The organism is Methylobacterium sp. 285MFTsu5.1 (assembly GCF_000383455.1).
GTDB lineage: Bacteria > Pseudomonadota > Alphaproteobacteria > Rhizobiales > Beijerinckiaceae > Methylobacterium.
Genome location: NZ_KB911281.1, coordinates 56684 through 114354, shown reverse-complemented (window position 1 = coordinate 114354; position 57671 = coordinate 56684). Strand labels below are relative to the sequence as shown.

Here is a 57671-nt window from a genome sequence, read left to right as displayed (position 1 = left end):
TGCTGATCGGCGCCGAGAGCCTCGACCGGCTGCTGCACCCGGTGGCGATCGGCTTCGGTCAGGCGATCCCGATCGCCGTGCTGGGGCTCGCCGTGAACCTCGCGAGCGTCTGGCTGCTGCACGACGACCACGACGACCACGGCCACGACGACCACGCTCACCATCACGGAGGCCACGCGCACGGAGGTCACGCGCACGGAGGTCACGCGCACGCGGGCCACGCGCATGGCGGCCACGGCGGCCACGACACGAACTTCCGGGCCGCCTACGTCCACGTCCTGGCCGACACGCTGACGTCGGTCCTGGCCATCGTGGCGCTGCTCGGCGGGCGCTATCTCGGCCTCGCCTGGCTCGACCCGGCCATGGGCCTCGTCGGCACCGCCGTGATCCTGGCGTGGTCGTGGAGCCTGCTGCGGACGGCCGCCCTCGTGCTCCTCGACGCACGGTCCTCGCCGGCGGCCACCCGGGAGATCCGGGAGCGCCTGGAGATCGGCGGCGACCGGGTCAGCGACCTGCATCTCTGGCAGATCGGGCCGGGCCACCGGGCCGCCGTGATCGCCCTCGTCAGCGACGATCCGCAACCGCCCGCCCACTACAAGGCGCGCCTCGCCGGGGTGAAGGGCCTGAGCCACGTCACCGTCGAGGTCCAGCTCTGCGGGGGGCACGCGGCGGCGGCCTGACGGTCCCGCGCGGGCGCTCGGCCCGGCGGCCGCTACTCGTCGGGGCGGACCGCCTGGCCGCCCCGGTCGATCGGCAGGCTCGGGCCCTTCAGCTCGGAATCGCTCGGCAGGGCGCGCACGTCCCAGCCGCCGCCGAGCGCCCGGATCAGCGTGACCGCCGCAGTGAAGCGGTTCAGTCGCACCTGAAGGGCGTTGACCTCGTTGTTCACGAGCAGGTTCTGCGCGGTCACCACCGTGGTGAAGTTCTGGGTGCCGGCCCGGTACTCGTTGAGGGTGATCTCCACGGCCCTGCGCGACAGGTCCACGGCGGTGTCCTGCGCCCCCTGCTGCTGGCCGAGGATGCGCAAAGCCGCCATCTGGTTCTCGACCTCCGCGAAGGCGGCCAGCACCACCTGCCGGTAATTGGCCACCGCCGCGTCGTAGCCGGCCTCGGCCGAGCGCAGCGCCGCGGTGCGGGCGCCGCCGTCGAACAGCACCTCGCTGCCGGAGGCCGCCACCGACCAGACCTGGTTGGCCGCTGAGAGCAGGCCGTTGCGGGTCGCCCCCGAGATGCCGCCCTGGGCCGAGATCGTCACGGTCGGGAAGAAGGCCGCCACCGCCACGCCGATGCGCTCGCTCTGCGATTGGACGAGGCGCTCGGCCTGGGCCACGTCGGGCCGCCGCTCCAGCAGGTCGCCGGGGATGCCCACCGGCACGCCCGGCGGGCTGCGCCCGATGCCGGATACCGGGATCGACACCTCGGAGGGCGGCCGCCCGATCAGGGTGGCGATGGCGTTGACGAACTGCACCCGGGTCAGGCGCACCGCGATGGCCTGGGCCTGGATGGTCTGGACCTGGGTCTGCGCGGTGATCACGTCGGAGCGCGCCGCGACCCCGGCGGCGTACTGGTTCTCGGTGATCGCCAGGGTCCTCTTGAAGTTCTCGACGTTCTCGTCGAGCACCTTCTGGAGGGAATCGGCGTAGCGCACCGTCAGGTAGTCGGCCGCGATCTCCGCCTGGATGCTCAGGCGGGTCAGCGCGATCGTGGCGGCGTCGGACTGCGCCAGGGCCGCCTCGCTCTCGATGGTGCGGCGCGTGCCGCCGAACAGGTCGAGCTCCCAGCTCGCCTGGCCCAGCAGCGCCACGTTGGTTCGCGTGGCTGTGCCGCTGCCGGTCCGGGTGATGCTCGGCGCGCCGATCACCGTCGGGTACAGGGCCGCCTGCGCGGAGGCGACGAGCGCCCGCGCCTGCCGGTAATTCGCCACCGCCTGCCGGAGGGACTGGTTGTCGACGTCGACGAGGCGGATCAGCCGGTCGAGGGTCGGGTCCTTGAACACCCGCCACCAGTCGCCGCGCTCGACCGCGTCGCTCGGCCGGGCCTCGCGCCAGCCCTTCTTCCGCGCCGCGACGTAGGCCGGGCTGTCCTCCCGGACACCGCCCTGCTTGTAGGCCAGCGGCGTCTCCACGGAGGGTCGGGTGTAGTCCGGGCCGACCACGCAGCCGGCGAGGAGCGGGGCGGCGAGGAGCAGGGATGCGAGGGTGCGGAGCCGTTGATGGGTAAAAAGCGCACCTCCCACCCTGAACCTCATCCTGAGGTGCCGGAGCGTAGCGGAGGCCTCGAAGGAGCCCTCCAGGAATCGCGCGCCTGGCTGGAGCCCTCCTTCGAGGCTGCTGCGCAGCACCTCAGGATGAGGAGGTGGGTTGGAGGAACCCCCGCGCGCGATCGCGGCCGCCGCTGTTTCACGTGAAACCTTAACCATCACTCTCCGGCCGGCAGCGCCGCTTCTCCGCTCCGCCCGCCGCGCCTGCGCCGGTTGAGCACCCTGTGCCGGAGGCGATCGAGGGTGAGGTAGACGACAGGGGTGGTGTAGAGGGTCAGGATCTGGCTCACAATCAGCCCGCCGACGATGGCGATGCCCAGCGGGCGGCGCAGCTCCGCGCCCTCGCCGTTGGCCAGGATCAGCGGCACGGCGCCGAGCATGGCGGCCAGCGTCGTCATCATGATCGGCCGGAAGCGCAGGAGACAGGCCTCGCGGATCGCGTCCACGGGATTCGCGGCCCGGGTCCGCTCCGCGTCGATCGCCACGTCGATCATCATGATCGCGTTCTTCTTCACGATGCCGATGAGCAGGAACACCGCGATCAGCGCGATGATGGTGAAGTCGGTGCCCGTCACCAGCAGGGCCAGCACCGCGCCGACGCCGGCCGAGGGCAGGGTCGAGAGGATCGTCAGCGGGTGCACGAAGCTCTCGTAGAGGATCCCCAGCACCGCGTAGACCGCCAGGATCGCCGCCAGGATCAGCAGCGGCTGGCGCGACGCGGAGGCGACGTAGTTCTTGGCCGCGCCGGCATACTCGCCGTGGATCGTGGCGGGCAGCTGCAGGGAGGCCATGGCCCGGTCGATGGCGTCGGTGGCGTCCGACAGGCTCTTGCCCGGGGCGAGGTTGAACGAGATCGTGGTCGCCACGAACAGGCCCTGGTGGCTCACCTGCACGGGGGCGCTGCCGGGCTCGATCCGCGCGAAGGCCGAGAGCGGCACCATCGTCTCCTTGGCGGCCGAGACCGGCGCGCTCGACGAGGCGCCGCCCTTGCTCGCCGCGATGGCGTTGGCGGAGGCGTTGCGGGCCGAGTCGGACGCGATGGCGGCGGCGTTCGAGGCGGTGTCGGCCGTGCTGGCGGAGGCGGCGGCGGCCGCCGCCGCGACGGCGCCCGCGGTGCCCGAGCCGCCGACGGCGCCGGAGCCCGTGGCGACGCCGGTCGCGGCGCTCGCCGACGACCCGCTGCCCGGGCTGCTGGTGCCGGTCGCCGCGTTGGTGTTGACGGTCCCGCCCGCCGCCACCGTGCCGGCGACCGCGTTGGTGGTGGCCGAGCCCGGCGCGTTGCCGCCCGAGGTCGAGACGTAGATCTGCTTGAGCGTCTCCGGCGTTTCCAGGTAGCGCGGCGCGATCTCCATCACGACGTGGTACTGGTTCAGCGGGTTGTAGATCGTCGAGACCTGGCGCTGGCCGAAGGCGTCGTAGAGGGTGTTGTCGATCTTGTTCGGCGTGATGCCGTAGCGGAACGCGGTCGCCCGGTCGATCACGACCCGGCTCTCCAACCCGCCCTCCTGCTGGTCCGAGGTCACGTCCGCGAAGGTCGGGTCCTTCTGCAGGGCCGCCACCAGCTTCGGGGCGGCGGCGAACAGCTCCTCGGCCGTGTCGCCCTGGAGGGTGTACTGGTACTGGGCGAAGCTCTGGCGGCCGCCCATCTGCAGGTCCTGGCGGGGGAAGACGTAGAGGCGCGCGCCCGCGACCTGCGCGAGCTTCGGCCGCAGCCGCGCCATCACGGCCGAGATCGGCGCCCGCTCGTTGAGCGGCTTCAGGCCGACGAAGACGTTGGCCGAGTTGGTGCCGCGGCCGCCCGTGAAGCCGACGACGCTCTCGACCGCCGGATCCGCCCCGACGATCGCGGTCGCCTGCGTGAGCTTCTTCTCCATCGACTGGAACGAGATGCGCTGGTCGGCCTGGATGCCGCCCATCATCTGCCCGGTATCCTGCTCGGGGAAGAAGCCCTTCGGGACGATGATGTAGAGGTAGACGTTGAGCCCGACCGTGGCGAGCAGGCTCAACAGGACGAGGCGCGGATGGGCGAGCGCCACCTCCAGCGTCCGCGCGTAGGCCCCGAGCAGCCGGGCGAAGCCGCCCTCCAAAATCCGGATCAGCAGGTTCGGCCGGCGGCCGGCCGGCGGTTCGCCATTGGGGCCATGCCCCTCGGCCCGGAGCAGCCGGGCACACATCATCGGCGTGGTCGTGAGCGAGAGCACCAAGGAAATCAGGATCGACAGCGACAGGGTGACGGAGAATTCCTGGAAGATGCGGCCGACGAGGCCGCCCATCAGCAGGATCGGCAGGAACACCGCGATGAGTGACAGGCTCATCGAGATCACCGTGAACCCGACCTCCCGCGCGCCGATCAGCGCCGCCTGGAGCCGGGGCTTGCCCTCCTCGATGTGCCGCTGGACGTTCTCCAGCACCACGATGGCGTCGTCGACCACGAAGCCGGTGCCGATGATCAGCGCGGTCAGCGACAGGATGTTGAGCGAGTAGCCGAGCAGATACATCGCCGAGAAGGTGCCGACGATCGAGATCGGCACGGCGACCGCCGGGATCAGCGTGGCCCGCCAGGAGCGCAGGAAGCCGTACACCACCAGGATGACGAGGCCGACCGCCACCAGCAGCGTCTCCTCGGTGGCCGCGAGGGAGGCGCGGATCGTGGCGCTGCGATCGCCGGTGAGCTTGATGTCGATGCCGCCGGGCAGGGAGGCGGTGATCTGCGGCAGCGCCTCCTTCACGGCGTTGATGGTCTCGACCACGTTGGCGCCGGGCTGCTTGTAGACGAACAGCAGCACGCCCGGCTTGCCGTTGACGATGCCGAGGTTGCGCTTGTCCTCGACCCCGTCGAGCACCTGCCCGACATCGGTGAGCTTCACCGCGGCGCCGTTGCGGTAGGCCACGATGATGTCGCGGTAATCGGCGGCCTTGCGGCCCTGATCGTTGGCGTAGAGCTGGTAGCGGCGGTCGCCCGCGTCGATCTCGCCCTTGGGCGAGTTCGCGTTCGCGGAGGCGAGCGCGGCCCGGATGCCCTCGAGGCCGATGCCGTAGTTGAACAGGGCCGTGGGATCGAGCTCGACCCGCACGGCCGGCAGGGACGAGCCGCCGATATCGACGTTGCCGACGCCCGGCAGCTGCGACAGCTTCTGCTGCACCACGGTGGCGGCGGAATCGTAGACCTGGCCGCGGGTCAGCGTCTCCGAGGTCATGCCGAGGATGATGATCGGCGTGTCGGCGGGGTTGAACTTCCGGTAGGTCGGGTTCTGCCGGAGCGACGCGGGCAGGTCGGCGCGCGCCGCGTTGATGGCGGCCTGGACGTCGCGGGCCGCGCCGTCGATGTCGCGGTTGAGGCCGAACAGCAGCACGATCCGGGTCGAGCCGAGGGAGTTCGTGGACGTCATCTCGTTGACGTCCGCGATGGCGCCGAGCCGCCGCTCCAGGGGCGCCGCCACGGTGGTGGCCATGGTGTCGGGCGAGGCGCCGGCCATCTGGGCCTGGACGAGGATCACCGGGAAGTCGATCTGCGGCAGCGGCGCCACCGGCAGCTTCAGGAAGGCGAACAGCCCGGCGAGCAGCACGCCGATCGTGAGCAGCGTGGTCGCCACCGGCCGCCGGATGAACGGCTCGGAGATGTTCACGGCAGCGCCTCGCCGGGCGCGAGATCCGGCCCCCGCCGCCCCGAGATCCGCCGCTCCAGCCGGTCGAAGGCCAGGTAGATCACCGGCGTGGTGAACAGCGTCAGCACCTGGCTGACGATCAGGCCGCCCGCGATGCAGATGCCGAGCGGCTGGCGCAGCTCGGAGCCGACGCCGGTGCCGAGGATCAGCGGCACCGCCGCGAAGAGCGCCGCCAGCGTCGTCATCAGGATCGGCCGGAAGCGCAGCAGGCAGGCCTGGAAGATCGCCTCGCGGGGCTCGAGCCCGTCCTCGCGCTCCGCCTGGAGCGCGAAGTCGATCATCATGATGGCGTTCTTCTTCACGATGCCGATCAGCAGCACGATGCCGATCACCGCGATGATGTCGAGCGACAGGCCGAACAGCATCAGGCCGAGCAGCGCCCCGATCCCCGCCGACGGCAGGGTCGAGAGGATCGTGATCGGGTGGATGAAGCTCTCGTAGAGCACGCCCAGCACGATGTAGACGGTCACGATCGCCGCCAGGACCAGGAACAGCTCGTTGCCGAGCGCCGACTGGAAGGCGAAGACCGAGCCCTGCGGCACCACCCGGAACGAGGGCGGCAGGCCGATCTCGGCCTTGACCTTGTCGATCGCCTCGACCGCCTGCCCCAGCGCCGCGCCGGGGGCGAGGTTGAACGACACGGTGGTGGCCGGGAACTGGCCGAGATGGGAGATCAGCAGCGGCGCCCGCCGCTCGCTGATCCGCGCGACCGCCGAGAGCGGCACCTGCCCGTTGGTCGCCGTGGAGGAGGGCAGGTAGATCGCGTCGAGGCTGCGGAGCGTCGTGTGCAGCTTCGGGTCGGCCTCCAGGATCACCCGGTACTGGTTGGACTGGGTGAAGATCGTCGAGATGATCCGCTGGCCGAAGGCGTCGTAGAGGGCGTTGTCGATCGTCGCCGGGGTGATGCCGTAGCGGCCGGCGGTCGGCCGGTCGATGGTCACGTAGGCGGCGAGCCCCTGGCCCTGGTGGTCGCTCGCCACGTCGGTGACCACGGGCGACTTCGCCAGCGCCTCGGTGAAGCGCGGCACCCAGGTCTCGAAATCGTCGATGTTCGGGCTCTCCAGGATCACCTGGTACTGGGTCGCCGAGACCGCGGTGTCGATCGTCAGGTCCTGGACCGGCTGCATGTAGAGCCGCATGCCGGGCTGGTTGGCCGCCGCCGCCGAGATCCGCCGGATGATCGCGCTGGCCGTCGCGGTGCGCGCGTCCCGGGGCTTCAGGTTGATCAGCATCCGGCCGGAATTGAGCGTGACGTTCTGGCCGTCGACCCCGATGAACGACGACAGGCTGGCCACGTCCGGGTCCTTGAGGACGATCTCGGCCATCCGCTGCTGGCGCTCGGCCATGGCGGCGTAGGAGACCGACTGGTCGGCCTGGGTGATGCCCTGGATCACGCCCGTGTCCTGCACGGGGAAGAAGCCCTTCGGGATCACCGCGAACAGGTAGATCGTGAGCCCGAGCGTGCCGAGCGCCACCAGCAGGGTCAGGCCCTGGTGGTTGAGGACGACCCGCAGGGAGCGGCCGTAGGACTCGATCGTGCCGTCGATGGCGCGCCGGCCCAGGCGGGAGAGGACGCCCTCCCGGCGGCGGTGGCCGGCTTCCGGGACGTGCTTCAGGAGCCGCGCGCACAGCATCGGCACCAGCGTCAGCGAGACCACCGCCGAGATGATGATCGTGGCCGCCAGCGTGATGGCGAATTCGTGGAACAGCCGCCCGACCACGTCGCCCATGAACAGGAGCGGGATCAGCACGGCGATCAGCGAGACGGTCAGCGAGATGATGGTGAATCCGATCTCGCGGGAGCCCTTGAGCGCCGCCTCCAGGGGCGAGTCCCGGGCCTCCACGTGCCGGGCGATGTTCTCGATCACCACGATGGCGTCGTCGACCACGAAGCCGGTGGCGATGGTGAGCGCCATCAGCGACAGGTTGTCGAGGGAGAAGCCGTACAGGTCCATGACCGACAGGGCGCCGACCAGCGACAGCGGCACCGACAGGCTCGGGATCAGGGTCGCCGACAGGCTGCGCAGGAACAGGAAGATCACCAGCACCACGAGCGCGATGGCGAGGCCGAGCTCGAACTGCACGTCCTCCACGGAGGCGCGGATCGTGGTGGTCCGGTCGGTGAGCGGCGCCACCACGACGGCGGCCGGCAGGCTCGCCTGGAGCTGCGGCAGCAGCGACTTGATCTTGTCGACGGTCGCGATGACGTTGGCGCCGGGCTGGCGCTGGATGTTCAGGATCACCGCCGGCGTCGCGTCCGCCCAGGCGCCGAGCTTGGTGTTCTCCGGCCCCTCGACCACGTCGGCCACCTCCGAGAGCATCACCGGGGCGCCGTTGCGGTAGGCGATGATCGCCGCGTCGTAGGCCTTCGGGTCGCGGATCTGGTCGTTGGCGTTGATCGCGTAGGACTGCTTCGGCCCGTCGATCGTGCCCTTCGGCGTGTTGACGTTGAGGTTGGTGATGGTGGTGCGCAGGTCGTCGATGTTGAGCCCGTAGGCGGCGAGCGCCCGCGCGTTGAACCGGACCCGCACGGCCGGGCGCTGGCCGCCCGAGATGCTCACGAGGCCGACGCCCGCCACCTGGCTGATCTTCTGCGCGAGGCGCGACTCGGCGAGGTCGCGCACCTGGGTGAGCGGCAGGGTCTTGGAGGTGAGCGCCAGCGTCAGGACCGGCGCGTCGGCCGGGTTGACCTTCGCGTAGATCGGCGGCGCCGGCAGGTCGGAGGGCAGGAGGTTGCCGGCGGCGTTGATCGCCGCCTGGACCTGCTGCTCGGCGATGTCCAGCGGCAGGTCCAGGCTGAACTGCAGGGTGATGACCGAGGCGCCCGCGGAGGATTGCGAGGTCATCTGGTTGAGGTTGGCGAGCTGGCCGAACTGCCGCTCCAGCGGCGCCGTCACCGAGGAGGTCATCACCTCGGGGCTGGCGCCGGGATAGAAGGTCTGGACCTGGATCGTCGGGTAATCGACCGCCGGCAGCGCCGAGACGGGCAGGTTCAGGTACGACACGCCGCCGACGATCAGGATCGCCAGCATCAGCAGCGTCGTGGCCACCGGTCGCAGGATGAACAGGCGGGACGGGTTCATGACGCGCTCCCGTTATCCCTTCCCCCGCGGAGGGGGGAGAGGGAGCGTCGCGCCAGAGCCGTCCTCACTGCGCCTGACGGCGCCGGTGCCGACGACCGCCCTCCGCTGTCCCTTGGGAATCCGCCGCCGCGTCGGCCGGCGCGGCGGGCTTCACCTCCCCCTTGCCGTCAGCCTTGCCGTCCGGCTTCGCCGCCGCGGCCTTGCCGTCGCCGGCGACCGCCGGCGCGCCCTCGGTGATGCGCACCGGCGCGCCGTCCTTCAGCCGGTCGGTGCCGTCCGTGACGACGCGGTCACCCGGGTTCAGCCCGGAGACCACCACCGTGTGGGTCCCGTCAGTCTCGCCGGTCTTGATCGGCCGGACCGTGACCTTGCTGTCCCCGTCCATCAGGTAGACGTAGGTGCCGGGCGTGCCCTGGAGCAGGCTGGAATTCGGCACCAGCGTCGCGCCCCGCACCGTGTCGACGGTCAGCTTGGCGTTGACGAACTGGTTCGGGAACAGCTCCTCGTCGGAATTGTCGAACAGCGCGCGCAGCTTCACCGTGCCGGTGGTCGTGTCGATCTGGTTGTCGACCGTGTCGAGGCGGCCGGTGGCGATCTCGTGGGCGTCGCCGCGGTCGTAGGCCCGCACGGTGAGCTTCGCGCCCGCCCGCACCTGCCGCATCACCCGCGACACGTCGTCTTCCGGCAGGGTGAACACCACCGAGATCGGGTGGAGCTGGGTCACCACCACGATCGCCGTGGAGGCGGCCGAGATGTAGTTGCCCTGGTCGACTTGGCGCAGGCCGACGCGGCCGTCCACCGGCGAGACGATGTGCGTGTAGGCGATGTTGAGCTTCTGCTGGTCGACGAGCGCCTGGTCGGCCGCGACCGTGCCCTCGTTCTGCTTCACCAGGGCGGCCTGCGTGTCGACGTTCTGCTTCGAGATCGAGTCCTGCCGGTTCAGCGTCTGGTAGCGCTGCAGGTCGAGCTTCGAGTTCTGGAGCAGCGCCTGGTCGCGGGCGAGCTGGCCCTGGTACTGCGCGAGCAGCGCCTCGTAGGGGCGGGAATCGATCCGGGCGAGCTCGTCGCCCGCCTTCACGTTCTGGCCCTCCCGGAACTGCACCTGCGTGAGGTAGCCGCTGATCTGCGACTTCACCGTCACGGTGGCGAGCGGCGTCACGGTACCGAGGCCCTGCAGCACCACCGGCATGTCGCCGGTCGTGGCGCTGGCGATGCCCACCGCCTGCGGCATGTCGGCCCCGCCGCGCCGGCCGCCGTGGCCGCCGGTGTGATGCGCCGTCGCCGGCTCGGCACCCTTGCCGGTGCGGGCCTCGTACCAGCGGTGGCCGATCGCCCCGGCGCCGGCGAGCAGCACCAGGAACACGAGCCAGCGGATCGGGCGGAAGCGCCGCGTCCGGACCTCGCGCGCGGGCGCCTCGCCGGGCTGGTAGGCGCGGGCCGTGTCGGTCCGGATCGGTGAACTCTCGTTCATGCCTGACTAGAGCACAGGACGGTCGTCTGCGCGACCGGCGGCACCCTATCCCTCGCTGTCCAAGCCCCCATGCCGCCCCCGGAACGCCGCGTCCCGGAAGCCCGTCCTGAAGCCGCCCGGTCCCGCGGGACCCGACGGCTCCGATCCCGTGTACGGGAGCGTAAGCCCATAAAGCTGTCCGGGCCCCGAACGGCTCCTTACCGCGGCGTCATGGACACCCGCGGCCGCGCCGCTCGCGCACCTCGCGGCGCCCTCCACCGGTGCCCGGCCAATGCGCCGTCACTAGGGCGGCGACGTTTCACTCGTGTTGCTGGGGCCCGCCGGACGCGTCCGGTACCGCATAAGCGCGCAGCACCGCCCGGAACGCGGGATCGACCGGGGTGACGGCCACGGCGCGGCGCAGGCCGAGTCCGAGGCCGCCGATCAGCAGCGCCAGCACCAGGCAGCCGAGGAACGCGCGTGAGGAGGGCCGCATCGTCGTATCCGGTGGCCGACCCAGCGAGCGGGGCGTGAGCGGGTGCGGCCGCGTCCGGACATGCCGAAAGGGCCACCGACCCGCAAGTCGATGACCCTTCTGGGGACCGGAGCGGCGCCCCGCTGACGGAGCGAGGGGGCGAAGCTCCGTCGGCGTGTGCGCCGCTCCGGCCGTGATCCGAACCTAAGAGACGGGTGATGAATGTCAACATTCGTCAGCCGGCCCCGGCGCGCCGGAGACCGGGTCTGTGCGACCGCGCACATTCCGCAACGCGCGACGGCCATGTTACAGGCCGGCGATGCCGAGACCCGCCATGCCGACTCTCTCGATGCCCGGCGCCGCGTGCCGTACCCCGTGCCGCGCCGCATGAGGTCCGCCGTCATCAACCCCGTCTTCGACGCGCTGCCCACGACCGTGTTCGAGACCATGTCGCGTCTCGCGCGGGTCCACGGTGCGATCAATCTCGGCCAGGGATTCCCGGACGACGCCGGGCCGGCGGATGTCCGCGAGCGGGGCGCGCGGGCGCTCCTGGACGGCTGGAACCAGTACCCGCCGATGATGGGCCTGCCGGCCCTGCGCGAGGCGGTCGCCGCCCATTACGCGCAGCACCAGGGCCTCGTCCTCGACCCGGAGACCGAGGTGATGGTCACCTCCGGGGCGACCGAGGCCCTGGCCGGCGCGCTCCTGGCGCTGATCGAGCCCGGCGACGAGGTCGTGCTGTTCGCGCCCATGTACGACGCCTACCTGCCCCTGGTCCGGCGGGCGGGCGGCGTGCCGCGGGTCGTGGCGCTCCGGCCCCCGGACTTCCGCCTCGACGAGGCCGCGCTCGCGGAGGCTTTCGGGGCGCGGACCCGGGTCGTGGTGCTGAACAACCCCCTCAACCCGAGCGCCACCCTGTTCGCGCCCGAGGACCTCGACCTGCTCGCCCGCTACTGCCAGCGCTTCGACGTGACCGCCCTCTGCGACGAGGTCTGGGAGCACGTGGTGTTCGACGGCGCGCGCCACCGGCCGCTGATGGCGCTGCCCGGGATGCGGGAGCGGACCGTCAAGATCGGCTCGGCCGGAAAGATCTTCTCCCTCACCGGCTGGAAGGTCGGCTTCGTGATGGCCGATGCCCGGCTGATGCGCGGGCTCGCCAAGGCGCACCAGTTCCTGACCTTCACGACGCCCCCGAACCTCCAGGAGGCGGTGGCCTACGGGCTGGGCAAGCCGGCCCCGTGGTTCGAGGCGATGCGGGCCGGCTACGCCCGGTCCCGCGACAGGCTCGCGGACGGCCTGCGCGGCCTCGGCTTCACCGTACTGCCGGCCCGGGCCACGTGGTTCCTCAACATCGACATCACCGCCCGCGGCCACGCCGACGACGTGGCCTTCTGCGAGGCCCTGGTCACCCGTCACGGCGTCGCGGCGATCCCCGTGAGCGCCTTCTACCCGGACGCCTCCGTGCGCGGCCTCGTCCGGCTCTGCTTCGCCAAGGACGACGCGACCCTGGATGCGGCGCTCGACCGCATGCGCGGGCTCCCGGGGGCCGGGGCATGAGGGTCGGCTCGAGGGACGGTATGACGGGCAGCAGGACGGGCATCACGGCGGACCGCACGCGCCGAGCGGGCGCCGTCCTTGCGGGGATCCCGGTGGGGGGCCACATCGTTGGGGACGATGGCTTCCCGACGGATCCCGACCATGGACTTCACCCAGGCTGCCCAGGCCGGGCGTTTCGCCCGTGCCGAGACCTTCCCCGGAGGCGAGACCCGCGCCGGCACCCGGCCCCCCTACCTGTCGGCGGATCTCGGACGGGAGGCGAGCCTCGCCCGGCTGGAGACGCTGGCCCACCTGATGGACACCGCCTTCGTCATCCCGGGCATCAACCGGCGGGTCGGGTTCGACGCGCTGATCGGCCTCGTGCCGGTGATCGGCGACCTGGCCGGCATGGTGATCTCGTCCTTCATCGTCTACGAGGCGAAGCGCCTCGGGGCGCCGCGCTGGCTGGTGGCCCGGATGGGCCTGAACGTGGCCTTCGACGGGCTGATCGGCGCCGTGCCGGTGGCGGGCGACCTGTTCGACGCCGCCTTCAAGGCCAACCGCCGCAACGTCCGGCTGCTGCGCCGCTGGCTGGAGCGCAGCGGCAACCTGCGTCCCACCGAGATCGACGGCACCGCGACCCGGCTCGACGGCTGAGCGTTCCCGGCCTCCGTCCCGCGGCCGACCGGTCGCGGGGCCGCCCGGATATCGGGGCGGCCGGCGCGCGCGCGACGCGGCTCGGGAGGCAGCACGGATGAACGAGGTCACGCGTCCCGGCGACAGCGAGGTCGTGCCCGCGCCGATGCCCGGCGCCCAGCCGCTGGTCCTGCGGCCGGACGAGGGCGCGCCGCCGCCGGTCCTGCCCGGGGCCGTCGGCCGGCGCGCCCGGCTGTCGCCGCTCAACCGGCGCCGCCTCGACAATTTCCGCCGCAACCGGCTCGGCTACGGATCGTTCGTGATCTTCACGGTCCTGTTCGTGCTCAGCCTGTTCGCGGAGTTCATCGCCAACGACCGCCCGATCGTGATGTCCTACAAGGGCGAGTGGCTGGTCCCGGTCTTGGTCGACTATCCGGAGGAGAAGTTCGGCGGCTTCCTCGCCACGACCGACTACCGCTCCCCCGAGATCCGCCGGGAGATCGCGGCGAACGGCTGGGCGTTGTGGCCGCCGATCCCGTACGCGTACGACACGATCAACGAGGACCTGCCGACGCCGTCGCCGTCGCCGCCGACCTGGATGCTCACGGACGCACAGTGCAAGCCCGTCGCCGAGAAGCTCGGCGGCTCGACCTGCGCGGACATTCCCCAGCACTGGCTCGGCACCGACAACACCACGCGGGACGTGCTGGCGCGGGTGATCTACGGCTTCCGCATCTCGGTCCTGTTCGGTCTGATCCTGGCCGCGGTCTCGTCGGTGATCGGGGTCATCGCGGGGGCCGTGCAGGGCTATTTCGGCGGCTGGGTCGATCTCGCCTTCCAGCGCTTCATCGAGGTCTGGGGCGGCATCCCGACCCTCTACCTGATCATCATCATCTCGGCCTTCATCGCCCCGGGCTTCTTCGTCTTGCTCGGGATCATGCTGCTGTTCTCCTGGGTCGCGCTGGTGAGCGTGGTGCGCGCCGAGTTCCTGCGGGCGCGGAACTTCGAGTATGTCCGGGCGGCCCGGGCGCTGGGGCTGTCGAATATCCGGATCATGACGGTCCACCTGCTGCCGAACGCCATGGTGGCGACGCTGACCTTCCTGCCGTTCATCCTGAACGGCTCGATCACCACCCTGACCTCGCTCGACTTCCTCGGCTTCGGCCTGCCGCCGGGCTCGCCGTCCCTCGGAGAGCTTCTCGCGCAGGGCAAGGACAATCTGACCGCGCCGTGGCTCGGATTGACCGGTTTCCTGGTCATCGCCGTGATGTTGAGCCTGCTCGTCTTCGCCGGCGAGGCCGTGCGGGACGCCTTCGATCCGCGCAAGACTTTCGCCTGAGGCCGCGCGGGTTGCGAAAATGACGCAGGGCCTCGCCCCGCGCTCGCACAACTGTACGAAGATTGCGCATTGTGCCCGCACGACCGGGCGGCAATCGTATACGACCGTCTAGAGCCGGCCCCTGACCCGGGGGTAAAGGTCTCTGCCGGCTGCGAAAACCCGCTTCGAGGAAGCGACTAGCATTCGCCGGGCGGACACCGATAAAGCCTCTCAGAAGTGTCCATTAAGTGGCGCCAATGCAACCATACCCTGTAAGCCTCGCCGCGTGATGCAGAGTTAGACTTCGGTCTCATCACAGATAATTGTATGGCGCGGCTTGCATTTTTCGGACGCTGACTTAACTCGCGAAAGTGGGGATCCCATCAGGCATTTGTGCTGAGGAACGAGAGAATGTCAGAAGCTGCGCCGACATCGCAATTGGATTTCATCGAGCGGACCGTGGACGTCGTCGCGGCCTACGTTTCCAACAACTCGCTGCCCTCGGCCGAATTGCCGGCCCTGATCGCGAGCATCCACGAGGCGCTGAACACGATCGGGGCCGGCCCCGTCGCTCCGGCGACCGAGAGCGTCGAGCGGCCGACGCCCGCCCAGATCCGCAAGTCGATCCGCCCCGACGGGCTGGTCAGCTTCATCGACGGGAAGTCGTACAAGACGCTGAAGCGTCACCTGACCAAGCACGGTCTCGATCCGCAGACCTACCGCGAGCGCTACGGCCTGCCGGCCGATTACCCGACCACTTCGGCGAACTACTCGGCGCAGCGCTCGGCGCTCGCCAAGAGCCTCGGCCTCGGCCAGCCGGGCCGGTCCCCGGCGTCCGACAAGGCCGCCGCCGAGGAGGAGGCTGCCGCCTCCGCCCCCGCCTCCGGTCGCCGCAAGACCGCCGCGACCAAGACCCGGGCGAGCCGCAAGGTCGAGGCCGCCTGAGCGCGGCCGCGAGGCCCGGACGGGGGCGGGCGATCGGAGACGATCGCACCCGCACCGGTCCGGACTTGTTCGCCAGACCTCTTGGCCGGGCTCTCGGCCAAGCTCTCGGCCGGACCCCGCGCGCGGCGCGGCTCAGGCCGCGAGGCGCCCGTCCAGCGGGAACACCTTGGCGGGGTTCAGCATCCAGTCCGGATCGAACACCGCCTTGACCCGCATCTGCTGCTCGAGATCGACCTGGTCGTACTGGAAGCGCATCAACTCGCGCTTCTCGATGCCGACCCCGTGCTCGCCGGTGAGGCAGCCGCCGACCTCGACGCAGAGCTTCAGGATCTCGTCGCCCGCGGCCTCGGCCTTCTGCAATTCGCCGGGCGTGTTGATGTCGAACAGGATCAGCGGGTGCAGGTTGCCGTCGCCCGCGTGGAACACGTTGGCGACGCGCAGGCCCTTCTCGGCGCAGATGGCGCCGATCCGCTCCAGCACCGGCCCGAGCTGGCCGGTGGGGATCGTCCCGTCCATGCAGATGTAGTCGGAGATCCGGCCGGTGGCGCCGAAGGCCGACTTGCGGCCCTTCCAGATCGCGGCCGATTCCGCCTCCGAGCGCGAGACGCGCAGGCTGGTCGGGCGGAAATCCCGGGCGATCGTCTCGATCCGGGCCAGCATCGCGTCGCACTCGGCGTCCGAGCCCTCGACCTCGATGATCAGCATCGCCTCGGCGTCGCGCGGGTAGCCGGCCTGGGCGAAGTCCTCGGTGATGAGGATCGCCTCGCGGTCCATGTACTCGATCGCCACCGGGATGATCCCGGCCGCGATGATCGCCGCGACGCAGTCGCCCGCATCCTCGACCTTCGAGAAGCCGACCAGCACCGGGCGCGCGCCCTCGGCGGCGCGCAGGATCCGCACGGTCGCCTCGGTGACGATGCCGAGCTGCCCCTCCGAGCCGCAGACGAGGCCGAGCAGGTCGTAGCCGCCGCTGTCGAGGTGCTGGCCGCCGATCTCCACCACGGTGCCGTCATTGAGCACCAGGGTGACGCCGAGCAGGTTGTTGGTGGTCACGCCGTATTTCAGGCAGTGCGCGCCGCCCGAATTCATCGCGATGTTTCCGGCGATCGTGCAGGCGAGCTGGCTCGACGGGTCGGGAGCGTAGAAGAAGCCCTCGTGGCTGACCGCCCCGGAGATCGCCAGGTTGGTGATGCCGCTCTGCACCCGGGCCGTGCGGTTGGCGAAGTCCATGTCGAGGACCTGGGTCATCTTGCCGACGCCGAGGATGATCGCGTCGGCCTGCGCGATGGCGCCGCCCGCGAGCGAGGTGCCGGCGCCCCGGGGCACGACCCGCACGCCGTTGGCGTGGCAGTAGGCCATCACGGCGGCGACCTCCGCGGTGGTGGAGGGCAGCACCACGGCGAGCGGCATCTGCCGGTAGGCGGTGAGCCCGTCGGTCTCGAAGGCCCGGCGCTCGTCCTCGCTGACCACCAGCGCCTCCGGCGCGACCAGGGGTGCGAGGCCGGCCAGGATCGCCTCGCGGCGGGCGAGGATCGCGGGATCGGGGTCGGGGAAGCGGATGGTCATGGGGCTCTTGCCCTCCTGGGGCCCGCGGCGCGGGACGGCGCGCGGGATGGCGTGCCGGGAGCATGGACCCCGGCGGCCGCGCCTTCAACCGGCGTGCGGCGCTGCGTCGTCCCCGCGTCACATTTCAACCACGACGGCTGCCTAGCGTCGCCGGAGACGCCTCGCTGCGCCGCTCCCCGATTCCGGCCCCCGGTGCCGGATCCGGTCGACGGGTCAAGAACGGACACGATGAACGCTCCCGCCTCCAGCGCCCTGCGCGACGACCGCTACGACGCGCCGTCGGCGCATCTCGCCACCACCCGCGACCTCGGGATCCGCAGCCTCCAACTCGGCATCGCGGCCCTGCAGGAGGCGAGCGCGGCCTTCCAGGGCCGGCTCGGCGCGGCCTTCGAGGAGGCGGTGCAGACCATCCTGCAGAGCAAGGGCCGCGTCATCGTCAGCGGCATCGGCAAGAGCGGGCATGTCGGGCGCAAGATCGCCGCGACGCTGGCCTCCACCGGCACGCACGCCTTCTTCGTCCACCCGACCGAGGCGAGCCACGGCGACCTCGGGATGATCGCCCGGGACGACGTCATCATCGCGCTGTCGTGGTCGGGGGAGACCGCGGAACTGTCCGACCTGGTCGGCTTCAGCCGCCGGTTCTCGATCCCTCTGGTGGCGATCACCCGCAACGGCGAGAGCACCCTGGGCAAGGCCGCCGACGTGCTGCTGGAACTGCCCCGCGTGCGGGAATCCTGCCCGCACGACCTCGCGCCGACCTCCTCCAGCCTGATCCAGCTGGCGCTGGGCGACGCCCTGGCGGTGGCGCTCCTGGAGCGGCGCGGCTTCACCTCGGCGCGCTTCCACACCCTGCATCCGGGCGGCACCCTCGCGGCCCGCCTCAGGACCGTGCAGCAGGTGATGCACGGGCCCCAGGACATGCCGCTGGTGCACGAGACCGCCCTCATGTCCGAGGTGATGATCGAGATCGCGGCGCGGCGCTACGGCTGCGTCGGCGTCACGGACGCGGCCGGGCGCCTCGTCGGCATCGTCACGGACGGCGACCTGCGCCGCCACATGGGTCCGACGCTCCTCGACACGCCGGTCTCGACCGTCATGACCCGCGACCCGGTGACCGTGGAGCCGCACAAGCTGGCCCAGGCCGCGCTGGAGCTGATGAACCGCCGGCTGATCACGGCGGTCTTCGCCGTCACCGACGGCCGGCCGGTCGGCATCGTGCACGTCCACGACCTGCTGCGCGTCGGCATCGCCTGAGGCCGTCGGGACCCGGCAGGGTCCGATCCGCGCCCGCATCCCGCGAGGCCTCCGCGCCTCGGGACGGGGCCGGCGGGTACGGCGACCGGGCGCCCCTCACAGCCGGGCCAGCAGCTCCGTCTTCTTGGTCGCGAACTCCGCGTCGGTGAGCACGCCGCGCGCGTGCAGGTCGGCCAGCCGCTCGATGGTCGCGAGGATCGCGTCCGGAGACGACCGGTCCGGGGCCGCCGAAGGGGCAGCCGCAGCGGCCTGCGAAGCGGCGGGGGCGGCCTTCGCCGGGATCTCGGCCGAGTCCGCTCGGCCCGGGTCCGCTTGGCGCGGCGCCGCGACCTCCGCCTCGATCCGGCGCAGGCGGTCGAGGGCGACGGCCCCGGACGGTCCCGTGAAGCCGAGGCTGCCGTTCGCCTGGGAAACGCCGGTGATGCGGTGCTCGCCGGTATCGTACAGCGCGACCCCGGACCCCGCGTCGACGGCGAGCCGCCGGCTGTCCGGGAAATAGGCGTAGCGCAGCCCGTCCTGCGCGCCGGTGCTGGCCGGATCCCCGAGGCCGGCCAGCCACCACTCGCCGCCGCCGCGCCGCGCCGCGGGCGCGGCCTCCGAGAAGCCCCCCGCGGGGAGCGCCCCGGCCAGCTCGGTGCAGAGCGCGTCGACCCGCGCCTTCAGCGCGTCGTCGAACATCCGGCCGACCATCACCATCCCGCCGGAAAACCACTGCCCCATCCCGCCGAGATCGGGATGGTCGAACTGCGCCATCGTGCCGTGGCCACGCTCGAGGGCCCGGACCAGGTGGCGCACCGCGTCCGGGCTGACCCCGTGGCGGTCGGCGACGGTCTGCAGCCCGGGGACGGGGTCGAACGGCCCGTCATCCCGGAACGGGTCGGACGCGGCGGTGTCGGACGGATCCATGAGCCAGCTCCCGAAGCGTCGGAGGGCGGACAGGAGGCGCGCGGCGGCGGCCCCCTGCCGGCCCGGGTCGAGCCCGTGGGCCTGCGCCCACGGACCTGCGACGGCGTCGCGATGCGGAGCCAATCCCCGGCCGTCCGAGCGGGTTCCGGCCCGTCTCAGCCGGCGGCCTGCGGGAACGGTCCCGCGATGGTGAAGTCGGTGATCGGCCGGCGGCCGTTCGGGGTCTCGCGGGGCCGCTGCTCCTCGGTGAGGTCCGCCTCGGGCGTCTTGCGGCCGACCGCGAAGGCGGCCTCGATCCGGTGGTTCTCGGGCAGACGCAGCACCGCGGGCGCGCGGACGTGGTCGAACCCGACCATGCCGTGGGCGTGCCAGCCCTGGTGGATCGCCTGGAGCTGGAAGGCCAGCGAGGCGGTGCCGGCGTCGAAGGAGTGGCTGTAGGAGGGCTTCAGCTCGTCGCCGACCTTCATGAGCCCGTTCGAGACGAGGAACAGGATCGCGCCGGTGCCGGACACCCATTTCTGATTGCCGGGCACCAGCAAGTCGAAGAACGTGTCCCAGTGGGCGTCGCCCCGGAGCGCGTAGAGGAAGCGCCAGGGCTGCGAGTTGTAGGCGGAGGGCGACCAGCGCGCCGCCTCGATCATCCGCATCAGCTCGGATTCGGGCACGGCCTCGCCCGTGAAGGCGCGGGGCGAGTGCCGCTTCACGAAGACCGGATCGATGTCGTGGTCGGCGCGGCGGGGCGGGGGCAGGCTCAAGGGATTCGTCTCCGATAGGCGCGAGCGCCCGGGCGGCCGAGCTTGCCCGAAAGGCCGGGCTGGAGGCAAACGCGGGATCGCCCCGGCCGCCGTGACGGTCGCGAAGGGCTCGAGCGGTTGCCCGGCGGGATCTTCGGAGCGCTGCCGTCTTTGCGAGCGGAGCGAAGCAATCCAGGCAGCGCCACGACTGTCGATGTCGCGTCGCCCTGGGTCACTTCGCTACGCTCGTGAAGACGATGCAGGCCGCCCGATGGCCGCCGCCGCTCCGGTAACGATCTCGGCCCCCCGTCACGCCACGCTGCGCTCGATCTCCTCCTCGTCGCAGATCACGCCGGCATTGCCCTCGAACTCGGCCGCGAGGTCGACGGGGGCGTGGGTCGGCGCCGGCGAGACCCGGTCGCGGGCGAAGGTCGCCAGGAACAGGCGCATGACGTGGCGCACGCCCGCGTCGTTGATGGTGCGCTGGTCCTCGTTGTAGTAGCGCCCGGCATTCACGTTGCTCGTGACGATGTCGTAGGCGGGGAAGTAGACCGCCCGCGGGTCGCCGCGGCCGACCACCTCGCCGGCCGCCACCCGCAGCACCGACTTGGAGTAGCTGTTCGACTCCATCACGTGCCGGTCCATGTAGGTGGCGATCATCGGCACCGGCGAGACCGTGAAGATCACCCGCGCCTTCGGATTCACGCTCCAGAGCCGGTCGAGGAAGCCGTTGAGGTCACCGAGCACCTCGCCCGCGCCGGCATTCACGCACTCGTAGAGCGCGGGGTCGAACGTGCCGCCCGCGACACCGGGGGCGAGCGGCAGCGCCGCGCCGTCGGCCCGCCAGCGCCAGCCCTCGGTGAGGCCGAGCGTCAGCACGAACACGTCGAGCGTCTCGAACAGACGGCGCACCTCGGCGAGGTGCGCGTCGCGCGCCGCGACCACCTCGGCCTCGCTGGCGAAGCCCGCCGGCTCGACGGTCGGGCGGAACGGGTCGACGTAGCGACCGTCGTCGCGCAGCCACGCCTTCAGTTCCGGCTCGAACGTGCCGTAGGCCCGGTCGAACAGCTGCACGAACTGGCGCGTGTAGTAGAGGTTGCCGTAGCGCGCCGAGAACGTGCCGAACTGGCGGGCATTGGCCTCCTCGGCGCTCATGCCGGGGGTCGGCGGCTCGGTCAGGTAGTAGTTGAACCCGGCGCCGCGCACCGCCTCGGCCACCCGCTGGGCGAAGCACGAGCCGCCGGTGGCGACCTTGTCGGTCGGTCCGATCACGAACGTGTCCTTCGGGTGCGGATTGACCGCGAAGGGCGGCACGTTGGTGACGACCTTGCGCCAGAATCGCTCGGCCGGTAGACCCGTATACGGATTCAACGCCATCTTCGAACCCTCTTCTTCACGACGGCGGCAGGCCCTCGGGGGCGCTGTTCCGTCCGCTGACACCGGCACGCGACGTGGCCCTGAACGACCTGCCCCGGCGCGCCCGCAGCGCGTTCACCCGCTCGGCGCCCGATTGGACGCCTACCCGTTGGGCCCCCACCTGGGCGACACCATGGCGGAACCGCGCCCGCACCGCCACGACCCGTGACGGGCCGAGCATCGCGGTGCTGGGCAATTGCCAGGCCCGGGGCATCGCCCGGGCCATGCGCCTGCTCGCGCCGAAGAGCCCGGTCCGTTACCTGCCCATGGGCTCGCTGAAGCGAGACCACGGCCATGTCGACGGCTTGATCCGGACCCTGCGCGCCCACGACCACGTCTTCTCGCAGGCCTTCCCGGCCGGGCTGATCCCCGGCGGCGACGCCGCCACTGTGCGCGCGGCCGACCCGCGGCTCAAGCTGTTCCCGTCGATCGTGTTCTCGGCCTTCCACCCGGACATGGTCTATGTCGGGCAGGCCTCGGACCTCGCCGCGCTGAAGCTGACGCCGTCGCCGCTGGGCCAGTACCACTCGGCGATCGTCGTCACCGCCCACCGGCTCGGCCTCGATGCTGGCCGCACGGCCGCCCTGTTCCGCGAGGACGTGTTCGCCCGCCTGGGCTACCTCGACCACTGGGACCCGGCGGTGCGCGAGCTCGTCGGCGCGGCCGACGCCCTGGGTTTCGGGCTGGAGCGCGAGGTGACCCGCTGGGCGCGCCGCGGCGCCTTCATGCACCTGATGAACCATCCCAAGGTCCACGTCCTCGGCGACATCGCGAGGCGGCTGCTGCAGGAGAACGGGCTCACGCCCGAGCCCGTGGAGATCGAGGATTACCTCGGCGACGAGCTGGCCCAGGACGTGGTCTGGCCGATCTACCCGCCCATCGCTGAGCATTTCGGCCTGACCGGCTCGTACCTGTTCAAGACCAAGCCGCGGGGCGACGACTTCCCGGTGCTCTACGACCTGCCGGGCTTCGTCGCGGCGAGCTTCGCCCTCTACGACGCGATGCCCCCCGGGGATCTCGCCTGCCCGCGGGTCGAGGCGTGGCTCGCCGCGCCGGAGATCGTCGCGCTGTTCCGGGGCGGCTGAGGCCGCCTCCGCGACCCGGGGCGTCCGGCCGGCAGACCCGTCGCTGCGCCCGCGATGACGGACCGGCTGGGATGGGTCCGTGACTCAGCCCGCCGCGCAGAGCCGGCTCTCGGAGCCGGCCTCGCCCAGGCCCTCGACCATCATCCGGACCAGGCGGTTAACCTCCTGCATCTGGAAGGGCTTGCGCAGGAACAGGCTGCCCGGCACGCCGCTGCGGCCGTGCGTGTCCGTCGAGGTGTAGACCACCGGCCGGTCCGGATGGATCGCCCGGAAGGCGTGGGCCACCGTCCAGCCGTCGATCAGCCCGGGCAGGTGGATGTCGGTGAACAGCCAGTCGATCGCCGCACCCCGGTCGCGCAGGACGGTCAGCGCAGCCTCGCCCGTCGAGGCTTCGATCACCCGGATGCCGTGCGTCTCGCACAGGCTCGCGACGATCTCGAGGAGCAGGTAGCTGTCCTCGACGATGAGGACGCTCTGGGCGGGGCGCATGCGGGAGGTCCGGTCTTCGGCCCGCCGATAAGGGACCGATAGGGTTGAGGATCTCTTAAAGCCCGGCCCGCGACCGTTACCGGCGGAGGCCCGGCGCCTGTTGCAGCGCCGCAACCGAGGCGGCCGAAATGGCGCGTCGCGGCCCGCCGCCCCGCCGCCGCCGCATTCCGGGCGCGTCCGGGTGCGTCAGCGCACGCCGTCGATCGGTGCGGACCGTCACCACGCTCCCGCGCCGCCCGGCGGAACCGTCGCTTAACCAACCCCGCCTACCAACGGCGCCAGGATTACGCGGACCCGCCTCGAAGACCAGCAGCCGGCCTTCGGCACCGCTCGAGGAGTTTTTCAGACCATGCCCCAGCGTTTCCGCGCCGCCGCCCTCGGCCTCGCACTCGTGGCCGCCCTCGGCCTGGGCGCCTGCAGCAACGACAAGGACCTCGCCGACGCCTCCGCCTTCGGGGCGGGCGCCGCCACCCCGGGCAGCGCGCAGGACTTCGTCGTCAATATCGGCGACCGGGTCTTCTTCGAGTCGGACTCCACCGACCTGACGCCGACCGCGACCGCGACCCTCGACAAGCAGGCCGCGTGGCTGCAGCGCTACCCGCGCTACACCTTCATCATCGAGGGCCACGCCGACGAGCGCGGCACCCGCGAGTACAACTTCTCCCTCGGCGCCCGCCGGGCCCAGGCGGTGAACGACTACCTCGCCACCCGCGGCATCGCGGCGAGCCGGATGCGGACCGTGTCGTACGGCAAGGAGCGGCCGGTGGCGGTGTGCAACGACATCTCCTGCTGGTCGCAGAACCGCCGCGCGGTGATCGTCCTCGACCGCGGCGCCGGCGCGTAGGCCGCCGCGCGAACGACCCCGGAGGCGGCTCTCGGCCGCCGCCTCCGATCGATGCTCTCGATCACGGCCTTCGATCACTCCTTCGACCCGCGCCGCAGTTTTGCCGCGGTGCGGCGCATCTGATAGGGCCTCGCGCCGACACCGGACCGCAGCCGTACCATGCCCGCCCGCCTTCGCACCCGCCTCGCCCTCGCCACCGCCGTCGGTGCCGTGCTCCTCGCCCACCCGGCCGCCGCGCAGGACGCTTCGGAACTGGTGGTGCGCCTCGGCCGCATCGAGAACCAGTCCCGGATGATGGCCGGGCAGATCGAGACCCTCCAGTACGAGAACCGCCAGCTCAAGGAGCAGCTGCGCAAGTTCCAGGAGGACGTCGAGTACCGCCTGAACGAGGGCAAGGGCGGCAAACCCTCGGCCGCGCCCGCGCCGTCGGGGCCCGTCAACGGCGGCAATCCGGGCGCCGGCCGCCCCGGGAAGCGCGGCGACGCCTTTGACCCGTCGCAGGCCCCCGGCGCCCCGGGCGCCCCGATGCAGCTCGGCAGCACGCAGCCCTCCGCGCCGCTGCCGCCCCGCGAGGCTGAGGAGGCCGCCGAGGCGGCGCCCCGGCCGCAGCGCCTGCCCCAGGGCGCGCTCAACGAGTCCGGCGAGGACGACTCGGAGGCCGGGACCTCCGGTTACGACGAGCCCGTGGACCTGCGGCCGCCGGCCCGGACCGGGGCGATCCCGGCGCGGCCCTCCGAGAGCGTGGCGGCGACCCGGACCGGAGATCCGGCCGCCGATTTCGACGCCGCGGTCGAGCTGTACCGTGCCAAGCAGTACGAGCAGGCCGAGATGGGCCTGCGCCAGTTCATCCAGTCGCACCCGCGCGACAACCGCGTCGCCGGCGCGACCTACTGGCTCGGCGAGAGCTACCTCGCCCGCGGCCGCAACCGCGAGGCCGCCGAGCAGTTCCTGAAGGTCTCGACCGACTACGCCCGCTCCGCCCAGGCCCCCGACGCCATGCTGAAGCTCGGCGTCACGCTCAACGCGCTCGGCGCCCGCGAGCAGGCCTGCGCGACCCTGGCCGAGCTGGACCGGAAGTTCCCGAATGCCGGCACCGGCGTCCGCCAGGGCGTCGCCCGCGAGCAGAAGCGCGCCCGCTGCGGCGCCTGAGCGTCTCGGGCGCTCTGAGCGACTCGGGCGACTCGGGCGACTCGGGCAACCCGGTCCTCGGCGCCCTCCGCCCCTGGCTCGACCGGGCCGCGCGCGGCGGGCGGGGCGTGCTCCTCGCCGTCTCGGGCGGTCCCGATTCGAGCGCCCTGATGCACGCCGCCGCGTGCCTGCGCGACGCGACCGGCGCGTCCCTGCGCGTGGCGACCGTCGATCACGGCCTGCGGCCGGAATCCGGCGCGGAGGCCGAGGGCGTCGGCCGCGCCGCCCGGGCGCTGGACCTGCCCCACGCGACCCTGACCTGGACGGGCGCGAAGCCCGGCACCGGCCTGCAGGACGCGGCCCGCACCGCCCGCTACGCACTCCTCGCCGCCCATGCCGGGGCGGTCGGCGCCGGGCTCGTGCTGACGGGCCACACGCGGGATGACCAGGCCGAGACGGTGCTGATCCGGCTCGCGGCCGGCAGCGGCCCCGCGGGGCTCGCCGGCATGCGCGCCGAGCGGGACCTCGGTCCCGGCCTCACCCTCGGGCGCCCGTTCCTGCACCTGCCGAAGGCGAGCCTGGAGGCGTGGTGCGCGGCGCGCGGCATCGGGTATCTGCGCGATCCCGCCAACGGCGACCCGCGCTTCGCCCGCGGCCGCCTGCGCACGGCCTGGCCGGCCCTGGAGCGCGAGGGCCTGACCCGGGCGCGCCTCGCCCGGCTCGCCGAGCGCGCCGCCCGCGACGAGGCCGCGCTCCGGGGCGCGGCCGAGCAGGCCCTCGACGGGGCGCTCCGGCCCGGGTCGGAGACGGGCGCGGGCCTGCGCCTCGACGGGCGCGCCCTGGCGGCCCTGCCGGACGCCGTGGCCCTGCGCTGCCTGGATCTCGCCCTGGCCCGGGCCGGCGCGGCGCCGCGCCGCCTCGAGCGCCTCGAGTCCCTCGTCCTCGAATCGCTCCTGCCGGCCCTGCGCCGCCGGGAGCCGGTCCGCCGCACCCTCGCGGGGATCCTCGTCGCCGCCGACGCGGGCGGGGGCGTGAGCCTCGCCCCGGCGCCGCCACGCCGGCACGGACCCGCAGGTGCTGCCCTCGCCGCAGGGTCTCCCGACTTACTTGGCAAGGGAGAGCCCCCCGCCTACATTGGCGGAGTGTGCACGGATGGACCGGAATAGCCGCGTGGCGGGTCCGTCCTGGGGGTCGCACGCGCCAGGGATTGATCGATGAACCCGAATTTTCGCAACTTTGCCTTGTGGGTCGTCATCTTCCTGCTGGTGCTGGCCCTCGTCACCCTGTTCCAGAACCCGGGTCACCGGGGCGGCGGCAGCGAGATCGCCTACAGCCAGCTCCTGAACGACGCCGATGCCGGCAAGATCCAGTCGGTGGTGATCTCCGGGCAGGACGTGTCCGGCACCTACGTGGGCGGCGGCAACTTCACGAGCTACGCGCCCAACGACCCGAGCCTGGTCTCCAAGCTCCAGGGCAAGGGCGTGCAGATCACCGCCCGCCCGCCGTCCGACAACACCCCCTGGTTCATCCAGCTCCTCGTGAGCTGGCTGCCGATCCTCGTCTTCATCGGCGCCTGGATCTTCCTCTCGCGCCAGATGCAGTCCGGCGCCGGCCGCGCCATGGGCTTCGGCAAGTCGAAGGCCAAGCTCCTGAACGAGGCCCACGGCCGGGTGTCGTTCGACGACGTCGCCGGCGTCGAGGAGGCCAAGGAGGATCTCCAGGAGATCGTCGAGTTCCTGCGCGACCCGCAGAAGTTCCAGCGGCTCGGCGGCCGGATCCCGCGCGGCGTGCTGCTCGTCGGCCCGCCCGGCACCGGTAAGACCCTGATCGCCCGGGCGGTCGCGGGCGAGGCCAACGTGCCGTTCTTCACCATCTCGGGTTCCGACTTCGTCGAGATGTTCGTGGGCGTCGGCGCCAGCCGCGTGCGCGACATGTTCGAGCAGGCCAAGAAGAACGCGCCCTGCATCATCTTCATCGACGAGATCGACGCGGTCGGCCGCCACCGCGGCGCCGGCCTCGGCGGCGGCAACGACGAGCGCGAGCAGACCCTCAACCAGCTCCTCGTGGAGATGGACGGGTTCGAGGCCAATGAGGGCGTCATCATCATCGCGGCGACCAACCGCCCCGACGTGCTCGACCCGGCGCTGCTGCGTCCCGGCCGCTTCGACCGCCAGATCATGGTGCCGAACCCGGACGTCACCGGCCGCGAGCGCATCCTGCGTGTCCACGTCCGCAAGGTGCCGCTGGCCCCCGACGTCGACCTCAAGACCATCGCGCGCGGCACCCCGGGCTTCTCGGGCGCCGACTTGATGAACCTCGTCAACGAATCGGCGCTCCTCGCCGCTCGACGCGGAAAACGCATCGTGACGATGCACGAGTTCGAGGACGCCAAGGACAAGGTCATGATGGGCGCCGAGCGGCGCACCCTCGTGATGACCGAGGACGAGAAGCGGCTCACCGCCTACCACGAGGGCGGCCACGCCATCGTGGCGCTGAACGTCCCGGCCACCGACCCGGTGCACAAGGCGACCATCATCCCGCGCGGTCGGGCGCTGGGCATGGTCATGCAGCTGCCCGAGCGCGACAAGCTCTCCATGAGCTTCGAACAGATGACCTCGCGGCTGGCGATCATGATGGGCGGCCGCATCGCTGAGGAGATGATCTTCGGGCGCGAGAAGGTGACCTCGGGCGCGCAGTCGGACATCGAGCAGGCGACGCGGCTCGCCAAGATGATGGTGACCCGCTGGGGCTTCAGCCCCGAGCTCGGCACCGTCGCGTACGGCGACAACAACGACGAGGTCTTCCTCGGCATGTCGATGGGCCGGCAGCAATCGGTCTCCGAGTCGACCGCCCAGAAGATCGACGCCGAGGTCCGCCGCCTCGTGGAGACCGGCCTGGAGGAGGCGCGCCGCATCCTGGCCGAGCACAAGGACGACCTGGAGGCCCTGGCCCAGGGGCTCCTCGAGTACGAGACCCTCTCGGGCGAGGAGATCCGCAACCTGCTCAAGGGCCAGCCCCCGATCCGCGACGGCGGCGACGTGCCGCCGACCCCGGCCCGGGGCTCCTCGGTCCCCTCGGCGGGCCGCGGCCGGCCGAAGGAGAGCGACGGCGGCCTGGAGCCGCAGCCGCAGGCCTGAGGTCGCGGAATCGGACGAGCGAAGGGGGCGCCGCGAGGCGCCCTTTTTCGTTCCGTGCGGCCTCCTTCGACGCGCGTGCGGATTCGGTGCGCTTTCAGGACGCTGTCAGGACCGCGCGTGGGGCCGCGTCGCGCTCCCTCATCAGCGGCGGCGTTCGCCGGCGACGCGTGATCGTCGCCGCGTCTCCCGTGACAAACCGGCCCTCCTGTCGGCGGATCGCGCGCGTCAGCTTGGCCGGAGGCTCCGCGGACTCCGCCGAATCGGAAACACAGGTCCCTTCCACAGGCCGCCGCGAAACCCCCGATGCCGGTCTCGACCTATCTCGTCGTCGCCCTCGGCGCCGTCGTCGCCGGCTTCGTCCAGGGCCTGTCGGGCTTCGGCTTCGGCCTCACGGCCCTGTCGTTCTGGGCCTGGGTGATCGACCCGCAGCTCGCCGCCGTGCTGGCCGTCTCCGGCGCCTTCACGGGCCAGGTCATCGCGGCGGTCTCGGTCCGGCGCGGGTTCGAGACTAGGCGCCTCGCGCCCTTCGTCCTCGGCGGCCTCGCCGGCATCCCCCTCGGCGTCCTCCTGCTGCCGCGGCTCGACGCCGACTGGTTCAAGACGCTCCTCGGCCTCCTGCTGATGGTCTGGTGCCCGGCCATGCTGTTCGCCCGGAACCTACCGCGGATCGCGGCCGGCGGCCGGCTCGCCGACGCCGCGGTGGGCCTCGGCGGCGGGATGATGGGCGGGCTCGGCGGCTTCACGGGCATGCTGCCGACCCTCTGGTGCACCCTGCGCCGCTACGAGCGCGACGTGCAGCGCTCGGTGATCCAGAACTTCAACCTCGCGATGCTCAGCGTCACCCTGGCGACCTACCTCGCCGCGGGGCTCGTCACCCGGGCGACGCTGCCGATCCTGGCGGTGGTCCTGCCGGCGATGCTGGTCCCGACGCTGCTCGGCACCCGGATCTATCTCGGCCTCAGCGAGGTCGCCTTCCGCCGGCTCGTGCTCGGCTTGCTGACCGTCTCGGGCCTCGCGCTGGTTTCGGCCTCGGCGCCGCGGCTCCTGCAGCGCGCCGGGCGCCCCATTTCGACCGCCTTTGTCGGGGAGCACCCCGTTGACTCTGCCGGCCGGTGAGCCGCCGGCGGGCGCGATAATCTGCTAAGCTGTGCCGGGTCCGCGAGACCGGGCGCCGGAGACGTGATGGTGCGCAAGTATTTCGGAACCGACGGCATCCGGGGTCGGGCCAACGGCGTGATCACGCCGGAGCTCGCCCTCAAGGTCGGTCAGGCCGCCGGCCTCGTGTTCCAGCGCGGCGACCACCGCCACCGGGTGGTGATCGGCAAGGACACCCGCCTCTCGGGCTACATGATCGAGACCGCGCTCGTCGCCGGCTTCACCTCGGTGGGCATGGACGTGCTCCTGCTCGGGCCGGTGCCGACGCCGGCCGTGGCGATGCTGACCCGCTCGATGCGGGCCGATCTCGGCGTGATGATCTCGGCCTCGCACAACCCGTTCGAGGACAACGGCATCAAGCTGTTCGGGCCCGACGGCTTCAAGCTCAACGACGCGATCGAGCACGAGATCGAGGGGCTGATCGACGCCGACATGCACAAGCGCCTCTCCGGCTCGAACGACCTCGGCCGGGCCAAGCGCATCGAGAGCGTGCACGCCCGCTACATCGAGTTCGCCAAGCGCACCCTCCCGCGGCAGGTGACGCTGGACGGGCTGCGGGTCGTGGTCGACTGCGCCAACGGCGCGGCCTACCGGGTCGCCCCCGAGACCCTGTGGGAGCTCGGCGCCGAGGTGATCGCCATCGGCACCGAGCCGGACGGGTTCAACATCAACCGGGATGTCGGCTCGACCGCGCCCGCGGCCCTGATCGACATGGTGCGCGAGCGCCGGGCCGATATCGGCATCGCGCTGGACGGCGACGCCGACCGGGTGCTGATCGTGGACGAGAAGGGCCAGGTGGTCGACGGTGACCAGCTCATGGCCGTCGTGGCGCGCTCCTGGAAGGAGGACGAGCGCCTGACGCAGCCGGGCGTGGTCGCGACGATCATGTCGAATCTCGGCCTGGAGCGGTTCCTCGGCGGCCTCGGCCTGACCCTGGCCCGCACGGCGGTGGGGGACCGCTACGTCCTCGAGCACATGCGGGCGCACGGCTACAACCTCGGCGGCGAGCAGTCCGGCCACATCATCATGTCGGACTACACGACCACCGGCGACGGCCTCGTGGCCGCCCTGCAGCTGCTGAGCGTGGTGCAGCGGCAGAACCGGCCCGTGAGCGAGGTCTGCCACTGCTTCGACCCGCTGCCGCAGATCCTGAAGAACGTCCGCTACCGGAGCGGCGAGCCCCTGCGCGAGGACAGCGTGGTCAGCGCCATCGAGCACGCCCGCGAGCGGCTCGGCAATGCCGGCCGCCTCGTGATCCGCCCCTCGGGCACCGAGCCGGTGATCCGCGTCATGGCCGAGGGCGACGACCGCGGCCTCGTCAACGCGGTGGTCGACGAGGTGGTCGACGCCGTCACCCGCGCGGCGGCCTGAGGCCGGAGCCCCGGAGGGGCGCGGCTCGACTCCGAAGGGGGCAGCCCGAGTCAGCCCAGATCGGCGTAGGCGGCGCGCAGCTCCGCGGGTGCGGTCATCCGCCACGCCGCCAGCAGCGCCGCCCGCAGAACCTCCTCCGCGCACGGGTCGAGGTCGAGATTGGTCCAGCCCCGCCGCCCCCAGGCGCCGTCGAGCGGCGCGAACAGGTCCGGCTCGGCCTCGCAGAGGGCGGCCTGATCCGCGGGCGCGAGGCGCAGCACGACCCGCGCCTCCTCGACCCAGAGGGTCGCGAAGACCCGGCCGCCGACCCGGAAATCCGGGTTGCCGCTGTGGGCGCCCGCTACCGCCTCGGGCAGCATCAGCGCCAGGATGCGCACGTCGTCGGGTCCCATGCGGCCTCAGCCCCCGCGCCGTCCGGCCCCCACAGAAGAACTGCGCTGACCCCGGCGGCGCAGCGCAGCCGAAACAAGCAAGTCTCGCCCGGATATCCGTTTCGACAGTTCGGCAACGGATGCGCAAGCCTAACATTTAACGTTAAGCCGGATTTAAGACGTTCCTTCCATCCTGCCCTCGTACCCCGGGACCGCGCGCCGCGCGTCCGGCTCACGAGTCCAGTGAAGGAATCCTCATGGCCCGCTCCAAGCTGAACGCTTTGGTGCGTAGCCTGACGCTCGCGGCGAGCGTCGGTGCGCCCTGCCTCGCCGCGGCCGCGGATCTGATGCTCCCGCCGCCCCCGCCCCCGCCGCCCCCGCCGATCGAGGTCGGCGGCGGCTGGTACCTGCGCGGCGACGTGGGCGCGAGCATCTACACCCGTCCGCGCTACAGCGACGCCTACGACTACACCGGCTACGCCGAGTCCAACCGCGCCTTCGGCAACGCGGTCGGCGGCGGCGGTTTCGCGGGCGTCGGCGTCGGCTACCAGTTCACCCCGTTCCTGCGCGGCGACATCACCGGTGAGTACCGCTACTCCACCGGCCTGCGCGGCAGCGAGTACTACAAGGGTCCGGATTTCGACAACGGGCTCGGCTCGTACGGCGTGAACAAGTCGAGCGGCAACTTCGACTCCGCGGTGGTGCTGGCCAACGCCTATTTCGACCTCGGCACGTGGTACGGCATCACGCCGTTCATCGGCGGCGGCGTCGGCTACGCGTTCAACCACGTCTCGAGCTACTCGACCAACCAGCAGTTCACCAGCCCGACCTACGCGTACGATTACACCAATGCCGGCTGCGGCTGCATCCCGTACGCCCCGGTCTACGACCCGAACGGCAATCCGGTCTACAACACCAACAGCGGCAGCAAGTTCTACAAGGACAAGACCACCGGCAGCCTCGCCTGGGCGCTCCACGCCGGTCTCGCCTACAACGTGACCGACGCGCTGAAGATCGAAGTGGCCTACCGCTACCTGAACCTCGGCAAGGCCGAGACCGGCCCGGGCTTCGTCCCGTGCTGCACCGGCAGCCTACAGGCGATCAAGATCAAGGACATCGAGGCGCACGACGTGAAGATCGGCCTGCGCTACTACCTCGGTGGCTTCGTGGCGGCCCCGCTGCCGCCGCTGATGCCTGAGCCGATCCCCGGCCCGCTGGTGCGCAAGTACTGATCGCGCCTCGACCGCGATTCCCCTGACGGACGACGACGGCGCGGAGGGTCTCCGCGCCGTCTCGCGTTTCGGCGCCCCGTCGCGACAGGCTCGGTTCTCGGCCTGTCCTCAGCCCGTCCTTGGCCGACCCAATAACCGCCACGACGTCCCAGGACTGGCATCCCCGGATCGGGACTGACCTATCGCAGTCGAGCAACGGAGAATTAAGGTTACCGGCGTATCACCGTGTCGAGGCTCGATCCGCCGTCCGTCTTTTCCGTCCCAGGACGATCCCGATGCGTACCGTCACTTTCCCGCTGCTGGCGGTTCTCGGTCTCTGCGGCGTGAACACCGCGCGCGCCGCGGATCTGGATTACGATTACCTGCGCGGCGCGGATTACGACCCGGTCCCGGCCCCGGTGGTCGACTGGAGCGGCGTGTATGTCGGCGGCCACGGCGGCTACACCTCCGCGCTCATGGGGAGCAAGGGCGCGTTCCAACCGCTGATCTACCGGGACTCGCACAACACGACGGGTGAGTCCGACTTCCACGCCTCGACGCTCCTTAGCCCGCCATCGCGGCGAGTCGGCGACACGAGTTTCGGCGCCTTCGCGGGCTACAACGTTCAGTTCGACGAGTTCGTCTTCGGCATCGAGGGGGACTACACGAATTTCGGCCGGATGGGCGTGTCGAGCGATGGTCTTGCGCGGACCCAAATGTCGGCCGCCGGCAGCTACGATACCGTGAGCCTGAGTGGATCCACGGCGACGCGGGTCAACGATTACGGCACGCTGCGCGCGCGGGTCGGCTACGCCCTGGGCAATTTCCTGCCCTATGTCACTGGCGGCATCGCCATCGGTCGGGCGCGCGTCGCCGATACGACGAGCTATCAGAACTATGGCTTCAATCTGACGGCCTACAACGCGACTCTGGCCGGGACGCCGACCTACGTGAACAATTACGGCTACACGAGCTTCAACCAGAGCGCGCCCTACAACGGGACCCCGTTCACCTCGATCCAGACGCAGTCGAGGACCAAGGTCACCGCCGGCGTGGCGGCGGGAGCGGGCGTCGAGTACGCGATCACGCCGAACATCCTCCTGCGCGCCGAGTATCAGTACGTGCTGTTCAGCAGTTTCGACGGGCACAAGGTCAACCTGAACACCGTCCGGGCCGGCGCGGCCGTCAAGTTCTGATGCCGCGCTTCGGCGGGAGCCTGTTCATGCAGCACGCACGCACCATCCGGCTCACCGTCCTGCTGCTCGGTGCCGGCCCGCTCCTCGACCCCGCCGTCGCGGCGGATTGGCCGCGCGACCCGCATCCGCCGCGCAGCGTTCGATACCGGAGTCCGGTGCCGTCCGTTCCCGCCGTCCCCCCGCCCGTGCTGGTGCGGGGCTACCTGCCGCGCAACCACAACGTCCCGATGTACAACGAGCCGCCCCGCCGCGAGCCGGCCTGGTGAGGCCTCCGCGCCGCCCTCAGCTCTCCAGCTCGCTGTCCCAGTACAGGTAGTCGAGCCAGGTGTGATGGTATTGGCGGTGATCGAACTCGGGCTGCCGGTGGTGCAGCTCGTAGCGCGTCGGCCGCCGGGGCTCGGTCATCAGCGGCATGTCCGCCTCGTCCGGCGTGCGGTTGGCCTTGCGCAGGTTGCAGGGCGAGCAGGCCGCCACGACGTTCTCCCAGCTCGACAGGCCGCCCCGGGAGCGCGGCACCACGTGGTCGAAGGTCAGGCCGCCCGAGGGCAGCCGCAGGCCGCAATACTGGCAGCTGAAACCGTCGCGCAGGTAGATGTTGTAGCGGGTGAAGGCCGGGCTGCGGGCCAACGCCACGTAGTTCTTCAGCGCCACGACGCTCGGCACCCGCAGGGCGCGCGAGGGCGAGCGCGCCTCGACGTCGTAGCTCGCCACCAGGGTGACGCGGTCGAGGAACAGGGCCGTGAAGGCGTCCTTCCACGACCAGAGGGAGAGCGGATTGTACGAGAGCGGCCGATAATCCGCGTTGAGGACGAGGGTTTGGAGATCCATCATCGGCGCGACTCTTCGGACTAGCTCTGGCGCGTGGGACGCGCGGGACCATGCCGCCGCCCCGCCGGCCCGTCCGAACCGGCCCGGGGCCGATGCAGGACGGGCCGGCGCGCGGAGCGACGGCTTGACGGGAGAGACGGAGGGAACAACAGGGCGGCGGGCCGGCGCGCGGGGGCGCCGGTCGATGCGGTAGCATCCGGAACGCGGCCGGGCCGGGCCGGTATCGCCACCGGCCGCGCCCTTTCGCGTAGCAACGAAAAGGCCCTGTCCATCAGGTGTTCATCTAATCCCAGCGTGACACCCTTGTGAAGCTTTTCCGGATGAGCCCCGGGGACGCACCCACAGCGGGCTCGCGGGGGTGGGACCCGGCGCGGGATCCGGCCCGGGGTGGGCAGCGGCACGGTTTCGCCCTATTGCTCGCCCAGAGCGCCCGGCCGCCAGGAGGCCCGCCCGGTCCCCGATCGCCGCCGATTCGCCGATGCCGGACTCCGGCCGGCCGCCGCGCGCCCGACGAGAGGTTGCTCATGCATCGTATCCCAGCGCGGACCCGGAAGCCGGAGGGCGCGCCGCGCCCGTCCCGCGCACTCGCCCTGCTCGCCGCGCTGGTGTTCGCAACCCCGGCGGCCCTGACCCTGCCGGCCTTCGCCCAGGATCCGGCGCCCGCCGCCAAGTCTTCCGATCAGAAGCCCGCTGATCACAAGTCCGCCGACACCAAGGCCGCGCCCGACGCCAAGCCCGCGGACGGCAAGGCGCCCGACGCGAAGGCGCCCGACGCGAAACCCGCCGACGCGAAGCCCGCGCCCGCCGCCAAGGCCGAGGTTCCCGAGCAGTTCAAGAAGGTCCGAGCCAAGCTCGACGCCGCCAAGACCGAGCTCGACGCCCGCGAGAAGCAGCTCGGCCACACGGAGCTGACGGTGGCCGACCTCACCGCCATCCGCGACAGCGCCGTGACGGTTACCGACGAGATCCGCACCCTGGTCACCCGGCTCGACGCGCCGCTGGAGGCCGCGCGCGAGCGCCTGGCTCAGCTCGGGCCGAAACCCAAGGATACCCAGGAGAGCGCCGACGTCGCCGCCGAGCGCGCCGAGCGCGAGGCCGCCGTCACCCGCATCGACGAGACCCAGCGCCTCGCCCGCTCCCTGGTGGTGCAGGGTGACCAGATCGTCGACCGCGTCTCGAATCGCCGCCGTGAATCGTTCACCCGCGACCTGCTCCAGCGCTCCCAGCCGCTGGTCGGCCCCGGTCTCTGGACCAAGGTGATGGGCGACGTCCCCCGGGACACGCGCGCCCTGCAGAGCGCCGTGTCGGATATCGGGCTGCTGTTTTCCCGCAACGGCAACCTCGCCAACCTGCTGTTCTTGGGGCTCGCCTTCGGGATCTCGGTGGCGCTGTATTTCGGCCGGCGCAACATCGCCCCCAAGGGCGCCCGCCGGGACGCCACCAAGACCGACCCGTCGCGGCGCGCCGTGATGCTCGCCGCCTGGCGGGTGATCCTGCTCGGCACCGTGCCGGCCGTGGCCGGGTCCTACGCGGTCTACTACGCCCTCGATTCCACCAACCTGCTGCCGTCCCGGCTCCTGCCGGTCGCCGCCGCGATCCTCGGAGGGCTGGCCTTCATCGCCTTCGTGGAGGCCCTCTGCGACGGGCTGCTCAGCCCCGAGAAGCCGGCGTGGCGGCCCGCCCCGGTGAGCGACGCGGCGGCCACGCGCCTGACCCGGCTCGCCGTCGGCATCGCCACGGTGATCACCGTGGTGAAGTCCGTCGAGGCCCTGAATTCCGGGATCTCGGCGGCCCTGCCGATCTCCATCGCCACGCGGGGCATCGGGGCGGTCGCCACCGCGCTGATCCTCGCGGTCGGCCTCCACCGGTTCGCCGACACCGAGCAGGAGGAGGAGGCCTGCTTCGGCCCCTACGTGCCGACCAAGACCACGACGGGCATCGGCGGGCCGGCGCGGCTCCTGGGCTGGGCCGCGGTGGCGCTGATCGGGCTCGGCGCGCTGGTGGGCTACGTGGCCTTCGCGGCCTTCCTGATCGACCAGCTGATCTGGGACGCCGCGGTCCTCGTGCTGCTCTACCTGCTGGTCCAGAGCGTCGACATCTTCGTCGGCCGCGCGCTCAGCGACGAGACGCGGCTCGCCACCACGCTCCAGGCCAATACCGGCCTGCGCAAGCGCTCGCTCAACCAGATCTCGGTCCTGACGACCGGCGCGACCCGGCTCATCCTGTTCCTGGCGGCGGCGGTCCTCGTGCTGGCGCCCTGGGGGCTCGATTCCACCGACATCGTCTCGTCGGTCCGGCAGGCCTTCTTCGGCTTCAAGGTCGGCGATGTCACGATCTCGCTCTCCAGCATCGCCTTCGGGATCGGCATCCTGGTGGTCGGCGTGTTCATCACCCGCGGGGTGCAGCGCTGGCTGGAGAACACCTACCTGCCGGCCACCGACCTCGACGCGGGCCTGCGCAACTCGATCACCACGGTGGCGGGCTATTGCGGCTTCCTGATCGCGCTGGCGCTGGCCTTCTCGTATCTCGGCCTGAGCCTGGAGAAGCTCACCATCGTGGCCGGCGCCCTGTCGGTCGGTATCGGTTTCGGCCTCCAGTCGATCGTCAACAACTTCGTCTCCGGCCTGCTGCTCCTGTGGGAGCGCCCGATCCGGGTCGGCGACCAGGTGGTGATCGGCGATTCCGAGGGCATCGTGAAGCGGATCTCGGTGCGCTCCACCGAGATCCAGACCTTCGACCGCTCGGCCGTGATCGTGCCGAACTCGAACCTGATCTCCGGGGTGGTGAAGAACCGGGTGCGGGGCGATCGGACCGGGCGCGTCAGCATCACGGTCAGCGTCCTGCGCAACCAGGACCCGGTGCGCGCCGCCGAGATGATCACGGCCTGCGCGCAGGGTCATTCCGACGTCCTGAAGGAGCCCCCGCCCCGGGTGGTGTTCAAGAAGATCGGCGACCCGTTCCTGGAATTCGAGCTGCTCGTCTGGATCGTGGACGTGAGCCTCGGCCAGAAGGTGGTGACCGACCTGAACTTCTCGGTGTTCGCGACCCTCTCGGAGGCGGGTTTCATCCCGCCGCTCGGGCCCGGCTCCAGCATCGTCACCGTGCAGGGCCTCGACACGATGCAGAGCGCGATGGGCGAGATCGCCAGCCGCTTCATCCAGCCGGCGCCGGTCCCCGAGGGCGGCGAATCAGTCCGGCCCCAGCGCGACCGCGGCCTGCGCAGCGCCGGCGCCTGACCGGCCGCCGCCGAGGGCGATCCGGACGGCGTTCCCGCCCGCGTCCTTGGCGGCGTAGAGCGCCGCGTCCGCCCGGCCGAACAGCCGGGCGCGGCCGCCGCGCCCGGCGGACATCGCCGCGGCGTCTGCCACCGCGATCCCCACGGAGGCGCCGATCCGCAACTCCCGGCCGCGATACGGGATCGGCCGGCTCAGGGCGGCGACGACGCGCCGGCCGCGCTCCACCAGCGCGAGCGGGTCGACGGGCGCCCGCAGGAGCACGGCGAACTCGTCGCCGCCGATGCGGGCCACGAGGGCCGCGTCCCGGCAGACGGCGGCGAGCCGCGCGGCCGAGCGCCGGAGGCACAGGTCGCCGGCCGCGTGGCCGTGGACGTCGTTGACCGGCTTGAACCCGTCGAGGTCGATCAGCAGCAGGGCGGCGAGGGGATCCGGACCGGCGCCGTCCGTGCCGGCCTCGAACCGCGCCTCGAATCGCGCCTCGAAGCCGCGGCGGTTCGCCAGCCCGGTGAGCGGGTCGCACTCGGCGCGCCGGCTCAGCTCGGCCAGCCGGGCGATCTCCTCGGTGACGTCCTGCTTGGTTCCGAACAGGCGGGCGGGGCGCCCGTCCTCGGTCTCGACCGCGGCGCGGATCCGGATCCAGCGCCGCCGGCTCCCGGCCTGGATCTCGGCGTCGAGCACGAAGGCGCCGCTCCCGGCGATCGCCCGGTGCCGGAGCGCTTCCAGCAGGCGCCGCGAGGTCGGCTCGTAGAGGTCCAGGATCCGGGGCCGGTGCAGCGCCGCGCCCCGGGGGACGCCGAACAGGTCGTGGACGCCCCCGGACCAGTCGAGGGCGCCGTCGCGCAGGCGGCAGGACCAGAGGCCCATCCCGGCGGCCGCCAGGGCACGCTCCTGCCGCGCCAGCATGCCGGCCTGCTGGCGGAGGATCGTCCGCTGGAGGGCGCGCGCGGCCGCGGCCTCCGACGCCGCCTCAGACGCTGCCGACGGGTCCGCGCACCCGCCGACGGATCGGTCGCGGGGTGGATCCACCGGGGTCAGGGAACGCGCGGTCGTCATCGGTGTGCAATTTTAGACGGAGGGCCTTTGAGGAAGCCCTAACCGTCCGATGCGCGGCCGAGCGGCAGCCCCTATATGGCGGCTGGGCGGTGGGGCCGTCGCAGGGATGGATGAAACGTGACGAGACGCGATCGTGACGGTCGACATGCGGGGCGCGGGCGCGCCCAAATCAGGACCGGAGCCCGGATGGTCGGTCCGGCCGCGCTGGCGGCGGCGCTTCTCGGCGGCTGCGCCGCCCAGCCGCCGAGCAGCGCCGGGCTGCCGAGCATCTACCTGCCGCTCGCCAGCAACAGCGCGCATATCGACGTCGAGGCGGCCCGCGACATGATCTCGTCCTACCGCCGCAACCGCGGCGCGCCGCCGCTGACGGTCGATCCCGAACTGCAGCGCCTCGCCGAGGCCGAGGCGGCCGCCATGGCGCTCGCCGACCGGCCGAGCCGGGCCCAGACCGTCAAGGCCGCCGTCGAGCGGCTCGGCTACGCGAGCGTCAACGCCAACCTCTCGGCGGGCTACCACACCCTGGCCGAGGCCTTCTCGGGCTGGCGCGAGAGCCCGCCCCACGACGCCACCATGCTGGCGCCCGGGGCGACCCGGATGGGGATCGCCACCGCCTACGCCCCGGGCTCGAAGTACAAGGTCTACTGGGCGCTCCTCACCGCGAAGTAGCGGCACCCCGCCGGTCGGCCGGCATGGAGGGGGCCTCGCCGGCGGGGGGCGAATCGGTCGTCCGGACAGCCAGACGCCGTCGATCATGAACGGCGCGAACGCCGCTTCGACGCCCCCGAGCCGTCGGGCACCGCCCGCGCGTCCCGGGCGCGGCGGATCCGGGCTAAGCTTCGGGAAACTTTGCTGAAGCAACCGTAAAGGCGACTGTTTCGAACCTGTATCGGCCCGTCATCGCCCGTTCAGGCAGGCGCTGGCATACCCGTTTCGTACGAGGGGTTTGACGCGGATCCGGCACGCATGCCGGCCGCGCGGACCTCCTCGGTGAAGGCGTGAGACCCGGGTCACACGGGCCGCGCCAGGGGTGGCGGAGCGGTACGATGGTTCGTCTGTACGGGCGGGTCCTGGGATTTCTGAAGGCGGAGCGGCGGCTGGCGATAGGCCTAGCCGTCACCAACGTGGTCCTGGCGATCGCGGCCTTCGCCGAGCCCCTGCTGATGGGCCGGATCATCGACCAGCTGACCCATCTCAAGCGCGGCGGCGACGCCATGGGCACGATGCTGCCCCTGCTCGCCGCCTGGGTGGCGTTCGGCTTCTTCACCATCGCGGCGGGCGTGTTCATCGCGCTCCACGCCGACCGGCTGGCGCACCGCAACCGCCTGTCGTCGATGGCGAGCTACTTCGAGCACGTCCTCGACCTGCCGCTCGCCTTCCACTCGGCCAACCATTCCGGCCGCGTCCTGAAGGCGATGCTGGAGGGCACGAACGGCATGGCGTGGCTGTGGCTCGGCTTCTTCCGCGATCACCTCGTCGCCCTGGTCTCGCTCGGCGTGCTCCTGCCGATGACCCTGTTCATCAACTGGCAGCTCGGCGCGATCCTGGTGGTGCTGGTGCTGGCCTTCACGGCGCTCACCACCTTCGTGATGCGCCGGACCGAGGCGCTCCAGGGCCAGGTTGAGGAATTCAACTCGGGGCTGGCCGCCCACGCCTCGGACGCCCTCGGCAACGTCGCGGTGATCCAGTCCTTCACCCGCGCCAAGGCCGAGAAGGAGGCGATGCGCGGCATCATCACCAACCTGCTCGCCGCGCAAATCCCGGTCCTGTCCTGGTGGGCGCTCGCCAACGTGGCGACCCGCGCCTCCGCGACCATCACCATGACGGCGATCTTCGTCACCGGCATCTGGCTCTACCAGGCTGGCACCACCACGGTGGGCGAGGTCGTGGCCTTCATGAGCCTCGCCACCGCCTTCGTGGCCCGGCTCGACCACGTGGTCGGCTTCGTCAACGGCCTGTTCCAGCAGGCGCCGAAGATCGCCGAGTTCTTCGAGATCTACGACACCGTCCCGGCGGTGGCCGACCGGCCGCACGCCCGGCAGGTCGCCCGCTTCGAGGGCGCGGTCACCTTCGAGGACGTCGCCTTCTCGTACGACGGAAGGCGCCAGGCGCTCGACGGGGTCTCGTTCACCGCCAAGCCCGGCGAGACGATCGCGCTGGTCGGGACCACCGGCTCGGGCAAGTCGACGACGCTCGGCCTCCTGCACCGCAGCTTCGACCCGGCCTCCGGCGCGATCCGGATCGACGGGATGGACATCCGCGACGTCGGCCTCGCCTCGCTGCGCCACAACATCGGCGTGGTGTTTCAGGAGCCGATGCTGTTCGCCCGCTCGATCCGCGAGAACCTGCAGGTCGGCTGCCCCGACGCCACCGACGCCGAGATGCTCGACGCGCTGGAACGCGCCCAGGCCAGCGCCTTCATGGCGCGCCAGGCCGACGGGCTCGACACGGTGATCGGCGAGCGCGGCCGGTCGCTCTCGGGCGGCGAGCGCCAGCGGCTCTCGATCGCCCGGGCGCTCCTGAAGAACCCGCCGATCCTGATCCTCGACGAGGCGACCTCGGCGCTGGACGCCGCCACCGAGCGCAAGCTCCAGGGCGCCCTGGAGACCGTGATGGAGGGGCGGACCACCTTCGTGATCGCCCACCGCCTCGCGACGATCCGCGACGCCGACCGGATCCTGGTGTTCCACGAGGGCCGGATCGTCGAGGCCGGCACCTTCGACGACCTGGTCGCGCAGGACGGCAGGTTCGCCGAGCTCGCCCGGGCGCAGTTCATGGCGGCCCAGGCGGAGGAAGACGAGGGGCTGGCGCTGGCGGCGTGAGGCGCCGCCGGGCGCACCGCGTCGTCGGGTCCGGGCGCGAACCCCTCTCCCGCGCGGGAGACGGTGGGGTGCGACCGGGACGCTCCGGGATCAGGCGCCCGGTCCCGGGGCGCCCGTCCCGGACCTGCGGCCCTCCATCTCGGCCCGGCGCGCCAGCATCTTCGCCTGCAGGCGGGCGCGGCGGGCGGCGATCACCGTGCCGTTGATCTCGCCGCCGAACAGGAACATGGCGGCGAGCCAGTAGAGGAAGACCAGGAACACCATCGCGGTGGCCAGCCCCCCGTAGGTCGACGCGTAGGCGTTGGAGAATCGGTCGAGGTAGTAGCCGAAGCCGAGGCCGGCGAAGAACCACAGGAGCAGCGTCACCCCGATCCCCGGCAGCACCGACAGGATCGAGCGCCGCCCGGCCGCGACGAACTTGTGGGCGATGACCAGCACGACGGCGAGCAGCAGGGCCGTGACGCCGATCCGCCCGATCGCCACCGTGAGGCTCAGGGGCTCCAGGCCCGGCGCCACCAAGACGACGTTGCGCCAGATCAGCGGCCCCAGCACCACGAGCAGCGCGAAGGCCAGCATCGCGAAGGCGCCGCAGATCACGTAGCCGATCGATTCGAGGCGGGTCAGCCACCAGGGCCGGCTCTCGCGCAGGCCGTAGGCCCGGTTCAACCCGACCCGCAGGCTCTCGACGCCCGAGGAGGAGAAGTACAGGGCGAACAGCGCGCCGAGCGTCAGCACGCCGCTGCGCTGCTCGGTGAGCACCCGGTGCACCTCGCCGACGATCGGCTTGGCGATCTCCCGCGGCCACGCGTCGAAGATCAGCACCCCGGCCTCGTCGGCCAGCGACTGGGTGCCGAACAGGCCGGCGAGCGCCGCCAGCAGGATCAGGAACGGGAACAGCGAGGTCAGGCTCGAGAGGGCGATGTGACTCGCGATCGCCCAGCCGTCATGGGAGACGAAGCGCTGCGCGGCGACGCCCATGACCTGTAATCCGCTGCGGAGGGGTTTCACGGGTGTCCAACGATCCTCGATCGCGCGATCCTCGGGGCGGCCCTCTCCGGGAGAGGTCCGCCGATGAACGGCGCCGGCACCCGCGCGTCAACGCCGTCGGCCCGCTCCGGTCCCGATCGGCGGCCGGTGACGCGTCCGCGCCACGCCGGTGCCGGTCGCGCCCCGTGGGCAAGATCACCGTTGCGCCGGGCGCGCCGGCATGCTCCGTCCGGCGGCCATGCCTACACTCTCCCGCCCGTCGACCCTCGCATCCGGCGCTCTCCCGGCGCTGTTCATCCCGATCTGGGCCACGGGCTTCATCTCGGCCCGGGCGGTCGTGCCGCACGTCGATCCGCTGGCCTTCACCGCAATCCGCTTCACGGCCGTCGCCCTGGTGCTGGCCCTGATCGCCGCGGCCGCCCGGGTGCGCTGGCCGGCGGACCGGGCGGGGTGGCGCGACCCGGTCGTCGCGGGCTTCCTGATGCAGGGCGTCTACCTGTCGGGCGTCTTCTGGGCGGTGAGCCACGGGCTGCCGGCCGGAATCGCGGCGCTCGTCGGCAGCCTCCAGCCGCTGCTCACCGCGCTCCTTGCGCAGCCGCTGCTGGGCGAGCGCGTCAGCGGCCGGCGGGCGCTCGGGATCCTCATGGGCTTCGTCGGCACCGGCCTCGTGCTCGCCCCGAAGCTCGGCGCCACGGACCCGTCCGGGATCCCGCCGGCGGCGCTGGCCGTCAGCCTCCTGGGGGTGCTGGCGCTGACCCTCGGCACGCTCTGGCAGAAGCGCACCGGCGGCCAGGTCGATCTCCTGGCCGGCGCGACCCTCCAGTTCGTCGGCGGCATGGCTTGCGCCATCCCGCTGGCGCTCGCCTTCGGCGGCAGCGCGTTCGATCCGGCGCCCGCCCTGTGGCTCGGCCTCGGCTGGGCGGTCCTGGTCAACTCGGTCGCCGGGATCCTGCTGCTGCTGGTGCTGATCCGGCGGGGCGCGGTGGCGGGCGTCGCCGCCCTGTTCTTCCTCGTGCCGCCGGTCGCGGCCGTCCTCGGCTACCTGCTGTTCGGCGAGGTGCTGACCCCCGTGCAGGGCGCCGGCATGGCGCTCGCCGCCCTCGGCGTGGCGGTGGCGAGCCGCGGCTGAGATGGCCGCGGGCGGTCGCCGCCGAGGCCGCGACCCCTGCGACGGAAGGCGCGGAAACCCTTCGCGCCCTCGCGGTTTGGTGCGCGCGGGCCGGATCGGCCCGGGCCGGCAGCGCGCGAGGCGAGGATGAACCAGGACAAGCCCCGCGAGATCCGCCTCGCCCTCGACGCGATCCCCCTCGGCGGCAAGGCCGAGGGCAAGGCCGGCGACGACGCGGTGCTGTTCGTGCGCGACGCCGACGGGGTGCGCGCCTTCCAGGCGAAGTGCCCGCATCTCGGCGCGCCGCTGGCCAAGGGCGAGATCTGTGGCGGCCGGCTCTACTGCCCCTGGCACAAGGCGGCCTTCGCGGTCGCCGACGGCGGCCTGGAGGAGCCGCCGGCGCTGGAGGCGCTGACCCGCTATCCCGTCCGGATCGAGGGCGGCGAGGCGGTGGCGACGCTGACCCCCGAGCCGGTCCCGGCGCGGCGGGCCGAGGCCCCGGTCGGGACGGTCCTGATCGTCGGCACCGGTGCGGCCGCCGCCGCCTGCGTCACCACGCTCCGGCGCGAGGGCTTCGCGGGGGCGATCACCCTGGTCGGCCGCGAGGGCCACCCGCCCTACGACCGGACCAAGCTGTCCAAGCAGTTCCTGGCCAAGCCCACCCCGGCCGAGAAGACCCTGCTGGAGCCGGATTTCGCCGCCGCCCACCGGGTCGAGCGGGTCGAGGCCGAGGCGACCCGGATCGATCCGGCCGGCCGCAGCGTCGCGCTGGCGGACGGGCGCACACTCACCGGCGACGCGCTGCTGATCGCCACCGGCAGCCGCGCGGTGGTGCCGGACTTCGAGGGAAGGGATCTCGACGGCGTCATGACCCTGCGCAGCCTCGACGACGCGGTGCGCCTCAGCGCCGCGGCGGAACGGGCGACGCGCGTGGTGGTGATCGGCGCAGGCTTCATCGGCCTGGAGGCCGCGGCCTTCCTGACCAAGCGCGGCCTGTCGGTGACGGTCCTGTCCCGGGAGGAGGTCCCCTTCGCCAAGCGCTTCGGCGAGGCCGTGGGCGCGGCGCTGAAGCGCTACCACGCCGGCAACGGCGTGACCTTCGTGACCGGCACGGTCGCGCGGATCGCCGGCACCGGCTCCGTCGAGGCCGTCGAGACCGAGGACGGCGCGCGGCTTCCGGCCGACCTCGTGCTGATCGGCGCCGGCGCCGCGCCGGAGACCGGGATCGTCGCCGGGGTGGAGCCGGACGAGTCCGGCGGCCTCCCGGTCGGCGCCGACCTGAAGCTCGCCGACCACGTCTGGGTCGCGGGCGACATCGCGGCCTTCCCGGAGCGCGGCAGCGGCGTCACGGCGCGGATCGAGCACTGGCGGCTGGCGCAGCAGCACGGCACGCACGTCGCCCGGGCGATGCTCGGCGCCACCGGCGCCTTCGCGGGGGCGCCGTTCTTCTGGAGCAACCAGGGCGACAAGCGCCTGGATTACGGCGGCTACGCGCCGGATTTCGAGCGGATCATCCTGCAGGGCGACCCGGCGGCGCTCGACTTCATCGCCTACTACGTCCGCGACAACCGCGCGGTGGCCGCCTGCAGCATCGGCCGCAACCCCGCCTTCACGGCGTTCCTCCACCTGCTGGGCGAGGGCCGCGTGCCCACCCCCGACCGGATCGAGGCCGGTGCGGATCTCGCCGCGCTGGTGTGACGGCGCGACATCGGCGCCACGTCGGGGCGGCCGGACCGAGGGAACAAGGTCGGGCGGTCCATCTTTCGGTAGACGCCGCCCGCCGTCTCGTGAGCCGGGCCCGCACGGGAGGCCCCATGAACCAGATCATCGTCGTCGCCCTCATCTGCGCCGCCTCCGTCCAGGCCCCGGACTGCTCGCGCGAGACTGCCATCGACGTGGTCACGGGCCCGGCCCACACGCTCCAGGAATGCCTCGTCCAGGGGCCGGTCCTGGCGGCCAATGCGGGCTTCAAGGGCGAGGACGGGTCCTACCTGAAGACCCGGTGCGAGCAGAGGCGCTGAGCCGGGGCCGTCCGGCGAGCAGGTTTCGGTAGGCTGAAGGCACGATCATCAGTGTCCGCACCGTCGCACGTCGCCGCGCCGGTCCGGCCTTGACTTCGCGGGGCTGCGCGCCGGCCCGCCAGCGCCGGTATTCAACTTCAGTTCAAGGCGAGACAAACGAAATCTGCTTCGGCTCCGGACCGCGGCAGGTTAAAAGGACCCGATCCAAGAAGACGCCACGCGAGCAGAGAACCATGTCCGCATCCCCCGCCATCCAGACCGAGCCGCAGGATCTCGTGGCCCTCACCAAGGCCGCCGGTGAGAGCGCGAAGGCGCTGGCCGCCGAGGCCACGCGCCGGGTCCGCACGCGGATCCTCGGGACGGACGGGCGGATCGACGCGGCCAAGCTCGAGGGCCAGCAGCACGCCGCCCATGGGCTCGCGTGGCTCGCGACCTACGCGGAGGCGGTGAACGAGCTCGGCGGCTACGCCGAGCGCCTGCAAGGGGAGGGCCGGTTCGGCGAGACCGAGGCGCTCCTCGTCCGGATCGGCGCCGGCGAGTATCTCGACCAGCTGTTCTCCGGCATCCCGATGAGCCAGGGCGAGATGGTCCGCCTCACCGGGTCCCTCGGCCTCTCCGCCAAGGAGGTGGCCCAGTACCGCACGGACGCGGTCGAGACCCTGATCGCCGAGGGCAACACGCCAGAGAACCGCGCCGCCCTGGTGGCGCAGATGCGCGACGGCGGCGGCTCGGCGACGGTCGGCGCCTCGGGCCTCGACGAGGACATGGAGGCGATCCGCTCCGAGATGCGCCGCTTCGGCAAGGCCGAGGTGGTCGATCAGGCGCACGAGTGGCACCTGAAGAACGCCTACATCCCGATGGAGATCGTGCAGAAGATGGCCGAACTCGGCGTCTTCGGCCTGACGATCCCCGAGGAGTACGGCGGCATGGGCCTGCCGAAGACCGCCATGTGCGTGGTCTCGGAGGAGCTGTCCCGCGCCTATATCGGCGTCGGCTCGCTGGGCACCCGCTCGGAGATCGCCGCGGAGCTGATCCTGTGCGGCGGCACCGAGGAGCAGAAGCAGCGCTTCCTGCCGAAGATCGCCTCCGGCGACATCCTGCCCACCGCCGTCTTCACCGAGCCGAACACCGGCTCCGACCTTGCGAGCCTGCGCACCCGCGCGGTGAAGGAGGGCGACGTCTGGAAGATCACCGGCAACAAGACCTGGATCACCCACCCGGTCCGCGCCGACATCATGACGGTGCTGGTCCGCACCAAGCCCGAGGAGAAGGGCCACAAGGGCCTCTCCATGCTGATCGCCGAGAAGCCCCGCGGCACCGACGCGGAGCCGTTCCCGGTCCAGGGCCTGTCGGGCGGCGAGATCGAGGTGCTCGGCTACCGCGGCATGAAGGAGTACGAGCTCGCCTTCGAGAACTTCGAGGTGCCGGGCGGCAACCTGCTCGGCGAGGTCGAGGGCAAGGGCTTCGCCCAGCTGATGCAGACCTTCGAGTCGGCCCGCATCCAGACCGCGGCCCGCGCCATCGGCGTCGCCCAGTCGGCCCTCGACGTCGGCCTGCGCTACGCCGAGGAGCGGGTCCAGTTCGGCAAGGCGCTGGTGAACTTCCCGCGGGTGGCCGACAAGCTCGCCATGATGGCGGTGGAGATCAACATCGCCCGCCAGCTCACCTACTTCTCGGCCCGCGAGAAGGACGAGGGCAAGCGCTGCGACCTGGAGGCCGGGATGGCGAAGCTGCTCGGCGCCCGCGTCGCCTGGGCGGCGGCCGACAACGCCCTCCAGATCCACGGCGGCAACGGCTTCGCGCTCGAGTACCCGGTGAGCCGGATCCTGTGCGACGCGCGCATCCTCTCGATCTTCGAGGGCGCTGCGGAGATCCAGGCGCAGGTGATCGCCCGCCGGCTGCTCGAGTCTGCCTGAAATCCCGTCTAGAGCTGGGGAATAGTACGTATCATGGGATTATAAGTCGGCATATGAACCCGGCTTAAACGAAGTCCCTGCTTCCTGGCGCCCGGTGAACAACTGGGGCGGCTCGGTGAGCGCGCAGCACGACGACGGACAGACGGGCAAGAACCTCCTCCGGCACTGGCAGGATTGCCGGACGCCGGGGGCGCCGATCCCGTCCTACGAGGCCGTCGTGCTCGGGAGTCTTGGCCGCCTCGCCGACCGGGCCGCCCTGGTGACGACCCGCGACGGGCGGGCCGCCCGGATCCTCTGGGCGGGCCAGGTCTTCGGCGCCTGGCTCGCGCAGGGTGCCGAAGGCGCGGAGGGCGCGTTGTCCGGGATCGTCCCGGCCGAGATCATCCCGACGGAGACCCTCCCGGTCGACGCGCTCCCGATCGAGCTGCGCGAGCCCGTCGACGAGATGGTCGCGGCCGCCCTCACGTCCGGCCAGCCCGCCTACGCCCGGTGCGATCGCCTCGCCGCCGGGGTCGTGACATCGACCCGCCTCGTCGGCGTGCCCCTGGGCAACCGCTGGGGCGAGCCGTTCGTGCTGGTCGGGTTCGACGGGGCGAGCGTCCGGACCGAGCTGGTCCAGGCGATGTTCACCGCCACCGACCAGGGCATCCTGGCCCTCAGCACGGTCCGGGACGCGGCGGGCCGGCCGGTCGATTTCAAGATCGTCGCCCTCAACCGCGGGGCCGAGCGCCTGCTGGAGCGCCCCGCCGCCGCCCTGCAGTGGCAGCGCGTGGGCCAGCTCTTCCCCGGGGCGATCACCGCGCGGACGATCGCGACGCTCGCCGCCATGGTCGAGCGGGGCGGGCGCGCGGCCTTCGAGCTGAGCCGTCCCCGCTCCGACGGCGGCACGCTCTACCTCAAGGTCGAGGCGGGCTGCGTCGGCGACCTCCTCTCGGTCACCATGACGGATGTCGGCGACATCAAGGCCCGGGAGGCCTCGTTCCGGCTCCTGTTCGAGAACAACCCGGTGCCGATGTGGGTCGTGGCCGACGCGCGCGACCGGTTCCTGGCGGTCAACGACGCGGCCGTCGCCCATTACGGCTACAGCCGCGAGCAGTTCCTGGAGCGGGCGCCGGCCGATCTCGCCATGGCCGCCGACGCGGCGCCGGCGCCCGGCCTGCCGACCACCGGCACCCTCCACCGCCGCGCCGACGGCTCCGCCATCGAGGTGTCCCTGTTCCAGCGGGCGATGCCGTTCGAGGGGCGGCAGGCCGTGCTCGAGGCCGCCATCGACATGACCGAGCGGCGCCGGGCCGAGGCCCGCATCGCCCACATGGCCCACCACGACGCGCTCACCGGGCTGCCGAACCGCGTGCTGTTCCGGGACCGCCTCGCCGAGGCGATCGCCCGCCACGCCCGGGACGGCGAGGCGGCGGTGCTGCTCTGCCTCGACCTCGACAAGTTCAAGATCGTCAACGACACGCTGGGCCACCCGGTCGGCGACGCGCTGCTGCGCGAGGCGGCCGAGCGGATCGCCGGCTGCCTGCGCGAGGACGACCTCGTGGCCCGGCTCGGCGGCGACGAGTTCGCCATCCTGGTGCGCGGGACGGACCTCCCGGCGCTGGCCGACGGGCTGATCGCGCGGGTGATCGCCGAGCTCGGCCGCCCCTTTCGGCTGGACGGCCAGGATTGCCACATCGGCACCAGCATCGGCGTCGCCTGCCTGCCCCGGGACGGCACCGATCCCGAGACGCTGATGAAGAACGCCGACCTCGCCCTCTACCGGGCGAAGGCCGAGGGCGGCGGCACCTTCCGGTGCTTCGAGCCGGAGATGGATGCCTGGGTGCAGGCGCGGCGGCGGCGCGAGAACGAGCTGCGCGAGGCTTTCGCCCGCGGCCAGTTCTCGCTGGTCTACCAGCCGCTGATGGACGCCTGCGCCGGCCGGATCCTCGCCTTCGAGGCGCTGCTGCGCTGGCACCACCCGGAGCACGGCCCGGTCTCGCCGGCCGAGTTCGTGCCGCTCGCCGAGGAGACCGGCCTGATCGTGCCGATCGGCGCCTGGGTGATGCAGACCGCCTTCGCCGAGGCGGCGACCTGGCCGGAGGCGATCCGCCTCGCCGTGAACCTCTCCCCGATCCAGTTCCGCAACCGCGACCTGGTCGAGACCGTGCGCGGGGCGCTCGCCGTCGCGGGGCTCGACCCGCGGCGGCTCGAGCTGGAGATCACCGAATCGGTCCTGCTCGCCGACAGCGCCGCCAACCTCGCGACGCTGCACGCGCTGCGGGCCATGGGCATCCGGATCGCCATGGACGATTTCGGGACCGGCTATTCCAGCCTCGGCTACCTGCGCAGCTTCCCGTTCGACAAGATCAAGCTCGACCGCTCCTTCGTGAGTCAGGTCGGCGAGAACACCCACTGCACGGCGATCGTGCGCGCGGTGGCGAGCCTGGGCACCAGCCTCGGCATCGCCACCACCGCCGAGGGCGTCGAGACCGCCGAGCAGCTCGCGATGCTCCGCGCCGAGGGCTACGACGAGGTGCAGGGCTTCCTGTTCAGCCGCGCGGTCCCGGGCCCCGAGGCCCGCCGCCTGATCGAGCGCGCGCGGGAGGCGGTCCCGGACGACCGGGCGGCCTGATCCGCCCGGCCCGCGCGGGGCCTACTTGGTGACCTTCACCGAGACCGGGTCGCTCGACGGGAAGGTCTCCTCCAGGGCGTCGTCCAGGCGCTCGTTCAGCTTCTCCTGCTTGTTGTCGGGGTTCTTGGCGTCGCCCGGCTTGGCGGTGCCCTGCTGGAAGCCCGGCTTGGTCTCGTTCGGCTTGTGGGTCTCGGCCATGTCGCTCGCTCGTCCGTGACGGAGGCACGCAAGGGTGCCGGTGGGCATCAACGCGAGGGAGGGCGGGTGTTTCCGATCTTTCGGGCCTGATCGCTGCGCGCGCGAGGACGTGCGCACCGGAATCGTCGTCAGGCGGTCGCGAGCGGCCGCCCGAGCGGGCCGCGGGCCGGCGCGCGGGCCGCGGCCTCGCGCAGGACCGTCCCGTACACGGCCTCGAGACGGTCGAGATGGGTGTCCAGGGTCAGGGGCGCGGCCCAGTAGCGCTCGTGCGCGGCCCGGCCCATCCGGGCGGCGAGGCCGTCGTCGGTCAGGCGGCGCAGGTGCGCGGCGAGGTCGTCCGGGTCGCCCGAGCGGAACCAGAATCCGGTCTCGCCGTCGGCCACGGCCTCGCGGCCCGCGCAGGCGTCGCTGACGATCACCGGCGCGCCGCAGGCCAGCGCCTCGTAGACGGTGAGCGGCTGGCCCTCGTACCAGACGCTCGGGAAGACCAGCGCCCGGGCCCGCCGCATCAGCGCCTGCACGGCCGCGGCGTCGCGCCAGCCGAGCATCACCGCCTCGGGATAGCGCGCGGCGAGGTCGGCCCGCTCGGGGCCGTCGCCCACGAAGGCCGCCCGCACGCCCGCCCGGCGGGCCGCCTCGGCGAAGATCGGCGCGCCCTTCTCGGTGGAGATCCGCCCGACGAACAGGAAGTCGCCCGGTGGCCCGTCGTGCACCGGCGCCGGCGCCACCGCGATGGGGTTGTCGACCCGGTGGAAGGCGGTGCCGCGGGGCAGGAGCGGCCGCACGACGCTCTCCTGCAGGTCGCTGATCGTGATGACGTGGGCGAACAGCTCCGGCAGCCGGGCCACGTGGGCGAGGCCGGCGTGGCGGACCATCCGGGCCACCTTGCGCGGGTAGCTGCGCGCGTCGCAGTTCGCCACGATGCAGGCGGGCGACATCGGGGTGCGGTGGCAGATCCGCTGCGCCGGGTAGGCGTAGAAGCCGCCGGTCGGGCAGACGAGGAAGAACTCGTGCATCGTGTAGAGGCAGGGCAGCCCCGAGGCCCGGAGCGCGGTGCCGATCGACGGCGACAGCGCCTTGGCGAAGGCGTGGACGTGGACCAGCGTGTCGCGGGGATCGCAGGCGGCGAGTTCCGCCGCCAGGGCGCGGCAGGCCGGCCCGTTCCAGATCGCCTGGGCCGCGAAGGCGAGCTTGCTGCGCGCCGTGGTGACGTCGTCCTGGTCCAGGCAGACCACCCGGACGCCGGCCGGCTCCAGCCGCGGGTCCACCGGGCCGACCGCGGCGAACAGGCTGACGCGGACCCCCCGGGCGGCGAGCCCCAGGGCGGATTCGATGGCGACCTTGGCCTGGCCGCCGTTGATCGCGGCGTGGTCTGCGACGAGGACGACGTGCACGTCAGGACTTCCGCCGCTGCGATCCGGGACCGACAGCTGTATCGGGCCGCGGTTGATCGCCCGTAAACCGGTCTGCCCCATCCTCCCGGCGCGCGAGAGCGATCGATCCCCGGGAGGGTTCACCGTGCACGTCGTGATCCTGGCCGAGTTCGCGGCCGCCAGCGGCGGCGCCGAGAAGGTCGCGCTCGAATCGGCCCGCGGGCTCGCCGAGGCCGGCCTCGGCGTCACCTACATCCAGGCGATCCCGGGTCCCGTCGACCCGCTCCTCGATCATGCCGGCATCCGCCGGATCGACCTCGGCCTGCCCGACATCTGGTCGCTCGGCGCCGCGCGGGCCGCGGCCGCCGGGATCTGGCACGCGGCCGCCGCCCGCCGGCTCGCCGCCGCCCTCGCCGGCCTCGCGGCTCCGCCGGACTGCATCCACCTGCACCAGTGGACCCGGACCCTGTCGCCGGCGATCGTCCCGGTCCTGTCGGAGACCGGGGTGCCGCTGGTCGTCACGCTGCACGACTACGCCCTGGCCTGCCCGAACGGCGTCTACTACCGCTTCGACCGGGCCGAGCCCTGCGGGCTCGCGCCCCTGTCGGTCGCTTGCCTGGCGGCGCCCTGCGACCCGCGCAGCCGGGTGCACAAGGCCGTGCGGGTCGCCCGCGCCGCGGCGCTGCGTCAGGTCGTCGGCCGGGCCAGCCGACGCCGCCCGCTCCACGTCGTCCATGTCTGCGATGCCAGCCGCCAGCGGCTCGGCGCCCTCCTGGGCGGCTACGCCCTAGCGCATCACAGGATCGACAATCCCGTCCGGCTCCCGGACGGGCCGGCGGCCGAGCCCGCCCGCGGCGACGCGATCGCCTATGTGGGGCGCCTCACCCGCGAGAAGGGCGCCGACCTCGTGGCCGACGCCGCCCGCGCCGCGGGGCTCCCGGCCCTGTTCATCGGCGCCGGGCCCCTGGAGGCGGAGCTGCGCGCCCGGGACGGCGTCGAGGTGATCGGCTGGCAGCGGCCCGAGGCGGTCTGGGCGACGCTCCGGGCCCGCGCCCGGGCGCTCGCCGCGCCCTCCCGCTGGTACGAGACCGGGCCGCTCACGGTCTACGAGGCGCTGGCGGCCGGCATTCCGGTCGTGGCTTCCGACCGCTCCGGCGCCGCTGAGAAGGTCCGGCACGGCCGGACCGGCTTCGTGGTCGCGCCGGAGATCGCGCCCCTCGCCGAGGCGTTCGCGGCGCTCCGGGACGACGCCCTGGCGGCCGCCCTCGGGGCCGAGGCGCGCCGCCTCTTCCGGGTGGCCCCGATGGGTCTGGCGGCTCACACAGCGGCGCTCCGCGCGCTCTACGCCGGCCTGGCCGAATCGGCGGCCGGTGCGATGCAGCATCCACCCGCGCTCGCCCTGGAGCAACGATCCTGAATCCTCCGGTGTGCTTGGTATACCAGAAGAATTCACGATCCGTTCGCGCCCCTCTGGACAGGGAGATAGTTTTTTGCCAATCGGGTTTCCGCGGGGATCAGCAATCTTAGCCGACTGAGTCAATGGTGTAGCTTGCTCGCAACCTGCTATCTGGCCCTGGCACCGGGTCGATGACTTCGTGACATCATCGGATCGGAACTTTATCGGGCCTCCGGATCCGTGAGTGCGCCCCGAACCTGCACTTGACTTCTTGTTGCAGTGCAACATATAGAGGGGCGTCAACGCGGACGCATGCGGCGTCCCGCTCCAAGGATGATGCTGGAGACATCGATGCAGACCCCGAACTTCGAGATCCCGACCGAGATGCGCGACTTCGCCGACAAGAGCGTCGATCAGGCCCGGACCGCCGTCGGCACCATGATGGCGAACGCCGTGAAGGCCGCCGAGCAGGTCCAGGCCTCGGGCCAGACCTTCCAGTCGACCCTCAGCGCCGCGGTCGCGAAGGGGTTCGATCACGCGCAGGCCAACGCCAACGCGACCTTCGACTTCGCCCAGAAGCTGGTGCGCACGAAGGATCTCCGCGAGGCGTTCGAGCTCCAGTCCGAGTTCGTCCGCAGCCAGTTCGCCGCGCTCCAGGCCCAGGCCAAGGATTACGGCACCCTGGCGCAGAACGCCGCCGCCCGCTGAGGCCGGCCGCCCCGGTCCGCGATCGGGGCACGAAGACCGGGATCCGGCAGGGCCGTCCAGGCCCGCCGGATCCCCCGCTCTGACGCCCGGGCGTCACGGGCCCGGCGCCGACACCGCCGGCGAGCCGGCCGCGCACGACCTCCGGCCGCCGCTCCGTCGAGACGGGCCGACGCCGACAGGAGGAGATCGCGCGATGGGAAAGCCGCGTCGACCGAGGAGCCGTCCCGCCGGGACGCCCCAGCCGTTGCAGGACGCGTCGGCCCCCCCCGAGATCCAGGCCGCAGCCGCCCCGATCGCGGCGGATGAACCCGATCAAGCGCCCGCTCCGGCGCCTGACCAATCGCCTGACCACTTCGCCGAGGCCGTCCGGACCGGCGCCGAGACCGCGCCCGACGGCGCGGTGGACGTCCCGTCCGACCCGGTGGCCACAGCCGCCGCGACGACGTCCGAAGCCGAGTTCGAAGCCCGGTCCGAAGCCGAGTCCGGAACCGGGGCGGTGATCGACATCGCCCCCCGGCCGGTGCCGGGCGCGGGTCCGGGACTCGTCGCGGCCGCGAACCGAATCAGCTTCACCCCCGACCGCCTCGACGTCGTCGAGATCGGCTCGATCATCGCCCGCTACGTGCGCGGCGAGGGCGAGGCGGCCGTCGCGCATCTGCGGGCGCTCTCGGGTGCCCGCTCGCCGGCCGACGTCATCCGCCTGCAGGTCGGCGAGGTCCAGCGGGCCGCCGACGCGTCCCTGACCTGCTGGGTCACGGTGGTCGGGCAGGCGAGCCGGGTCGTCGCGTACCGCTGAGGCGCGGCGCCCGGGCGGCCGGGACTTGTCGCATCCCGGCCACAAGGCCGGCCCGATCGAACCCGCGGCGGCAACGACCCGTTAACCAAGCCGGTCCCATGCCTTAACGGAGGGCACGGGAGACGACACCGGACCGATGCCGAACTGCGCGCGCCTGATCCGTTCCGCATGGCTCCGCCTCGCCGTCGCGCTCCTGCCGGCGCTGACGGGGATGCCGGCTGCCGCGCAGAACGGCGAGAAGCCGGCCGTCGCCATCGGGGCCGACGTCGCGAGCCAGGCCGGCACCACGCGCCTCACCCTGACTCTGTCCCGGGCCGTCGAGGCCCGCGGCTTCGTGATGGAGCGGCCCGACCGGGCGGTGATCGACCTGCCCGAGGTCAACTTCCAGCTCGATTCCGGGACCGGCAGCCGCCGCGACGGCCTCGTGCAGAGCTTCCGCTACGGCCTGTTCGCGCCCGGGCGGTCCCGCATCGTGATCGACCTCACCGCGCCCGCCATCGTCGGGAAGATCGAGACCGCGACGCGGCCGCGTGACGGCGCGGTGCTGCTCACGATCCCGCTGCAGCGCGCCGACCGCGACGCGTTCCGCAAGGCCGCCGCCACCGCCGATCCCGCCCCCGCCCAGGCCCGCGCCGCGGCGCCGGAGCCCGCCGACCAGCGGCCGCTGATCATGGTCGATGCCGGCCACGGCGGCACCGATCCCGGCGCCATCGCGGTGGGCGGCGTGTTCGAGAAGGACATCGTGTTCGGCTTCGCCCAGGCCCTCGTGGCGAGGCTGGAGGCGGGCGGCCGCTACCGGGTCCGGATGACCCGCGACCGCGACGTGTTCGTGCCGCTGGCCGAGCGGGTGCGCCTCGCCCGCGACGCCAGGGCCGACCTGTTCGTGTCGATCCATGCGGACTCGATCTCGGCGGCGCCCCAGGTGAGCGGCGCCACGATCTACACCAATTCCGAGAAGGCCACGGACGCCGAATCCGCCAAGCTCGCCGAGCGCGAGAACCGGGCGGATTCCGCCGCGGGCGTCGACGCCGCCGAGGCGCCGCCGGACATCGCCGACATCCTGCAGGAGCTGACCCTGCGCGAGACGCGGGGCTTCTCGTCGGGCTTCGCCCGCACGCTGATGGGCCAGCTCGCCCCCGTGATGAAGATGAGCGCCAAGCCCCACCGCGAGGCGCGCTTCGTGGTGCTGCGCTCCCCCGACGTGCCGAGCGTGCTCGTGGAACTCGGCTATCTCTCCAGCAAGCGCGACCTGGAGATGCTGCAATCGCCGGAGTGGCGGGCCGACGTCACCGGCTCCATGGCCAAGGCGATCGACCAGTTCTTCACCAACCGCGCCACGCTCGGCCGGCCGGCCCCGACGCGCCGCGCGGCCGCCGCCGCCCCAGTTTCACCATAGATAGAGTGTCGATACGGGACGTCCGACGCCCCGTCGCATGGCCGCCGAAACCGGCATTCCGAGGGGGTCTCACGGGACCGTCCGGGGGCCGGCCGCGCAGCGCGCGGGGTGCACGCGCCGGATGAGCCGATTCCGGCATTCGGCCGGGCCAGCGACGAGCGGAACACCGGATGCGTCTGATCCTCCGTTTCTTTGGGATCCTGTTCAGCGCCGCCGCGGTGCTGTTCGTGGTCGGCGCGGCGGTGGGCGGTTACTTCTACTGGAAGTACAGCCAGGACCTGCCCGACCACGCCGCGCTCTCCAATTACGAGCCGCCGGTGATGACCCGCGTCCACGCGGCGGACGGCTCGCTGCTGGCCGAGTACGCCCGTGAGCGCCGGCTGTACCTGCCGATCCAGGCGATGCCGAAGATCGTCGTCGCGGCCTTCCTGTCGGCCGAGGACAAGAACTTCTACAAGCACGGCGGCATCGACCCCGAGGGGATCGTGCGCGCCTTCCTGACCAACGCCAAGTCGGGCAAGCGGCAGGGCGCCTCGACCATCACCCAGCAGGTTGCCAAGAACTTCCTGCTCTCCTCCGAGCAGACCTACGACCGGAAGATCAAGGAGGCGCTGCTCGCGCTCCGGATCGAGGCGGCCTACTCGAAGGACAAGATCCTCGAGCTCTACCTCAACGAGATCTTCCTCGGCACGATCGTGCCCGGCCGCAACCTGCACGGCGTCGCGGCCGCGGCGCTCGACTATTTCGGCAAGTCGGTCCACGAGCTGACCATCAACGAGGCGGCCTACCTCGCCGCCCTGCCGAAGGGGCCGAACAACTACCACCCCTACCGCAAGACCCAGGCGGCCCTCGACCGCCGCAACGAGATCATCCGCCTGATGGCGGAGAACGGCTACATCACCCGGGAGGAGGCGGAGTCCGCCAAGAAGATGCCGCTCGGCGTCAACCCGCGCGTCGCCTTCCCGAACGCCGCCAACGCCAACTACTTCACCGAGGAGGTCCGCCGCGAGATCTCCGAGCGCTACGGCGAGAAGAAGCTCTACGAGGGCGGCCTCTCGGTGCGCACGACCCTCGACCCGAAGATGCAGGCCTGGGCCCGCAAGGCGCTGGTCGACGGCCTCGTGCGCTACGACCAGGCTCATGGCTGGCGCGGTCCGGTCACCAAGGTCGACCTGACCGGACGCGACTGGGGCATGGCGGCGGCCGAGGTTCCGGCGCTCGGCGACGTGGCGCCCTGGCGGCTCGCCGTGGTGCTGGGCAACGGCGGCGGCGGCGTGCAGATCGGCCTGCAGCCCCGGCGCGAGGCCTCCGGCCAGGTCGGCAAAGACCGCGAGACCGGCGTGATCGTCCCCGAGGGCATGCGCTGGGCCGGCCGCGCCAATCTCCAGCCCGGCGACATGGTCTATGTCGAGGCGATGGACGGCGGCCGCGGCCAGTTCCGCCTGCGCCAGAAGCCCGAGGTCTCGGGCGCCATCGTGGCCATGGACCCGAACACGGGCCGCGTGCACGCGATGGTCGGCGGCTTCTCGTACGACGAGTCCGAGTTCAACCGCGCCACCCAGGCGATGCGCCAGCCCGGCTCCTCGTTCAAGCCGATCGTCTACTCGGCGGCGCTGGACAACGGCTACACCCCCGCCTCGATCATCCAGGACACCCCGATCACCATCGAGGCCGGCCCCGGCCAGGAGGCCTGGACGCCCTCGAACTACGACGGCAAGTCGGGCGGCCCGCACACCCTGCGCTACGGCATCGAGCACTCGAAGAACCTGATGACGGTCCGGCTCGCCAAGGATGTCGGCATGCCGCTCATCGCCGAGTACGCCCGCCGCTTCGGCGTCTACGACGACATGCTGCCGGTGCTGCCCATGTCGCTCGGCGCGGGCGAGACCACGGTCATGCGCATGGTCACCGCCTACTCGATGCTGGCCAACGGCGGCCGGCGCATCCGGCCGACCTTGATCGACCGGATCCAGGACCGCATCGGCGAGACG

Annotated in this window: 45 protein-coding genes (2 of these 45 running past the window's edge); 29 read left to right on the top strand and 16 right to left on the bottom strand. The window is 72.0% G+C overall.

All coding sequences use genetic code 11. The features are described 5' to 3' along the window. Window positions 1-680, top strand: the 3' portion of a protein-coding gene (dmeF, locus tag H288_RS0118295) for a CDF family Co(II)/Ni(II) efflux transporter DmeF (protein ID WP_020094029.1). The gene continues 328 nt to the left of window position 1, outside the view; only the last 680 of its 1008 coding nucleotides appear in the window; the start codon falls outside the window, past its left edge; it ends in the stop codon at window positions 678-680. A 32-nt stretch (window positions 681-712) separates the two neighbouring features. On the opposite strand, the gene H288_RS0118290 is transcribed toward dmeF, so the two are convergent. From H288_RS0118290 to H288_RS35675, 5 genes are all read right to left on the bottom strand, one after another. After that, entirely contained in the window at window positions 713-2248 is a 1536-nt protein-coding gene (locus H288_RS0118290; protein ID WP_181049183.1) for an efflux transporter outer membrane subunit, read from the bottom strand. A gap of 170 nt (window positions 2249-2418) precedes the next feature. After that, window positions 2419-5886 (bottom strand): efflux RND transporter permease subunit, encoded by a 3468-nt coding sequence (locus tag H288_RS0118285; RefSeq protein ID WP_020094027.1) that lies wholly within the window; start codon window positions 5884-5886, stop codon window positions 2419-2421. After that, window positions 5883-9008, bottom strand: a complete 3126-nt coding sequence (locus H288_RS0118280; protein WP_020094026.1) for an MdtB/MuxB family multidrug efflux RND transporter permease subunit — start codon at window positions 9006-9008, stop codon at window positions 5883-5885. Before H288_RS0118280 ends, H288_RS0118285 begins: the two co-directional genes overlap by 4 nt. A gap of 64 nt (window positions 9009-9072) precedes the next feature. Then, entirely contained in the window at window positions 9073-10479 is a 1407-nt protein-coding gene (locus tag H288_RS0118275) for an MdtA/MuxA family multidrug efflux RND transporter periplasmic adaptor subunit (RefSeq protein WP_020094025.1), read from the bottom strand. Window positions 10480-10777: 298 nt separating this feature from the next. Beyond that, window positions 10778-10954, bottom strand: a complete 177-nt coding sequence (locus H288_RS35675; protein ID WP_020094024.1) for a hypothetical protein — start codon at window positions 10952-10954, stop codon at window positions 10778-10780. Window positions 10955-11320: 366 nt separating this feature from the next. On the opposite strand from H288_RS35675, the gene H288_RS0118265 reads away from it, so the two are divergent. The 4 genes from H288_RS0118265 to H288_RS0118250 all read left to right on the top strand — a co-directional run bounded on the left by H288_RS0118265 (window position 11321) and on the right by H288_RS0118250 (window position 15368). Continuing rightward, a complete protein-coding gene (locus tag H288_RS0118265; RefSeq protein ID WP_234081612.1) occupies window positions 11321-12490 on the top strand; it encodes an aminotransferase in 1170 nt (389 codons plus the stop codon). Window positions 12491-12631: 141 nt separating this feature from the next. Next, complete coding sequence (locus H288_RS0118260; protein WP_020094022.1) at window positions 12632-13126, top strand: DUF4112 domain-containing protein; 495 nt, start codon at window positions 12632-12634, stop codon at window positions 13124-13126. Between the two features lie 97 nt (window positions 13127-13223). Continuing rightward, a complete protein-coding gene (locus H288_RS0118255; protein ID WP_020094021.1) occupies window positions 13224-14444 on the top strand; it encodes an ABC transporter permease in 1221 nt (406 codons plus the stop codon). Between the two features lie 390 nt (window positions 14445-14834). Continuing rightward, window positions 14835-15368 carry a MucR family transcriptional regulator gene (locus H288_RS0118250; RefSeq protein WP_026605062.1) on the top strand — a complete coding sequence of 178 codons (534 nt, stop codon included), beginning with the start codon at window positions 14835-14837 and terminating at the stop codon, window positions 15366-15368. A 132-nt stretch (window positions 15369-15500) separates the two neighbouring features. Here the strand turns inward: H288_RS0118250 and H288_RS0118245 are convergent, their stop codons facing one another. After that, window positions 15501-16934 carry an FAD-linked oxidase C-terminal domain-containing protein gene (locus H288_RS0118245; protein ID WP_020094019.1) on the bottom strand — a complete coding sequence of 478 codons (1434 nt, stop codon included), beginning with the start codon at window positions 16932-16934 and terminating at the stop codon, window positions 15501-15503. Window positions 16935-17162: 228 nt separating this feature from the next. On the opposite strand from H288_RS0118245, the gene H288_RS0118240 reads away from it, so the two are divergent. Further along, window positions 17163-18188 (top strand): KpsF/GutQ family sugar-phosphate isomerase, encoded by a 1026-nt coding sequence (locus H288_RS0118240; RefSeq protein ID WP_020094018.1) that lies wholly within the window; start codon window positions 17163-17165, stop codon window positions 18186-18188. 96 nt (window positions 18189-18284) lie between these two features. Here H288_RS0118240 and H288_RS0118235 read toward each other — a convergent pair whose 3' ends face one another. The 3 genes from H288_RS0118235 to H288_RS0118225 all read right to left on the bottom strand — a co-directional run bounded on the left by H288_RS0118235 (window position 18285) and on the right by H288_RS0118225 (window position 21205). Further along, window positions 18285-19094: an SHOCT domain-containing protein gene (locus H288_RS0118235; protein ID WP_026605061.1), complete on the bottom strand. Its 810-nt coding sequence runs from the start codon at window positions 19092-19094 to the stop codon at window positions 18285-18287. A 155-nt stretch (window positions 19095-19249) separates the two neighbouring features. Beyond that, complete coding sequence (locus tag H288_RS0118230) at window positions 19250-19849, bottom strand: nitroreductase family protein (RefSeq protein ID WP_020094016.1); 600 nt, start codon at window positions 19847-19849, stop codon at window positions 19250-19252. A 288-nt stretch (window positions 19850-20137) separates the two neighbouring features. Next, window positions 20138-21205, bottom strand: coding sequence for a GSCFA domain-containing protein (locus tag H288_RS0118225; RefSeq protein WP_042675851.1), 1068 nt, complete (start codon window positions 21203-21205; stop codon window positions 20138-20140). 74 nt (window positions 21206-21279) lie between these two features. Here H288_RS0118225 and H288_RS0118220 point away from each other — a divergent pair, with 74 nt between their 5' ends. Beyond that, window positions 21280-22329, top strand: coding sequence for a WcbI family polysaccharide biosynthesis putative acetyltransferase (locus tag H288_RS0118220; protein ID WP_026605060.1), 1050 nt, complete (start codon window positions 21280-21282; stop codon window positions 22327-22329). Between the two features lie 84 nt (window positions 22330-22413). Here H288_RS0118220 and H288_RS0118215 read toward each other — a convergent pair whose 3' ends face one another. Beyond that, window positions 22414-22818 carry a response regulator gene (locus H288_RS0118215; protein ID WP_020094013.1) on the bottom strand — a complete coding sequence of 135 codons (405 nt, stop codon included), beginning with the start codon at window positions 22816-22818 and terminating at the stop codon, window positions 22414-22416. A gap of 349 nt (window positions 22819-23167) precedes the next feature. Between H288_RS0118215 and pal the strand changes: the two genes are divergently transcribed. From pal to glmM, 6 genes are all read left to right on the top strand, one after another. After that, the gene (pal, locus tag H288_RS0118210; protein ID WP_012321252.1) at window positions 23168-23662 is read left to right on the top strand and encodes a peptidoglycan-associated lipoprotein Pal; all 495 of its coding nucleotides are present in this window, start codon (window positions 23168-23170) and stop codon (window positions 23660-23662) included. 159 nt (window positions 23663-23821) lie between these two features. Then, window positions 23822-24811 (top strand): tol-pal system protein YbgF, encoded by a 990-nt coding sequence (gene ybgF, locus H288_RS0118205; RefSeq protein ID WP_020094012.1) that lies wholly within the window; start codon window positions 23822-23824, stop codon window positions 24809-24811. A gap of 107 nt (window positions 24812-24918) precedes the next feature. Beyond that, window positions 24919-25956, top strand: coding sequence for a tRNA lysidine(34) synthetase TilS (gene tilS, locus H288_RS0118200; RefSeq protein ID WP_020094011.1), 1038 nt, complete (start codon window positions 24919-24921; stop codon window positions 25954-25956). Window positions 25957-26004: 48 nt separating this feature from the next. Beyond that, the gene (gene ftsH, locus H288_RS0118195) at window positions 26005-27927 is read left to right on the top strand and encodes an ATP-dependent zinc metalloprotease FtsH (protein ID WP_012321255.1); all 1923 of its coding nucleotides are present in this window, start codon (window positions 26005-26007) and stop codon (window positions 27925-27927) included. Window positions 27928-28230: 303 nt separating this feature from the next. Then, on the top strand, window positions 28231-29043 hold the full coding sequence (locus H288_RS0118190; RefSeq protein ID WP_020094010.1) for a sulfite exporter TauE/SafE family protein: 813 nt from the start codon (window positions 28231-28233) through the stop codon (window positions 29041-29043). A 69-nt stretch (window positions 29044-29112) separates the two neighbouring features. Beyond that, entirely contained in the window at window positions 29113-30453 is a 1341-nt protein-coding gene (glmM, locus tag H288_RS0118185; RefSeq protein WP_026605059.1) for a phosphoglucosamine mutase, read from the top strand. Window positions 30454-30503: 50 nt separating this feature from the next. Here the strand turns inward: glmM and H288_RS0118180 are convergent, their stop codons facing one another. After that, window positions 30504-30845: an MmcQ/YjbR family DNA-binding protein gene (locus H288_RS0118180; protein WP_020094008.1), complete on the bottom strand. Its 342-nt coding sequence runs from the start codon at window positions 30843-30845 to the stop codon at window positions 30504-30506. Window positions 30846-31081: 236 nt separating this feature from the next. Here H288_RS0118180 and H288_RS0118175 point away from each other — a divergent pair, with 236 nt between their 5' ends. The 3 genes from H288_RS0118175 (at window position 31082) to H288_RS0118165 (ending at window position 33497) form a co-directional block, all read left to right on the top strand. After that, the gene (locus tag H288_RS0118175; RefSeq protein WP_020094007.1) at window positions 31082-32056 is read left to right on the top strand and encodes an outer membrane beta-barrel protein; all 975 of its coding nucleotides are present in this window, start codon (window positions 31082-31084) and stop codon (window positions 32054-32056) included. Window positions 32057-32331: 275 nt separating this feature from the next. Next, window positions 32332-33231, top strand: coding sequence for an outer membrane beta-barrel protein (locus H288_RS0118170; protein ID WP_020094006.1), 900 nt, complete (start codon window positions 32332-32334; stop codon window positions 33229-33231). 26 nt (window positions 33232-33257) lie between these two features. Beyond that, window positions 33258-33497 carry a hypothetical protein gene (locus tag H288_RS0118165; protein WP_026605058.1) on the top strand — a complete coding sequence of 80 codons (240 nt, stop codon included), beginning with the start codon at window positions 33258-33260 and terminating at the stop codon, window positions 33495-33497. A 16-nt stretch (window positions 33498-33513) separates the two neighbouring features. Here the strand turns inward: H288_RS0118165 and H288_RS0118160 are convergent, their stop codons facing one another. Beyond that, window positions 33514-34062 carry an HNH endonuclease gene (locus H288_RS0118160; RefSeq protein ID WP_020094004.1) on the bottom strand — a complete coding sequence of 183 codons (549 nt, stop codon included), beginning with the start codon at window positions 34060-34062 and terminating at the stop codon, window positions 33514-33516. A gap of 521 nt (window positions 34063-34583) precedes the next feature. Here H288_RS0118160 and H288_RS0118155 point away from each other — a divergent pair. Continuing rightward, window positions 34584-37295: a DUF3772 domain-containing protein gene (locus H288_RS0118155; RefSeq protein ID WP_020094003.1), complete on the top strand. Its 2712-nt coding sequence runs from the start codon at window positions 34584-34586 to the stop codon at window positions 37293-37295. Here H288_RS0118155 and H288_RS0118150 read toward each other — a convergent pair. Next, window positions 37248-38198, bottom strand: a complete 951-nt coding sequence (locus tag H288_RS0118150) for a GGDEF domain-containing protein (protein WP_244603222.1) — start codon at window positions 38196-38198, stop codon at window positions 37248-37250. The genes H288_RS0118155 and H288_RS0118150 overlap by 48 nt on opposite strands. Before the next feature lie 336 nt (window positions 38199-38534). Here H288_RS0118150 and H288_RS0118145 point away from each other — a divergent pair, with 336 nt between their 5' ends. Beyond that, window positions 38535-39014 (top strand): CAP domain-containing protein, encoded by a 480-nt coding sequence (locus H288_RS0118145; RefSeq protein WP_020094001.1) that lies wholly within the window; start codon window positions 38535-38537, stop codon window positions 39012-39014. A gap of 377 nt (window positions 39015-39391) precedes the next feature. Then, window positions 39392-41167 carry a glucan ABC transporter ATP-binding protein/ permease gene (locus H288_RS0118140; protein ID WP_020094000.1) on the top strand — a complete coding sequence of 592 codons (1776 nt, stop codon included), beginning with the start codon at window positions 39392-39394 and terminating at the stop codon, window positions 41165-41167. A 90-nt stretch (window positions 41168-41257) separates the two neighbouring features. Here H288_RS0118140 and H288_RS0118135 read toward each other — a convergent pair whose 3' ends face one another. Next, a complete protein-coding gene (locus tag H288_RS0118135; protein ID WP_020093999.1) occupies window positions 41258-42145 on the bottom strand; it encodes a YihY/virulence factor BrkB family protein in 888 nt (295 codons plus the stop codon). 229 nt (window positions 42146-42374) lie between these two features. Here H288_RS0118135 and H288_RS0118130 point away from each other — a divergent pair, with 229 nt between their 5' ends. The 5 genes from H288_RS0118130 (at window position 42375) to H288_RS0118110 (ending at window position 49813) form a co-directional block, all read left to right on the top strand. After that, window positions 42375-43283, top strand: coding sequence for a DMT family transporter (locus H288_RS0118130; protein ID WP_020093998.1), 909 nt, complete (start codon window positions 42375-42377; stop codon window positions 43281-43283). 126 nt (window positions 43284-43409) lie between these two features. Beyond that, window positions 43410-44960: an FAD-dependent oxidoreductase gene (locus H288_RS0118125; protein ID WP_020093997.1), complete on the top strand. Its 1551-nt coding sequence runs from the start codon at window positions 43410-43412 to the stop codon at window positions 44958-44960. A 116-nt stretch (window positions 44961-45076) separates the two neighbouring features. Continuing rightward, the gene (locus H288_RS0118120) at window positions 45077-45283 is read left to right on the top strand and encodes a hypothetical protein (protein ID WP_012321270.1); all 207 of its coding nucleotides are present in this window, start codon (window positions 45077-45079) and stop codon (window positions 45281-45283) included. A 233-nt stretch (window positions 45284-45516) separates the two neighbouring features. Next, window positions 45517-47199, top strand: a complete 1683-nt coding sequence (locus H288_RS0118115; RefSeq protein WP_020093996.1) for an acyl-CoA dehydrogenase family protein — start codon at window positions 45517-45519, stop codon at window positions 47197-47199. 115 nt (window positions 47200-47314) lie between these two features. Continuing rightward, entirely contained in the window at window positions 47315-49813 is a 2499-nt protein-coding gene (locus H288_RS0118110) for an EAL domain-containing protein (RefSeq protein WP_245274520.1), read from the top strand. Window positions 49814-49834: 21 nt separating this feature from the next. On the opposite strand, the gene H288_RS35670 is transcribed toward H288_RS0118110, so the two are convergent. Continuing rightward, the gene (locus H288_RS35670) at window positions 49835-50011 is read right to left on the bottom strand and encodes a hypothetical protein (RefSeq protein WP_020093994.1); all 177 of its coding nucleotides are present in this window, start codon (window positions 50009-50011) and stop codon (window positions 49835-49837) included. 128 nt (window positions 50012-50139) lie between these two features. Then, window positions 50140-51405, bottom strand: coding sequence for a glycosyltransferase family 4 protein (locus tag H288_RS0118100; protein ID WP_020093993.1), 1266 nt, complete (start codon window positions 51403-51405; stop codon window positions 50140-50142). Window positions 51406-51529: 124 nt separating this feature from the next. Here H288_RS0118100 and H288_RS32480 point away from each other — a divergent pair, with 124 nt between their 5' ends. The 5 genes from H288_RS32480 to H288_RS0118075 all read left to right on the top strand — a co-directional run. Next, a complete protein-coding gene (locus tag H288_RS32480; RefSeq protein WP_020093992.1) occupies window positions 51530-52801 on the top strand; it encodes a glycosyltransferase in 1272 nt (423 codons plus the stop codon). Window positions 52802-53131: 330 nt separating this feature from the next. Then, window positions 53132-53488: a phasin gene (locus H288_RS0118090; RefSeq protein WP_026605054.1), complete on the top strand. Its 357-nt coding sequence runs from the start codon at window positions 53132-53134 to the stop codon at window positions 53486-53488. Between the two features lie 244 nt (window positions 53489-53732). After that, window positions 53733-54284, top strand: a complete 552-nt coding sequence (locus H288_RS0118085; RefSeq protein WP_020093990.1) for a hypothetical protein — start codon at window positions 53733-53735, stop codon at window positions 54282-54284. A gap of 136 nt (window positions 54285-54420) precedes the next feature. Beyond that, window positions 54421-55680, top strand: coding sequence for an N-acetylmuramoyl-L-alanine amidase (locus H288_RS0118080; RefSeq protein WP_020093989.1), 1260 nt, complete (start codon window positions 54421-54423; stop codon window positions 55678-55680). 170 nt (window positions 55681-55850) lie between these two features. Next, window positions 55851-57671 carry the 5' portion of a penicillin-binding protein 1A gene (locus tag H288_RS0118075; protein ID WP_020093988.1) on the top strand. The gene runs 612 nt beyond the window's last position, so 1821 of the gene's 2433 nt are visible here — the first part of the coding sequence; its start codon is at window positions 55851-55853; its stop codon lies beyond the right edge, outside the window.

Bases quoted from the DNA above. Each gene is read 5' to 3' on its own strand.
- H288_RS0118290 (WP_181049183.1), bottom strand. From the start codon at position 2,248: ATGAGGTTCAGGGTGGGAGGTGCGCTTTTTACCCATCAACGGCTCCGC.
- H288_RS0118280 (WP_020094026.1), bottom strand. From the start codon at position 9,008: ATGAACCCGTCCCGCCTGTTCATCCTGCGACCGGTGGCCACGACGCTG.
- H288_RS0118275 (WP_020094025.1), bottom strand. From the start codon at position 10,479: ATGAACGAGAGTTCACCGATCCGGACCGACACGGCCCGCGCCTACCAG.
- H288_RS35675 (WP_020094024.1), bottom strand. From the start codon at position 10,954: ATGCGGCCCTCCTCACGCGCGTTCCTCGGCTGCCTGGTGCTGGCGCTG.
- H288_RS0118265 (WP_234081612.1), top strand. From the start codon at position 11,321: ATGAGGTCCGCCGTCATCAACCCCGTCTTCGACGCGCTGCCCACGACC.
- H288_RS0118260 (WP_020094022.1), top strand. From the start codon at position 12,632: ATGGACTTCACCCAGGCTGCCCAGGCCGGGCGTTTCGCCCGTGCCGAG.
- H288_RS0118255 (WP_020094021.1), top strand. From the start codon at position 13,224: ATGAACGAGGTCACGCGTCCCGGCGACAGCGAGGTCGTGCCCGCGCCG.
- H288_RS0118250 (WP_026605062.1), top strand. From the start codon at position 14,835: ATGTCAGAAGCTGCGCCGACATCGCAATTGGATTTCATCGAGCGGACC.
- H288_RS0118245 (WP_020094019.1), bottom strand. From the start codon at position 16,934: ATGACCATCCGCTTCCCCGACCCCGATCCCGCGATCCTCGCCCGCCGC.
- H288_RS0118240 (WP_020094018.1), top strand. From the start codon at position 17,163: ATGAACGCTCCCGCCTCCAGCGCCCTGCGCGACGACCGCTACGACGCG.
- H288_RS0118235 (WP_026605061.1), bottom strand. From the start codon at position 19,094: ATGGATCCGTCCGACACCGCCGCGTCCGACCCGTTCCGGGATGACGGG.
- H288_RS0118225 (WP_042675851.1), bottom strand. From the start codon at position 21,205: ATGGCGTTGAATCCGTATACGGGTCTACCGGCCGAGCGATTCTGGCGC.
- H288_RS0118215 (WP_020094013.1), bottom strand. From the start codon at position 22,818: ATGCGCCCCGCCCAGAGCGTCCTCATCGTCGAGGACAGCTACCTGCTC.
- pal (WP_012321252.1), top strand. From the start codon at position 23,168: ATGCCCCAGCGTTTCCGCGCCGCCGCCCTCGGCCTCGCACTCGTGGCC.
- ybgF (WP_020094012.1), top strand. From the start codon at position 23,822: ATGCCCGCCCGCCTTCGCACCCGCCTCGCCCTCGCCACCGCCGTCGGT.
- ftsH (WP_012321255.1), top strand. From the start codon at position 26,005: ATGAACCCGAATTTTCGCAACTTTGCCTTGTGGGTCGTCATCTTCCTG.
- H288_RS0118190 (WP_020094010.1), top strand. From the start codon at position 28,231: ATGCCGGTCTCGACCTATCTCGTCGTCGCCCTCGGCGCCGTCGTCGCC.
- H288_RS0118180 (WP_020094008.1), bottom strand. From the start codon at position 30,845: ATGGGACCCGACGACGTGCGCATCCTGGCGCTGATGCTGCCCGAGGCG.
- H288_RS0118175 (WP_020094007.1), top strand. From the start codon at position 31,082: ATGGCCCGCTCCAAGCTGAACGCTTTGGTGCGTAGCCTGACGCTCGCG.
- H288_RS0118170 (WP_020094006.1), top strand. From the start codon at position 32,332: ATGCGTACCGTCACTTTCCCGCTGCTGGCGGTTCTCGGTCTCTGCGGC.
- H288_RS0118165 (WP_026605058.1), top strand. From the start codon at position 33,258: ATGCAGCACGCACGCACCATCCGGCTCACCGTCCTGCTGCTCGGTGCC.
- H288_RS0118160 (WP_020094004.1), bottom strand. From the start codon at position 34,062: ATGATGGATCTCCAAACCCTCGTCCTCAACGCGGATTATCGGCCGCTC.
- H288_RS0118155 (WP_020094003.1), top strand. From the start codon at position 34,584: ATGCATCGTATCCCAGCGCGGACCCGGAAGCCGGAGGGCGCGCCGCGC.
- H288_RS0118150 (WP_244603222.1), bottom strand. From the start codon at position 38,198: ATGCTGGCGCGGCAGGAGCGTGCCCTGGCGGCCGCCGGGATGGGCCTC.
- H288_RS0118145 (WP_020094001.1), top strand. From the start codon at position 38,535: ATGGTCGGTCCGGCCGCGCTGGCGGCGGCGCTTCTCGGCGGCTGCGCC.
- H288_RS0118140 (WP_020094000.1), top strand. From the start codon at position 39,392: ATGGTTCGTCTGTACGGGCGGGTCCTGGGATTTCTGAAGGCGGAGCGG.
- H288_RS0118135 (WP_020093999.1), bottom strand. From the start codon at position 42,145: ATGGGCGTCGCCGCGCAGCGCTTCGTCTCCCATGACGGCTGGGCGATC.
- H288_RS0118130 (WP_020093998.1), top strand. From the start codon at position 42,375: ATGCTCCGTCCGGCGGCCATGCCTACACTCTCCCGCCCGTCGACCCTC.
- H288_RS0118125 (WP_020093997.1), top strand. From the start codon at position 43,410: ATGAACCAGGACAAGCCCCGCGAGATCCGCCTCGCCCTCGACGCGATC.
- H288_RS0118120 (WP_012321270.1), top strand. From the start codon at position 45,077: ATGAACCAGATCATCGTCGTCGCCCTCATCTGCGCCGCCTCCGTCCAG.
- H288_RS0118115 (WP_020093996.1), top strand. From the start codon at position 45,517: ATGTCCGCATCCCCCGCCATCCAGACCGAGCCGCAGGATCTCGTGGCC.
- H288_RS35670 (WP_020093994.1), bottom strand. From the start codon at position 50,011: ATGGCCGAGACCCACAAGCCGAACGAGACCAAGCCGGGCTTCCAGCAG.
- H288_RS0118090 (WP_026605054.1), top strand. From the start codon at position 53,132: ATGCAGACCCCGAACTTCGAGATCCCGACCGAGATGCGCGACTTCGCC.
- H288_RS0118080 (WP_020093989.1), top strand. From the start codon at position 54,421: ATGCCGAACTGCGCGCGCCTGATCCGTTCCGCATGGCTCCGCCTCGCC.